Raw genomic sequence first — 57,671 nt, forward strand, 5'->3', positions numbered from 1 at the left:
CCGAACTCAGAAGTGAAACGCCGTAGCGCCGATGGTAGTGTGGGGTCTCCCCATGTGAGAGTAGGGAACTGCCAGACATCAAATAAGTGAAAAGGCCATCCGAAAGGATGGCCTTTTTGCGTTTCTGCGCTGCACAAATCGTAGGCCGGGTAAGGCGAAGCCGCCACCCGGCAGAGCAAACGACTAATGAATTACCTGCGATAAAAATGCTCGCGTACGTTCTGACTTCGGATGCGCAAAGAACTCATCCGGCGGCGCCTGCTCAACAATCTCGCCGCGGTCCATAAAGATCACCCGGTCGGCCACGGTTCTCGCGAATCCCATCTCATGCGTGACGCACAGCATCGTCATGCCGGATTGGGCCAGCCCAATCATGGTATCCAGTACTTCTTTCACCATTTCGGGATCCAGCGCAGATGTCGGTTCGTCAAACAGCATGATTTTGGGTTTCATGCACAGCGAACGGGCGATAGCCACGCGCTGCTGTTGCCCGCCCGAGATCTGACCAGGAAACTTATTGGCATGCTCCGCGATGCGTACGCGTTCAAGGTAGTGCATTGCCAGCGCCTCCGCCTCCTGTTTCGGCATCTTTCGGACCCAAATCGGCGCAAGCGTACAGTTCTGCAGAACGGTCAGGTGTGGAAACAGATTAAAGTGCTGAAATACCATTCCCACTTCCTGCCGCACGCGTTCGATATTGCGGATATCTTCATTCAGTTCAATACCATCAACCACAATGCGCCCTTGTTGATGCTCTTCAAGATGGTTAATACAGCGAATGGTTGTGGATTTACCTGAACCGGAAGGGCCGCAAAGGACGATGCGTTCGCCCTGCTTTACCTTAAGATTGATGTCCTTCAGGACATGAAACTGTCCATACCATTTATTGACGTTTTCCAGCGTAATCATCGCGTTGGCGGTTGTCATAGTCATTTGGCTCATAATTTCCTCAGTGCGGTGTACGCCCGGTGTTAAAGCGCTTTTCCAGATGCTGGCTATAGCGCGACATGCTAAAACAAAAGATCCAGTAGATCAGAGCGGCAAAGACATATCCCTCGGTGGACATACCCAGCCAGACAGGGTCAACGGTTGCCTGCTGCACGCTGCTAAAGAGATCGAACAATCCGATGATGATCACCAGGCTGGTATCTTTAAAGAGAGCAATGATCGTATTGACCAGACCAGGGATAACCAGCTTGAGCGCTTGTGGAAGGATCACCAGCCCCTGCGTTTTCCAGTAACCGAGCGCCAGCGATTCCGCCGCTTCGTACTGGCCTTTAGGCAATGCCTGCAGGCCACCGCGTACAACTTCAGCGACATAGGCGGACTGGAAGAGAATCACCCCGACCAGGGCACGGATCAGCTTGTCGATCGTTGTACCTTCCGCCATAAACAGTGGCAGCATGACCGACGACATAAACAGTACGGTGATAAGCGGTACGCCGCGCCAGAACTCAATAAAGATAACGGAGAGCACGCGTACGACCGGCATATTTGAACGGCGACCCAGGGCGAGTAAAATGCCCAACGGTAGCGCGCCGGCGATCCCTACAGAAGCGATAATCAATGTCAGCGTCAGGCCACCCCACTGGCGTGTTTCAACGCGTTCCAGCCCCAGAAAACCGCCATACAGCAGCACCCAGACAATAATCGGATAAATCACCGCCCAGCCAGCAATATAGCGCCCGCGATGAGGCAGCTTTTTCCAGAACATGACTGCAACAGAGAGCAGGCCGATGACCAGCGCCAGATTAATCCGCCAGCGCTGTTCATGCGGATACAATCCATACATGAACTGACCGAAGCGCTCATGAATAAACACCCAGCAAGCGCCGGCTTTTGTGCAATCTGCTCGGGTTGAACCGACCCAGTTGGCCTGTATAACCGCCCAGTTCAGCAGGGGAGGGAGCAATTCCCACATGAGCCACAGGCAGACAATCGTCAGCAGGCTATTACTCCAGCTGGAGAAGAGATTCTTGCGTGCCCAGAGAATAAAACGTCCACCCGTCGAGCTGGCAGGGCGCGAGGAGTGCGACAGTATCGCTTTTGTCATCATAGATCCTTAGCGCTCGACCAGTGCTATACGACGGTTATAAAGGTTCATCAGCAACGAAATGGCCAGACTGATGATTAGATAGACGGACATGGTGATGGCAATGGTTTCTATGGCCTGTCCGGTCTGGTTAAGCACGGTTCCGGCGAAGAGAGACACCATATCCGGATAACCAATGGCAGCTGCCAGCGATGAGTTTTTGACAATGTTGAGATACTGGCTGGTCAGGGGCGGAATGATCACCCGTAAAGCCTGCGGAATAATGACCTGGCGAAGCGTCACGGTATTCGGCAAACCGAGTGAACGTGCCGCCTCGTGCTGCCCGTAAGGCACGGCCTGGATCCCGGAGCGGATGATTTCCGCAATAAACGCGGAGGTATAAATTGAAAGCGCCAGCGTGAGTGCTGCCAGTTCAGGAATTAACACCATACCACCCTGGAAGTTGAACCCGCGTAGGTGAGGAATATCCCAGTGCAAGGCTGCACCAAAAAGCCAGTGAGCAACTAACGGTAAGCCAACAATCAGCGCAGCGGCAACTGGCCATGTTTTACGAAGCTGTCCGGTTTTAATCTGATGCTTACGGTTATAGCGGAACAGGCCGACGGAAATCGCGAGCGCAACAATAATGGCGACGATAAAGGCGTAAATCCCTTCGGCCACCTGCGGAGAGGGAATGTATAACCCACGATTACTCAGGAAAAACAGCTCAAACGCATCGACGGCCTGGCGGGGACCGGGAAGATTACGCAGCACCGCGAAATACCAGAAGAAGATCTGCAGCAGCGGTGGGATGTTGCGAAACGTCTCAATATAGATGGTGGAAAGCTTTCGCAGTAGCCAGTTTTCAGAAAGACGCGCCAGCCCAATAAAGAAGCCCAGGATGGACGCGAAGACAATACAAAGTGCCGATACCAACAGCGTATTCAGTAAACCGACCACAAACACGCGTCCGTACGTGTCACCCTCCTGATAGTCGATAAGGTGCTGAACAATCCCAAAGCCCGCGCTGCGATCCAGAAACGCAAAACCGGAGGTGATACCGCGATTATTCAGGTTAGTGATGGTGTTATGGATGAGATACACGGCGATAAGAACAACCGCAACAATAGCAATAATCTGGAATAGCCAGGCGCGGACCGCGGGATGAGAAAAGGATAGCGATCCTTTTACGGCTGAGCGGCGATGGGACATAAAGAAACCTCAGTAACCATGACTCTGGAGTGGGCACTGCCCGAGCAGTGCCCGTTACAGCTATGACTTAACGTACTGGTGGCGCGTACTGAATACCGCCGTTATTCCAGAGATTGTTCTGGCCGCGTTTGATCTTCAGCGGGCTTTCCGATCCCACGTTACGCTCGAAGATCTCTGCGTAGTTACCCACCTGTTTGATGATGTTGTAAGCCCACTTGTTATCCAGCTTCAGATCTTTGCCAAAATCACCTTCTTTACCGAGCAGGTGCGCCATATCCGGGGTGGAAGGATTCGCCGCTTTCTCATCAACGTTTTTCGAGTTGATGCCCATCTCTTCTGCATTCAGCATGGCAAACAGCGTCCAGCGAACGATAGAGAACCAGTCTTCATCGCCACGACGCACAACCGGTCCGAGAGGTTCTTTGGAGATCACTTCAGGCAGGACAATCCATTCCGCCGGATTGCTCAGCTTAATGCGTAAGGCATACAGCTGTGACTGGTCAGAGGCCAGGGTGTCGCAGCGACCGGATTCCAGCGCTTTGGCTGATTCATCCGAGCGGTCGAAAGTCACAGGGGTGTATTTCATCTTATTTGCTTTGAAATAATCCGCGACGTTCAGCTCGGTATCGGTACCCGCCTGGATACACACGGTGGCGCCATCCAGTTCTTTGGCGCTTTTCAGGCCCGCTTTATTGTGGGTCAGGAAGCCGATGCCGTCATAATAGGTCACGCCCGTAAATGACATCCCCATACCTGCATCGCGGGAGGAGGTCCAGGTGGTATTACGCGAGAGCATGTCAACCTCGCCGGACTGCAGCGCCGTAAAGCGCTCTTTCGCCGTCAGCGGGGTGTATTTTACTTTGCTGTCATCACCAAAAACCGCTGCTGCGACGCCACGGCAGACATCCACATCAATACCGGTAAATTTGCCGTTCGCATCGGCATAAGAGAAGCCAGGCAGACCGTCGCTGATACCGCATTGAACAAAACCTTTCTTTTTAACGGCATCCAGCGTCGTTCCCGCATGGGCTTGACCGGCTATGGCAAACAACATGCCTGCAGCGGTCAGGCTGGCTATCATCGTCTTTTTCATAATGGATCCTGTGTGGCGAAATTTATTGTTATAGAAGCGTTTTTAAGCGCTTAACCTGTCTGTGGCATTGGCCAACGTTTATAAAGCAAACGTAATGCCAGTTTTGAGTTCAGCGAGATAAGAGAAAACTGAACGCTTAATGCAGAGTGTAGACAGGCTTAAATAAAATGAGCGCCCCGAAACAGTGCGAAATTACAACCTGTGCCACAAATTGGAGCAAAAGTTTTAACCGGGATGAGATAAAAAGAAGAGATAGTTTCTCAGGTGAATATTGGCAGAGTATTCAATAGTATTAATGTATGAAAATCATCAGAGATAAGAAAAAGGTGTTGATAGCGGTTGGTTGAAATGAAATACAAGAATAAATGCGGAACTTTTTTATTTATTAGAAAATGGTGCACTCATTAAAAGCAAAAGCGCGGCCGGAGCCGCGCTTTCTGAACAGATGTTACTTCGTCAGGGCAACAATACCTAACGTTAAACCCGCTACTGCGGCAGCGCCGCCGGCGATGGCACCCGCTGTTTCCCAGTTGTCCTGGGTGGTGCCTTTCATACAGGTATTGGTATGAACCAGTCGGCCCTGATCATCGTAAACCGGTACACAAGGAGAGTCGTGCGCGCAACCAGCAAGCAGCGCAGCGAGAAGTGCAACGGAAATGAATCTTTTCATGATGTTACCTCAGTATTATTTCTTATTCGCTACAAAGCCAGGAGGGCTATTAACGAACTGGAGATTATTTTACCACCAGGGTAAGTTCCCGTTACACGTGGAATAATCTCAAATTATGTAGTTTGTAAAAATCATGGAGAAAAAGCGTTTTCTGGATAAATTCATGGAGAAATTATGGAGTCGCAAGAGGGCGCTTTTACTTAATGCAAACTCATGAATTTTTAATATGCGATTCAATAATGACTAATCCATTGTTTATATTAAAATAAAAAAGGCACCAAACGGTGCCTTCAGGGATACGTTAATCCTTATGGTTGGTAAACCGTCTCCGGACAACCACAAAGAAAACGGGCACAAAGAAAATAGCCAGAAGCGTTGCGGAAAGCATGCCTCCCATCACACCCGTACCGACGGCGTTTTGCGCTCCGCTCCCGGCTCCGGTGCTAATTACCAGCGGCATGACGCCAAGAATGAAGGCCAGGGAGGTCATCAGGATCGGGCGAAGGCGCATTCTTGAGGCTTCCAGCGTGGCCTCAATGATACCTTTACCTTCTTTATCCATCAGATCCTTAGCAAATTCGACGATCAGGATGGCGTTTTTCGCCGATAACCCAATCGTTGTCAGCAGGCCGACCTGGAAATAGACGTCATTGTTTAACCCGCGCAGCGACGCTGCGAAAAGAGCCCCGATGACGCCTAACGGCACAACCAGCATGACAGAGAAGGGTATGGACCAGCTTTCATACAGTGCAGCCAGGCACAGGAACACCACGATCAGTGAAATGGCGTACAGTGCAGGCGCCTGGTTACCGGAAAGGCGTTCCTGATAAGACATTCCCGTCCAGTCATAGCCGATGCCGGAAGGCAGTTTTGCCGCCAGGCTTTCCATCATCACCATGGCCTCACCGGTACTTTTCCCTGGGGCTGACTCACCGAGGATCTCCATGGACGGCATGCCGTTATAGCGTTCCAGACGAGGAGAACCGTAAACCCAGTGAGCGCTGCTAAAGGATGAGAACGGCACCATTTCCCCATTCGCGCTGCGCACGTAGAGATTGTTGATGTCCCCCGGCAACATTCGGAATTTCGCATCCGCCTGGACGTAAACTTTTTTCACACGGCCATGATCGATAAAGTCATTCACATAGGTACCACCCAACGCCGTCGATATCGTCTGGTTGACGTCAGAAATGCTAATACCCAGCGCCTGCGCTTTCTCCTGATCGACATCCAGTTTGAACTGCGGTGTATCCTCCAGGCCGTTAGGACGCACGCGAACCAGCAGGTCAGGGTGCTCTTTCACCATGCCGAGCAGCTGATTACGCGCCTGCGTCAGCTGGGTATGCCCCAGGTTTGCCTGATCGATAAGTTCAAAGTCGAAGCCCGTTGCGGTTCCCAGTTCGATAATGGCAGGCAGGTTAAACGGAAATACAAGGCCGTCTTTAATCTGGCTGAACGCTTTTGTCGCTCGGCCCACGATGGCCTCAACGCTATTTTTCTCCCCAGAACGTTCTTCCCAGGGCTTCAGGCTGACGAAGGCGATACCGGAGTTCTGGCCCTGACCGCTAAAGCTAAAGCCGTTAACGGTAAAGACGGATTCAACGTTCGCTTTCTCTTGGGTCAGATAGTAGTCCTGAACCTGGTCGAGAACCTGCTGAGTACGCGTCTGGGTCGCACCCGCCGGGAGTTGAACCATCGTCATAAATACCCCCTGATCCTCTTCAGGCAGGAAGGAAGTAGGTAAGCGCAGGAACAGCACCGCCATCCCACCGACAATAAGGACGTACACCACCAGATAGCGGCCGGTCTTACGCAAAATATCGCTTACGCTGTTGCTGTAGTGCTCCACGCTCTTATCAAAGAGCGCATTGAACCAGCCAAAGAACCCCCCTTTCTTCTCATGATGATCGCCAGAAACGGGCTTAAGCAGCGTTGCGCAGAGTGCGGGCGTCAGGATCAGCGCAACCAGCACGGAGAGCGCCATGGCGGAAACGATAGTCAGCGAGAACTGGCGATAGATGGCGCCCGTCGAGCCACCAAAAAAGGCCATCGGGACAAAGACCGCCGAGAGAACCATCGCGATCCCCACCAGCGCGCCCTGGATCTGCTTCATCGACTTCTGCGTGGCCTCTTTCGGCGGCAGCTTGTCCTCTACCATCACGCGCTCAACGTTCTCGACCACCACGATGGCGTCATCAACGAGTAGCCCTATCGCCAGTACCATCCCGAACATCGTCAGGGTGTTGATGGAGAAACCGAACGCCGCAAGAACCGCGAAGGTACCCAGCAGAACCACCGGCACCGCGATAGTCGGAATGAGCGTCGCGCGCAGGTTTTGCAGGAACAGATACATGACCAGGAAGACCAGAACGATCGCTTCAAACAGGGTCTTCACCACTTCATGAATAGAAATTTTCACAAAAGGCGTGGTGTCATAGGGATAGACGACCTTCAACCCCTGCGGGAAGAACTGTTGCAGTTGCGCCAGTTTGCTCTTGATGGCTGCCGCGGTATCCAGCGCGTTTGCCCCGGTTGCCAGCTTAATCCCAAGGCCGGTGGCTGCCTGCCCGTTGATTTTGGTCACCATATTGTAGTTTTCGCCGCCGAGCTCAATGCGAGCGACATCCTTCAGGTGAACCATCGAGCCGTCCTGGTTCACCTTGAGCGTCACGCGGCCAAACTCTTCCGGTGATTTCAGGCGAGTTTGCGCGATGATGGAGGCATTCAACTGCTGTCCAGGAACCGATGGCGTACCGCCCAACTGACCTGCCGCTATCTGGTCGTTCTGCGTTTTCAGCTGGTTGATAATATCCAGCGGCGTCAGCTGGTATTTATTCATCGCGTTGCTGTCGAGCCAGATGCGCATCGCATACTGGGCGCCAAACAGCTGAACGTCGCCGACACCCGTCGTTCGGCTGATAGCATCTTTGACGTTCGAGGCGACATAGTCGGAAATATCATCCTGAGTGAGGTTTTTGTTGTCCGAAACAAAACCGGCGACCAGCAGGAAGCTGCTGCTGGATTTCTCAACGCCAATCCCTTGCTGCTGTACCTCTTGCGGCAGCAGCGGCATGGCGAGCTGCAGCTTGTTCTGCACCTGCACCTGGGCGATGTCCGGATCCGTTCCTGACTCGAAGGTCAGTGTGATGGTGACATTACCTGCTGAATCGCTGGTGGAAGACATGTACATCAGGTTGTCGATACCGTTCATGTTCTGTTCGATAACCTGGGTCACGGTATCCTGCACCGTCTGGGCATCAGCGCCGGGGTAGGTCGCTGAAATCGCCACGGCTGGCGGAGCAATCGTCGGATACTGGGCGACGGGCAGTTTGAGAATGGCCAGCCCGCCTGCAATCATCAAAATGATGGCAAGTACCCAGGCGAAAACCGGCCTTTGAATAAAGAAATTAGCCATGTCGTCGTTCCTTAACTGGCGGGAGTCGTGGTGGTATCTGGCGTGGCGACGACGGTAGCCCCTGGTCTGACTTTTTGTAATCCGCTGACAATCACACGGTCACCGTTTTTCAGCCCTTCCGTCACCAGCCAGCGGTCGCCAATGGCCTGAGGCGCAACGACGGTACGTGATTCAACCTGGTTTTTATCATTAACCACCAGCACGGTTGCGTCGCCTCGCGGCGTTCGGGTCACGCCCTGCTGCGGAACCAGAATGGCATCTGGCTGTGTGCCTTCATCAATGCGGGCGCGAACGAACATCCCCGGTAACAGCAGGTGTTGAGGATTCGGGAAAATGGCACGAAGCGTGATTGAGCCGGTGCTTTCATCCACCGTAACGTCGGAGAACTGCAGGGTGCCTTTCAGAGGATAGGGCTGACCATTCTCCATCAGCAGCTCAACGCTGCTGGCCGTGTCGCCTTTTTGCAGGCTCGTCTGCTTCAGGCGCATAAATTCATTGCTCGACTGGGTCACATCGACATAAATCGGATCAAGCTGCTGGACCGTCGCCAGCGCTGCGGCCTGCCCGTTCGTCACGAGTGCCCCTTCCGTCACGCTGGATTTGCCGATGCGGCCATCGACAGGGGACGTTACTTTGGTATACGCAAGGTTGATGCGTGCGCTTTCAACGCCCGCTTTTGCGGCGACAACGCTGGCATCTGCCTGCTGGGCCGTGGCCACGGCCTGGTCATACTCTTGTTTGCTGACATACTGTGTTCCCACCAGTGGGAGATAACGTTTCACCGTCAGGTGTGCAATATTGGCCGCCGCCTGCGCCTTTGCCAGTTCGCCTTTCGCGCTGTCGTAAGCCGCCTGATAGGTCGCAGGATCAATTTGATAAAGTGAGTCCCCAGCTTTTACATCGCTACCTTCCGTGAAGTTGCGGCGCAGAATGATACCGCTAACCTGTGGACGAACCTCCGCAACGCGGAACGCATCTGTTCTGCCCGGGAGTTCAGTTGTGACGGCCAGCGGCGCACTTTTCACGATATGGACGCTGACCTGAGGCGCCTGTGCATGTTGTTGTTGATTTTCCTGGCCATCGCATCCAGTGAGCAGTACAGCGCAGACAATGAAACCGGCTAAGGGTAAACGTCTGAAATGATTCGTCATGACTGTTCCTTTAAATACCCATTAACCGATGTTTGCCGTAGATCGGTAGTGGGGCAGAGGGAAAAAATAAAATGTAGCTGCGTATAATAATGAGGGTATTTAATGTTTTTTAATTTATAAGTGCGAATGACGAGGCCTGAGAGGAAAATCAGAATCAGTCCCGTAGAAAATACGGCTATACTTCTGCCCGCTAAATCAGGCTAATAGAGCTTAACCGGTAAATTTATTCATTTCGTGAATTTAATTCCGGGCATGTATTTAGATTGTTTATAGATTAAGTAAATTGACTTTTTTTGTGCAAAATTAAAACGGCTTTTAGTGAATACTTCCAGCCATCCGAACCTGATGTTATGTATATACCCTGCGAGTAAAGAGTAGCTGTCAATGGCGCGTAAAAAGAAAGAAGAGGCTCAACAAACCCGACAGCAGTTGATTGAGGCGGCTATCGGGCAGTTTGCGACGCGAGGCGTAGCCAGCACGACGCTGACGGATATCGCCGATGCCGCAAAGGTTACGCGTGGTGCTATCTACTGGCACTTTACCAGTAAAGCAGAGATATTTAATGCCATTTGGGAACAGCAATTACCGCTACGTGAAATCATTCGCGACAGGCTTTCTCTCTCCGAAAATGATGATCCGTTGTTAATACTTCGTGAGCAATTCATTACTGCGCTTCAGTATATCGCACGCGAACCCCGTCAATGTGCGCTATTACAAATTTTGTATCATAAATGTGAATTTACTAGCGATATGATTTCAGAGGATGAAATTCGGAAACGTATTGGGTTCAATTATGATTCTTTGCGCGTTACGCTGGAAAAATGTATTTCTCGAAACATCATTTCGTCGCAGGTGAACGTTGAGCTGACCATGATAGTATTCCACGGTTTTTTTAGCGGCATCATTAAAAACTGGTTAATGAATACCGACAGTTTTAATCTTTATCAGCAGGCGCCAGCCCTGGTCGACAGTATTCTGGCGACACTCCCTCTCTTGCGCGTGTCGCCTCATAATGATTACGGCTCAGCGCCTGGCAACATTTCACCCCGTGCACAAAGCGCCTCGATGGTCTGCGCGCTGGCGGGTTTACCTAACAGATAACCCTGTAAGGTATTACAGCCCAGCTCCGTCAAAAAGGCTTGCTGCGCTTCGGTTTCCACACCTTCGGCCACGACTTTCAGGTTGAGCGTTTTCGCGAGGGCCACAATCGCAGAGACAATGGTGGCATCCTCGCTTTCGCCGCTTAACTCTTTCACAAACGCTCTGTCTATCTTCAGTTCACAGGCCGGTAAACGCTTGAGATACAGCAGGCTCGAATATCCGGTCCCAAAATCATCAATCGAGGCTTTCACCCCAGCATCCGTCAGCTCTGTCAGCACCCGCACGCTCTCATCGGGGTTGCTCATCGCCGTAGTTTCCGTGACTTCCAGGATCAACATTTCCGGCGGGACGTGATGACGCTCCAGGCAGTCGAGCACTGTTTTAACCAGCGAGGGCTGTTCGAACTGCAGCGTCGACAGGTTTACTGCCATTGACCAGTTTCGATGCCCCTGCAGATGCCATTCTCTCAGCTGGCGACAGGCTTCATTGAGCACCCAGTTACCAATAGGGATGATAAGCCCGGTTTTTTCCGCCAGCGGCAGGAAAAGATCCGGCGTCAGTAAACCCTGCTTCGGATGCTGCCAGCGCAGCAGCGCTTCAAACCCGAGGAGAGGGCCCGCGGGCGCGTGAAACTTTGGCTGATAAAGCAGGCGCAGTTCATTACGATCGACGGCCATCCACAGATCGTTCATTAACTGAAGATGGGTCTGCGCCAGAGTGTTCATGGAGGGCTGGAAAAAGTGATAGCCGTTTCGGCCCATATGCTTGGTGTGATACATCGCCGCGTCGGCGTTAAACATCAGCTCACGTTCGGTTTTGCCGTCGTGAGGGTACAGGGCGATACCAATGCTAAGCGTTACCACCAGTTCGTAGGGGTCGAGAGTGAACGGGCTATCGATCGCCCGCACCAGCGAATTTGCCAGCGAGGCTGCATCGTCCGGACCTTCTCCCTCAGCCAGCAGAACAAACTCATCGCCGCCAATGCGTGCAAGGGTAAACTGGCCCTTCAGGAGATGCAGCAGACGCTGCGTAACGGCGACCAGCAGCCTGTCACCGACATCATGGCCGTAGGCGTCATTGATGGCTTTAAAACCGTCGAGATCCATGAACATCAGGGCGAAATGGGTACCTTCACGGTCAGCTTTGCTGATGGCCTGATCGAGCCGGTCCTCCAGCAGGATACGGTTGGGCAGACGCGTCAGCGTATCGTGCAGCGCCAGCTGCGCAAGTTCCCGGTTCGCTTCTGCCAGCGACGAGGCCAGAAGGGCGGTTCGTGCCTGCAGGCGGGCATCCAGCATCGACACCAGCAGGGTGATCCCAAGAATAGAGAGCGCGACGACGCTGACCAGCACGGCCAGCCAGCTGCCGTTAATACCCTGATGGTGAACCATGGTGGACATTGGAAACTGCGCGGCCTTCATCCCGGCGTAGTGCATACCGGCGATAGCAATTCCCATCGTGATGGCGGCACCCAGGCGCATCAGCACCACCTGAGCGGCTTCGTGGCGCAGGCGGAAGGTCAGCCACAATGCTGCAAGCGAAGCGACAAGCGCAATCACGACCGAAATGGCCACCCACAGCGTGTCCCAAACGATCCCCGGCCTCACCTCCAGCGCCGCCATACCGGTGTAATGCATGGCAACAATGCCGATTCCCATCACCAGAGCGCCGGGGAGCAGGCGGCGCATGCGCAGTTGTTCACAGCTGACGAGCCATAGCGCAAACAGTGACGACCCCACGGCGATGACCATAGATAAAATCGTCAGGGTCGCGTTGTAGCTCATGCTCATGGAGAGATCCATCGCCAGCATGCCGATAAAGTGCATGGCCCATACGCCAATGCCCATCGCAACACCGCCTCCCGCCAGCCAGACGCGCGCTGCGACGCCCTGACTCCCGGCGACGCGTGCAGCCATATTCAGCGCGGTGTAAGCAGCAAGGATGGCAACAGCAAAGGAGAGGGCTACAAGGATAGGGTTGTATTGGCTAACCAGCATGGTCGGTTCTACTCGAGTATGACGTTACGCAGGAGAGGTTGAGAAGGGCGAGACATTATCACCGTCAGGTAACGGCTCAAAGGGATTTAAATCCCCGTTTTTAGTGGGTAATACGGGGAGGTTGGTGACGGCAGGGTGTTAATCGAGTTCTGAACAGTTCACTAATTTCAGCGGATTGACGGAGTTCATATTGCGGCACTTGTCGGTTTCGGTACTCATCAGTTCAATCCACTGCATCAGGAGGGCATCGAATAGAAAAACGGAGATTGCAAAGACGACCAGCCACCAGTATTTACGAATCATTGTGTCATTCCGCGAGAAGAGAGCCACTGAAGTGGTGGAAATATACACGAAAAGAAGCGGTTTAAAAGCGGGATAAGCAAAGGTTTACAAAGCGTTGACGGTGAAAGAATAAGACAATAAAAAAGGCGCATCCCCATGCCAGGTAGCGCCTTTTTAAACAAGCATTTAACTGATTAGTATCAGTTCATGCCGTATTTTTTCAGTTTCTTACGCAGAGTACCACGGTTGATACCCATCATCAGCGCAGCGCGGGTCTGGTTACCGCGGGTGTATTGCATCACCATGTCCAACAGTGGCTGTTCAACTTCAGCCAGTACCAGCTCATACAGGTCATTAACATCCTGACCATTCAGTTGAGCAAAATAGTTCTTCAGTGCCTGTTTAACCGAGTCACGCAGGGGCTTTTGAGTTACCTGATCCTGAGAGTTAACGGTAGAAACGGTCAGTACGTCAGAATTTACGCGTTGTTCGAACATAGTTCTGTCAGCTCTTTATTTCATTACGCAAGATTTTCGAAGTATGCCTCCAACGCCTCCAGCTGTTCGCTGGCATCCTCAATGGCGTTGAATGTGCGCCGAAACTGGTCATCTGGAGCGTGCTCCTGGAGATACCAGGAGACGTGTTTACGCGCAATTCGGTACCCTTTTGCCTGACCGTAGTGGTCATGCAGTTCCCGAACATGCGAACAAAGCAAGCGCTTTACCTCTGCCAGAGGCAGTGGGGCAAGCAGCTCCCCAGTGTCCAGATAATGCTGGATTTCCCGGAAGATCCAGGGTCTTCCCTGAGCTGCACGTCCTATCATCAGAGCATCAGCTCCCGTATAGTCGAGTACAGCCCTGGCTTTAAGCGGGTCAGTTATGTCGCCATTCGCGATAATCGGAATGGAAACCTTCTGCTTAACTGCCCGAATGCTGTCGTATTCAGCTTCACCATTGAACAAACAGGCGCGAGTGCGTCCGTGGATGGTCAGGGCCTGAATACCACAATCTTCGGCCAGTTGGGCAATCTCTACACAGTTACGGTGTTCCGGCGACCAACCCGTGCGAATCTTCAACGTAACAGGAACGTCCACTGCGCTGACAACCGCCGTCAGGATAGCTTTCACCTGGTCGGGGTATTGCAGAAGGGCTGAACCTGCAAGCTTGCGATTCACCTTTTTGGCCGGGCAACCCATATTGATATCAATAATCTGGGCACCACTTTCCACGTTAATACGCGCGGCATCTGCCATCTCTTCAGGCACGCTTCCGGCAATTTGCACGGTGCGAATACCTGGTTCATCAATGTGCACCATCCGAAGGCGGGATTTATCGCTTTCCCAAACCTGCGGGTTAGACGACATCATCTCGGATACGGTTAAACCGGCTCCCATCTCATAGCACAGCGTCCTGAACGGCCGGTCGGTAATACCTGCCATTGGGGCTGCGATCAGGCGATTTCTAAGCTGGTGGTGTCCGATGCGCATGAGTTAAGAAATGACCATACTGTGACTGCAAGGCGGCGTATATTACGCATTTTTTGCACGAGATGAAAGGCCAAACTTTGAACAATCCACTGTTGTAGATCAAGGAATCGCCGCGCAATCTTTTCGTTTAAAATTATTCATTATTTAAATCATTGAGTTATGCGATGATGGCTATTTTATGTGCGCTTACAATTTCCCGTAACTTCTCATCATTTCTGAATAAATGCGACAGATGAGCGGGATAATCTGCTGTTTTTAACAGCAGATTTCCCCACTTCTTTGCGATCTGCGTCGCATTTTAGAACATGATCTCAGGGCAAAAAATAGACGTTATTCGAGGATAACACGACCATGGAGGGACTGTACCGGCCGGTTATTATCGTGATGCATTGTGTGGGTGAATTTCTCGAGCTGCCCGGCGGAGACCGTCAGAGGATGCTTAAGCACGATCCAGGTGACGCCTTCTGAACACGGTGGCGTTGTCAGCGAGCCGCTAAAGCGCCAGTACGTTTTATCTTCCGGCAGCAGCTTATTCAGGTTGAGCTCCTGCTTGATGGAGACGTTCAGCTCAGCCTGCTGAGGCATAACGTCCCACAGTTTATCAAGCTCACGGTTCTCTGCCCCTTTGTCGAACATGACCGCGACCACCGCCAGTTCCCCCTTCGCATTTTTATGCACAAGGTGCATTTCCATCGCGTAATGCTTGCCGTGTACGGTGTTTTCGCTCGGCGCGTGGAAGTGGAACTGCTGTAATGTCCAGGTTTGCTTATCCAGCGTAATAGTGTCGCGAGTGTCGGCCTGCTCGCTTGCCTGAATAGTATGGCCATTGTTTGTCAGCGTCACAGGGCCGTCAACGTAGTGCGTTTGCAGCGGGGAAAGATGGGCGTTAACGGTGGAATCGATATCAATCGGGGACTGGTTCATCCCGCTTTGGCAGGTCTTGTAGGCCTCATCCAGTTCGCCCCAGTGCTCAGGTGAACTTTCTCCTTTGTAGCTCCAGTGTGATGCGCATGCTGAAGCCGAGATCATGCTCAGCGCTAACAGCGCTGCCTTGCTATAAACGTGTTTCATAATATTCTTCCCGTGAATTTTTATTATCCAAATCAAAATTTATCAATATGATTTGTAGGGTTATTTTACCGGAGGCAGGCCAGGGGCGGGAGGAATATTCGAGGAGAAAAGGCGTGGTCAGAGGACCACGCCAAATACTTATTTTTTACGACCGGTAATGCGGCACCACTCTTCTTTCTCGACGACCGGGTCGAGCGCAAAGAGATCGGCGTAGGCTTCGCAAACGCTCTCCGCCTGGCTTGCCAGAATGCCGGAAAGTCCCAGCAGGCCACCCTCAACCGGCAGCACGCTAATTAATGGCGCCAGTTCACGCAGTGGGCCCGCGAGAATGTTTGCGACCACCACATCGGCTTTCATGGCTTCTGGCTGCGCTTCCGGCAGGTAGAGCTCCAGACGATCGGACACGCCGTTACGCTCGGCATTATCGCGGCTGGCCTGAATGGCCTGCGGATCGATATCGATCCCGATGGCTTTCGCCGCGCCCAGTTTCAGCGCGGCAATCGCGAGGATCCCGGAACCGCAGCCGAAGTCGATCACCGTCTTACCATCCAGATCGAGACCATCCAGCCACTGCAGGCACAGAGACGTGGTTGGATGGGTGCCGGTGCCAAACGCCAGGCCTGGGTCAAGCATCACGTTCACCGCGTTTTCATCGGGAACCTCGCGCCAGCTTGGGCAGATCCACAGACGTTTGCCGAACTGCATGGGGTGGAAGTTGTCCATCCACTCGCGTTCCCAGTCTTTGTCTTCCAGCTGTTCGATTTTATGCGCGAAGCCTGCGCCCAGCAGCGGATGGTTTTCCAGAATCGCCACCACCTCTTTCATGTCGGTTTCGGCATCGAACAGGCCGATCACGTCGGTATCACCCCACAGGCGCGTTTCGCCCGGCAGCGGTTCAAAGACCGGCGTGTCGTGCGTGTCCTGAAAGGTGATGGAGACAGAGCCGGCTTCCATCAGCGCATCGCTTAGCTCTTCGGCGTTCGCGCCGGTTGTGTTCAGTTTTAGTTGGATCCACGGCATGGCAAAACTCTTTATTTATCAGTAGAAATCATAGCGGGTTGTGGGGCGGGCTGACCGAAACGGTTCCCCACCACAAACGCCAGTAAACTTAGCAGTAACGAAGGCACAATCGGATGGAAGCCCAGATACTGAATCTTAAATGTCGCAAGGATGGCATACAGCACACCGCCAACAATCATCGCGCTCAGCGCGCCTGCAGCGTTCGCGCGTTCCCAGTAAAGACCTAGTACCAGCGGCCACAGGAAAACGGCTTCAAGACCGCCAAACGCCAGCAGGTTCAGCCAGATGATCATCTCCGGCGGACGCCATGCAGCTAACATCAGCAAAGCTCCTAACACCAGCGTAATGACGGCAGACATCCGCTTCAGGCGACGTTCATTTTCAACCTGCTCAGGGCGCAGGTTCAGATAGAGATCTTTAATGATCGTAGCGGAACTTTGCAGTAACTGGGCGTTAATGGTCGACATAATGGCGGCCATTGGCGCTGCGAGGAAAATTCCGGCGGCGAAGGGCGGCAGCACTTTAACCATCAGCGTCGGGATCACCAGATCCGGCACGGTAAGGTCGGGGATCACCGCGCGCCCTAACGCACCTGCCAGGTGCATACCAAACATCAGGACCGCGACCACAATCGTCCCGATGATGATGCCCTTGTGAACGGCTTTACTGTCTTTATAGGAGATACAGCGCACGGCGGTATGCGGCAGACCAATCACCCCGAAGCAGACTAACACCCAGAACGAGGTCATAAAGGTCGGCGAGAGGATATCATCCGCGCCCTGCGGTGAAATCAGTTTCGGGTCAATCGCTTCCAGGGTTTCCACCGCATGAGTGAGTCCACCCGCGGCATGAACAATCCCCACCAGCAGAACAATCGTGCCGATGAGCATGACCATTCCCTGCAGCGTATCGTTCAGCACGCTGGCGCGGAACCCGCCAAACGCGGTATAGAGCGCGATGCTTACCCCGAAGATAAGCAGGCCTGTCTCGTAAGGGATCCCGGCCGCCGTTTCCAGCAGGCGTGCCCCGCCGATAAACTGTACCGTCATCGCGCCAATAAAGGCCACCAGCAGGCTTAAGCTCGCCAGCCACACCAGTAAGCGGCTCTGGTAACGGGCAAACAGCATGTCGTTGAGCGTGACGGCATTATAGCGGCGCGCCAGAATGGCAAATTTCTTACCAAGAATACCGAGGGAGAGCCAGACGGCAGGCAGCTGGATCATCGCCAGCAAAACCCAGCCTAACCCGTACTTGTAGGCCGCACCGGGGCCGCCAATAAACGAGCTGGCGCTGATATAGGTCGCGGTCAGCGTCATTGCCAGCACAACGCCGCCCATCGAACGGCTGCCGAGGAAATACTCGTTCAGAAAAGCACCGGTCGTTCTTTTGCGCATGGCGTAAATGGATAAACCAAACACGACCAGCAGGTATGCGACAAGCGGCAGAATGACTTCAAGCTGCATCATCGTCCTCCAGCGGAATATCGCGATAGATGAATTTCACCATCGCCCAGCACAGCAGAATAAACACCAGCGGTACCAGCAGGCAGGCCATTTCGAACCAGTGCGGCAGGCCGGTGATGCCAATAGCGGAGTCAGGTAAGTAAGCAGTTACTAACCATGCAGCAAGATAGAGAAGGGTCAGCCACAGCGCCCAGCGCGCTTCTTTATGGGCCTGAACAAAACGTTTGTCCATTTTTTGTCCCTTGTGGATGCAGAAAGCGGGGATTGTACATGATGGGGCTTGGCGATCCCCAGAAATAAAAAAAGGCCGGATAATCCGGCCTTTTAGCAACACAGCTCTCTTACTTCTCGTTCAGGCCGAGTTTTTTCTCCAGGTAGTGGATATTCGTCCCACCATTCTGGAAGTGCTCGTCGCTCATGATACGCATCTGCAGATCAACGTTGGTTTTAATACCGTCGATGATCAGCTCCTGCAGGGCGTTCTTCATGCGGGCAATCGCCACGTCACGGTTTTCGCCGTAGCAGATGAGCTTACCGATCATTGAGTCATAGTACGGCGGTACGGTGTAGCCGGCGTAGATATGAGATTCCCAACGCACACCAAAGCCACCCGGCGCGTGGAAACGCGTGATTTTACCCGGGCTTGGCAGGAAGGTGTTCGGGTCTTCGGCGTTGATACGGCACTCTACCGCATGGCCTTTCACCACAACTTCTTCCTGCTTGATGGACAGAGGCTGACCGGCTGCGATACGCAGCTGCTCTTTGATCAGGTCAACGCCGGTGATCATTTCGGTAACCGGGTGTTCAACCTGAATACGGGTGTTCATCTCAATGAAGTAGAACTCGCCGTTTTCGAACAGGAACTCAAAAGTACCCGCCCCGCGATAGCCGATATCGACGCACGCTTTGGCGCAACGCTCGCCGATGTAGCGACGCAGTTCCGGGGTAATGCCCGGCGCTGGCGCTTCTTCGACCACTTTCTGGTGACGACGCTGCATGGAGCAGTCACGTTCTGCCAGATAGATCGCGTTACCCTGACCGTCAGCCAGCACCTGAATTTCGATGTGGCGTGGGTTTTCCAGGTATTTTTCCATGTACACCATGTCATTGCTGAAAGCCGCTTTCGCTTCCGCTTTGGTCATGGAGATGGACTGCGCCAGTTCAGCATCGCTGCGCACAACGCGCATACCGCGACCGCCGCCGCCGCCGGACGCCTTGATGATAACCGGGTAGCCAATGCGTTTAGCATGAGCACGGTTAGCATCCATGTCGTCGGTCAGAGGGCCGTCAGAGCCTGGCACGGTTGGAACACCAGCTTTTTTCATTGCGGTGATTGCAGACACTTTGTCGCCCATCAGGCGAATGGTGTCGGCTTTCGGACCGATGAAGATAAAGCCAGAGCGTTCAACCTGCTCAGCAAAGTTGGCGTTCTCAGAGAGGAAGCCGTAACCCGGATGAATTGCCACCGCGCCGGTGATTTCAGCGGCGCTGATGATAGCCGGGATGTTCAGATAGCTTTTTACGGACGGAGCCGGGCCAATACAGACCGTCTCATCCGCCAGCAATACGTGTTTTAAATCGCGATCCGCGCTTGAGTGCACGGCCACGGTCTTGATGCCCAGTTCTTTACAGGCACGAAGAATACGCAGTGCAATCTCGCCACGGTTGGCGATAACAATTTTATCCAGCATGTTCGCCTCGTTACTCGATGACGACCAGCGGCTCGTCAAATTCAACCGGCTGACCACTTTCGACCAGAATCGCTTTCACAGTACCTGACTTGTCAGCTTCGATCTGGTTCATCATTTTCATCGCTTCAACGATGCACAGGGTATCGCCTACGTTGACTTTCTGACCCACTTCGATGAACGCCTTCGCGTCCGGGCTCGGGGTGCGGTAGAAAGTACCAACCATTGGGGAACGTACGATGTGACCACTGATTTCTGCTGCAGCGGCAGGTGCGGCTTCAGCTGCTGCTGGCGCAACGGCTGCGGAAAGCGCAGGCTGCTGCACTGGCGCAGCGTAAGCTTGCTGCATTACCGGGAAGCTAGCGGCTGGGGCTGCACGGCTGATGCGTACAGACTCTTCGCCTTCAGAAATTTCCAGTTCGGAGATGCCTGATTCTTCAACCAGCTCGATCAGTTTTTTTATCTTACGAATATCCATGAGTGGGTTCCGTACTCTTGTTTAGTGTGATTGTGACAAGCGTTTTACCGCTGTCTGTAAAGCGTATGAATAGCCGTCTGCGCCCAGTCCGCAGATAACGCCAGCAGCGATATCCGACAGATACGAATGGTGGCGGAACGGCTCTCGGGCGTGCACGTTACTCAGGTGGATCTCGATAAACGGGATACTCACCGCGAGCAGTGCGTCGCGGATAGCAACACTGGTGTGCGTAAACGCGGCCGGATTGATCAGGATATAGTCCACAGTGTCTTTAGCCTGATGAATACGGTCGATGATTGCGTACTCCGCGTTTGACTGAAAATGATCCAAATCCACATTCAGCGAGGCTGCTTCCGTGCTCAGACGGTTAACAATTTCGCTCAATGTCAGCGTGCCGTACTTCTCTGGCTCACGGGTGCCGAGCATGTTCAGGTTCGGTCCGTTTAAAACTAAGATGTGGAACTTATCAGTCATTATGCCGCTATCTCCTGCGATTTTCGGGTAAAAAACAAAATATACCGTCGAAGCGCAAATGTCACCTTTTCAGAGGCCTAAAACCGCTGTCAGGCGAACCAAGGTCGCACATTATAACGATTTCGTAGCATTTGGCAGCTAAATACTGGTCTTATCAGGGAAGATTATCAACCGCAATCCAAAAAAGATTTGCGGTTGAGAGGTAATCTGCGGGAAAACGCACAGTTTCGCGAACTATCGCAACCACTGGCGGAACTTCTTGTAACGCCATGCTAAAAGCGCCACGGCTGCCAGCGCGTAAAGGACCGGCTGCGGAGAGAGGATCTTCACCGACCACAGATAATGAATGGGGGCGAGGATCGCGACAAGATAGACGAAGTTGTGCAGCAACTGCCAGCGACGGCCCAGCTTTCGCTGCGCATATTGCGTGGATGTCAGCGCTAACGCCAGCAGGATCAGCCAGCTAACAATGCCCAGCATCAGGTAAGGGCGTGTTACCAGCTCGCGGCCAAGCAGTGTCAGATTGTTAATTCCCAGTTCCAGCAGGGCGTAACTGGTGAGGTGCAGGCTCGCCCAGGCAAAACACCATAGCCCCAAAAGCCGACGGGTGCGTATCAATAATGGCTGTTTAGCGTAGCGCGCCAGCGGCGAGACGAGCAAGGTGGCCAGCAAAAATTTCAGAGCCATCCGACCGGTAAAATGCTGGATATCCTTTGCCGGATCGGCGCTAAAGAGGCCCTGGCTGGCCGCCCAGAACAGCCAGATAAAAGGAAGTATCCCGGCTAAATGCAGCAGCACTTTCAGCCAGGTAATCTGCTTTGCCGTTAAACGCACTCAGAAGTTCTCCCGTAAATTGAGGCCACGGTAAAGGGACGCCACTTCATCCGCATACCCGTTAAACAGCAGCGTGGGCTGGCGCTTCACGTCCAGCGCGCCGCCGGAGCCAATAAAGCGTTCCGTCGCCTGCGACCAGCGGGGATGATCCACATGCGGGTTCACGTTGGCGAAGAAGCCGTATTCACCCGGCGCCGCCAGGTTCCATGTCGTCGGCGGACGTTCGCGGGTCAACTTAATGCTGACGATCGATTTAATCCCTTTGAAACCGTATTTCCACGGCACGGTTAAACGGATGGGGGCACCGTTCTGCGGCGGAAGCGCCTTGCCGTAAACGCCGACGGTCAGGAGGGTAAGGGGATGCATGGCTTCGTCAAGACGTAACCCTTCAACGTATGGATACTCCAGCCCGCCGCCGATGAACCGGTCTTTCTGGCCCGGCATCTCGTCCGGGGCGTAGCGCGTCTGGAAGGCGACGTATTTTGCATTGCTGGTGGGTTCAACCATCGCCAGCAGCTTATGCAGCGGGAAGCCTACCCAGGGCACCACCATCGACCAGGCCTCTACGCAGCGCATGCGATAGATACGCTCCTCAAGCGGGAAGCGGGTGGTCAGATCGTGATGGTCCAGCGTCAGAGGTTTTGCCACTTCACCGTCGATTTTCAGCGTCCACGGATCGGTTTTCATGCTGCCGGCATTGGCGGCAGGATCGGCTTTATCCAGACCAAATTCGTAGAAGTTGTTGTAGCCGGTGACTTTATCTTCCGGCGTGAGCGCCAGCGTGTTTTGCCATTCGGCGGGTTTGGTAAAGGTAAGCGGGGCACCGGAAGGCGCCTTAGGGCGATCGTTGCCTTTAAACCAGTCGAGCAGGTCGGCGTGTGCCGCTGGAGAGAGCGTCAGTGCCGTGGCGCTGATGCCAAGCATTTTCAGGATCTGGCGGCGCTGTAACATAAAGACAGATTCAGACGTTACGTCGGCTTCCGTCAGTTTTCGGTTTTTCATGGCATCCTCCGTCATGCGTTTTTCTAAGCATGACGGAGGAGAAGCGTTAGCGCGAATATGTCACGAAAATTTGAAGATTAGGCGATTTTCACCAGCGCGCGGCCGTGGAACTGGTTATCCATGATCTTACTGGCATATTCAGGTGCCTGGCTGAGCGTAATTTCGGTAGCGCTCTGGGTATAGAACGATTCCGGCAAATCGCGCACCAGACGCTCCCATGCCTCTGCACGGCGAGCCGCAGGCGTCATCACGGAATCCACGCCCTGCAGGCGGACGTTACGCAGAATAAATGGCATGACGGTCGTTGGCAGGGCAAATCCGCCCGCCAGGCCGCAGGCTGCCACGCAGCCGCCGTAGTTCATCTGCGCCAGGACTTTTGCCAGCACTTTATCACCGACGGTATCCACCGCACCTGCCCAGACCTGTTTTTCCAGCGGGCGGGTCTCGGCAAACTCATCGCGGCCAAGAATGCGGCTGGCGCCGAGCTGGCGCAGATAATCATGCGTGCTTTCACGGCCGGAAACCGCCGCAACCTGATAACCCAGCTTGTGCAGCAGCGTGACCGCCGTGCTGCCCACGCCACCGCTGGCCCCGGTCACAACAATTTCACCCGACTCGGGGCGAACACCCGCCTCTTCCAGCGCCATCACGCACAGCATGGCGGTAAAGCCTGCGGTACCAACGATCATCGCTTTGCGGCCATCTATGCCTTTCGGCATAGGCACCAGCCAGTCGCCCTTCACACGCGCCTGCGTTGCCAGCCCGCCCCAGTGATTTTCGCCCACGCCCCAGCCGGTGAGCAGCACCTGCTGGCCCGCATGAAAACGGGGATCTTCGCTGCTATGAACCCGGCCAGCAAAATCAATACCCGGCACCATAGGGAAATTTCGGATGATTTTACCCTTGCCGGTGATCGCCAGCGCATCTTTATAATTTAAACTGGACCAGTCGATGTCGACGGTGACGTCGCCTTCCGGCAGGCGAGTCTCTTCTACGGCCTGTACTGAGGCAAGCGTTTTGCCGTCCTGCTGTTCTAAGATTAAAGCCTGCATACGGGGTCCTCACGGCTCAGATGATTGGAAAAGAGTTCCTGAAGACTATACTCGCTCAGGGTAAAGCAATGCCGATTTAACGCAATAAATTGCCAGATACGCCAGGTTTGGTAGTATGCCGCATTTGAAATGCAAGTTAGCGCTTACTCGCTACCCCATCAACCCACGGAGTAATCTCAAGGATGCGATTAACGACGAAGTTCTCGGCTTTTATCACCCTGCTGACGGGGCTTACCATCTTTGTCACGCTTCTTGGTTGCTCTCTGAGCTTTTATAACGCCATTCAGGACAAACTGGTCAACCGGGTGCAGTCCGTTGCGTCGGTCATTGATACGCGTCTGCTGACCACTCCACTTCCTGAGCTATCCCGGGAGCTGGATGAGTTGATGGTGCCGGTTGATATTATTCAGGTCGACATCCAGCAGGGAAAGCATCCGGTTTTAAGCCATGAACGACAGGACAGCTATCGACCTGCGGGCGTGGTGAGCCAGTATCGGGAAGTAACGGTGCACTCCCTCAAAAATCCGGGGATGACCATACACATGGTCTACCTCGATCCGATGGCCAGCTATTTCCGTTCTATGATGACCACCGCGCCGCTTACTGTTGCCGTCGCCTTCATTATTTTGCTGATTTTTCTCGCGGTCCGCTGGCTGCGCCGCCAGCTTTCAGGCCAGGAACTGCTGGAGATCCGCTCCGTGCGTATCCTGAACGGTGAACGCGGCCCGCAGGTTCGCGGCTCGGTCCATGAATGGCCCTCACGCGCCAGCAGCGCGCTGGATACGCTGCTCTCAGAGATCCAGTTTGCCAGCGACCAGCGCAGCCGAATGGATACGCTGATCCGCTCTTATGCCGCGCAGGATAATAAAACCGGCCTTAACAACCGCCTTTTCTTTGACAATCAACTCGCCACGCTGCTCGACGACCCGGAAAAAGTGGGCACGCACGGGGTGGTGATGATGATTCGCCTGCCCGATTTCGATCTGCTGCGCGACACATGGGGGCAGCGGGCGGCGGAAGAAAATCTCTTTACGCTGATCAACCTGCTCTCCACCTTTATTATGCGCTATCCGGGGGCGCTGCTGGCCCGCTACCACCGCAGCGACTTTGCCGTATTGCTTCCGCATCGCACGTTGAAGGAATCAGAAAGCATTGCCAGCCAGCTACTTAAGGCCGTCGACGCGCTGCCGCAGAGCAAAATGCTCGACAGAGACGATATGGTCCATATGGGGATTTGCGCCTGGCGCGGCGGACAGTCGACAGAGCAGGTGATGGAGCATGCGGAAGCGGCCACCCGCAACGCGGTATTGCAAGGGGCGAACGGATGGGCAGTCTATGATGATTCGCTGCCTGAAAAAGGGCGTGGAAACGTGCGCTGGCGTACTTTGATTGAGCAAATGCTGAGTCGCGGCGGGCCGCGTATTTATCAAAAACCGGCGGTCATGAAGAACGGTTTTGTCCACCACCGGGAATTGATGTGCCGTATTTTCGACGGGACGGAAGAGGTTATTTCTGCGGAATATCTGCCGATGGTTCTGCAATTTGGGCTCTCCGAAGAGTATGACCGCCAGCAAATTACACGCTTGATTCCATTTTTATCATTCTGGCCTGAAGAGAATCTGGCGTTACAGGTTACCGTTGAGTCATTAATACGCCCGCGTTTTCAGCGCTGGCTGCGTGATACATTAATGCAATGCGAAAAATCGCAACGCAAACGCATTATTTTTGAACTTGCTGAGGCGGATGTGGGTCAACACATCAGCCGGTTGCGTCCGGTGGTCCGTTTGATCAACGCGCTCGGTGCCCGTGTCGCGGTAACGCAGGCGGGTTTAACGCTGGTCAGTACCAGCTGGATCAAGGATCTGGATGTGGAGCTATTAAAGCTACATCCGGGGCTGGTAAGGAATATTGAGAAGCGCACGGAAAACCAGCTGCTGGTTCAGAGTCTGGTTGAAGCGTGTAAGGGAACGCGAACACAGGTATTTGCCGCAGGCGTGCGCTCCAGAGGCGAATGGCAGATGTTAACAGAGCGCGGAGTGACGGGCGGTCAGGGCGATTTTTTTGCCGCCTCTCAGCCGCTTGACACCAACGTGAAAAAATATTTGCAAAGATACTCTGTTTGACCTGCCGTTTACGTTGTTTTCACGTAGAATATCGCGCCTGTAGCTTTGAGTATGTCGAGCAAAAAGCCAGTGAACGACCTTTAATGAGTTACAAATATCAGTGAGGAACACGACTGTTTACTCAGCCCTGAGGGAGTCAGGGGATGAATTTGTAACAACAGGAAACGTACTGCACAAATTTTCACCGTTGCAGATGATTTTTGCGCCTTGTCGCTGCTGCGTGTGGTTGGTAAAGTAAGCGGATTTTGTTTTCCGCCCCAGCTTTCAGGATTATCCCTTAGTATGTTGAAAAAATTTCGTGGCATGTTTTCCAATGACCTGTCCATTGACCTGGGTACCGCGAATACCCTTATTTATGTAAAAGGACAAGGCATCGTATTGAATGAGCCTTCTGTTGTGGCCATTCGTCAGGATCGTGCAGGCTCGCCGAAAAGCGTGGCCGCAGTGGGTCATGACGCGAAGCAGATGCTGGGTCGTACCCCTGGCAACATCGCCGCTATTCGCCCAATGAAAGACGGCGTTATCGCTGATTTCTTCGTGACTGAAAAAATGCTTCAGCACTTCATCAAGCAGGTTCACAGCAACAGCTTCATGCGCCCAAGCCCGCGTGTTCTGGTGTGTGTGCCGGTTGGCGCAACCCAGGTAGAACGTCGCGCAATCCGTGAATCTGCCCAGGGTGCAGGCGCACGTGAAGTGTTCCTGATTGAAGAGCCAATGGCTGCGGCAATCGGTGCAGGTCTGCCAGTTTCTGAAGCCACCGGTTCTATGGTGGTGGATATCGGTGGTGGTACCACTGAAGTGGCCGTTATCTCGCTGAACGGCGTGGTGTACTCCTCCTCCGTACGTATCGGTGGTGACCGCTTCGATGAAGCCATCATCAATTACGTGCGCCGTAACTACGGCTCTCTGATCGGTGAAGCCACCGCAGAGCGTATCAAACACGAAATCGGTTCTGCATATCCGGGCGATGAAGTGCGTGAGATCGAAGTGCGTGGCCGTAACCTGGCGGAAGGTGTTCCACGCGGCTTTACCCTGAACTCCAACGAAATTCTGGAAGCACTGCAGGAACCACTGACGGGCATCGTGAGCGCGGTAATGGTTGCGCTGGAACAGTGCCCACCAGAGCTGGCGTCTGACATCTCCGAGCGCGGTATGGTTCTGACCGGTGGTGGTGCGCTGCTGCGTAACCTCGACCGCCTGTTGATGGAAGAGACAGGTATTCCTGTCGTAGTTGCAGAAGATCCACTGACTTGCGTCGCCCGCGGTGGTGGCAAGGCGCTGGAAATGATCGACATGCACGGCGGCGACTTGTTCAGCGAAGAGTAGTCATGGTGAAAGGGTAGCGAATCGCTACCCTTTCTCTCTGACACGAGAATACGCATAGCCTATGAAGCCAATTTTTAGCCGTGGCCCATCGCTACAGTTTCGCCTCATTCTGGCGGTTCTGGTTGCGCTTGGCGTCATTATTGCCGATAGCCGCCTCGGTACGTTCAGCCAGATCCGAACGTACATGGATACCGCCGTCAGTCCTTTCTACTTTATATCAAATGGTCCCCGTGAACTGCTCGACTCCGTTTCTCAAACGCTGTCTTCACGAGACCAGCTCGAACTTGAAAACCGGGCATTACGCCAGGAATTGCTGCTGAAAAACAGCGAACTGCTGATGCTGGGGCAATACAAGCAGGAAAACGCGCGTCTGCGTGAACTGCTCGGCTCGCCGCTGCGTCAGGACGAGCAGAAGATGGTTACCCAGGTGATCTCCACCGTGAACGACCCTTACAGCGATCAGGTTGTGATCGACAAAGGGAGCGTGAACGGGGTGTATGAAGGTCAGCCCGTCATCAGTGATAAGGGCGTAGTAGGCCAGGTCGTTGCCGTCGCCAAACTGACCAGCCGCGTGCTGCTGATTTGCGACGCCACCCACGCACTGCCGATCCAGGTCCTGCGTAACGATATCCGCGTGATTGCGGCCGGTAACGGCTGCACGGACGATCTGCAGCTGGAACATCTGCCTGCTAACACGGACATCCGTGTCGGCGACGTGCTGGTGACGTCCGGTCTCGGTGGACGCTTCCCTGAAGGTTACCCGGTTGCGGTGGTCTCTTCGGTTAAGCTGGATACGCAGCGTGCATACACCGTGATTCAGGCCCGTCCAACCGCCGGTTTACAGCGTCTGCGCTACCTGCTGCTGCTCTGGGGGGCCGATCGTAACGGTGCTAACCCGATGACGCCTGAAGAGGTGCATCGCGTGGCGAACGAACGCCTGATGCAGATGATGCCGCAGGTTCTTCCGCCAGCGGACTCTATGGGGCCGCCTGCGCCCGTGCCTGCGCCGGCAACCGGGTTAACGCAGCCGCAGCCTGATGCGCCGCCACCGCCTAAACTCTCTTCGGGAGGGCAGTAGTGGCAAGCTATCGTAGCCAGGGACGCTGGGTCATCTGGCTCTCGTTCCTCATTGCACTGTTGCTGCAGATTATGCCCTGGCCGGATAACATTCTCGTTTTCCGGCCAAACTGGGTCTTGCTCATTTTACTTTACTGGATCCTTGCCCTGCCGCATCGCGTAAATGTCGGCACGGGTTTTGTGATGGGTGCCATACTGGATCTCATTAGTGGCTCTACGCTGGGCGTGCGCGCCCTGTCCATGAGCATTATTGCGTACCTCGTCGCACTGAAATTCCAGCTCTTCCGTAACCTCGCGCTCTGGCAACAGGCCCTGGTCGTGATGCTGTTGTCGCTTGCTGCGGATATCGTTGTTTTCTGGGCAGAGTTTTTAGTGATCAACGTCTCTTTCCGACCGGAAGTGTTCTGGAGTAGTGTAGTAAACGGTGTGCTCTGGCCGTGGCTATTCCTGCTGATGCGTAAGGTTCGCCAGCAGTTTGCTGTGCAATAAAAGGTTTCTATGACGTCTCTGTATCTTGCTTCCGGCTCCCCGCGCCGTCAGGAACTCCTGACGCAGTTAGGGGTCTCTTTTGAACGCATCGTGACCGGCATTGAAGAAAAACGTGCTGAGGGCGAAAGTGCTCAGCAGTACGTGTCTCGTCTGGCACGCGAGAAAGCGCAGGCGGGCGTGGCCTGTGTGCCGCGCGATCTGCCCGTGCTGGGAGCAGATACCATCGTTATCCTTAACGGTGAAGTCCTCGAGAAACCGCATGACGCCGGCCATGCGGCGCGCATGCTGCGCAAGATGTCCGGGCAAACGCACCAGGTGATGACGGCCGTCGCGCTGGCGGACAGCCAGCACGTGCTGGATTGCCTGGTGGTTACGGATGTCACGTTCAGAGTGATTACCGACGACGAGATCGCCGCTTATATTGCCAGCGGTGAACCGATGGATAAAGCAGGTGCATACGGTATTCAAGGGTTGGGTGGCTGTTTTGTCAGGAAGATTAATGGCAGCTATCACGCCGTAGTCGGCTTACCGCTGGTGGAAACGTATGAGTTGCTGAGCAATTTTAACTCACTGCGTGAGGGAAGGGATAATTATGACGGCTGAATTGTTGGTAAACGTAACGCCATCGGAAACCCGTGTGGCCTATATTGACGGTGGCATTCTTCAGGAAATTCATATTGAGCGTGAAGCGCGGCGCGGAATAGTAGGCAATATCTACAAAGGTCGTGTCAGTCGTGTACTGCCGGGTATGCAGGCGGCTTTTGTAGATATTGGACTGGATAAGGCGGCATTTTTACATGCCTCCGACATCATGCCGCACACCGAGTGCGTCGCGGGCGAAGAGCAAAAGCAGTTTGCCGTGCGCGACATTTCCGAGCTGGTGCGTCAGGGCCAGGACTTAATGGTGCAGGTGGTGAAAGACCCCCTTGGCACCAAAGGTGCCCGTCTGACCACCGACATTACCTTACCTTCCCGCTATCTGGTCTTTATGCCCGGCGCGTCACACGTGGGCGTTTCGCAGCGTATTGAGAGCGAAAGCGAGCGCGAGCGGCTGAAGAAAGTGGTCAGCGCCTACTGCGATGAACAGGGCGGGTTTATTATCCGTACCGCTGCAGAAGGGATCAGCGAAGAAGACCTGGCGTCGGATGCGGCTTACCTGAAGCGCGTCTGGACCAAAGTGATGGAGCGTAAAAAACGCAACCAGACTCGCTACCAGCTGTACGGTGAGCTGGCGCTTGCGCAGCGCGTGCTGCGTGATTTTGCCGACGCGCAGCTCGACCGCATCCGCGTGGACTCTCGCCTGACATATGAAGCGCTGCTGGAGTTTACCGCTGAATACATCCCGGAAATGCCGGGCCTGCTGGAGCATTACACCGGGCGTCAGCCGATCTTCGATCTCTATGATGTCGAAAACGAGATCCAGCGAGCCCTGGAGCGTAAGGTCGAACTGAAGTCCGGCGGCTATCTGATCATCGATCAGACCGAAGCGATGACCACCGTCGATATCAACACCGGCGCGTTTGTCGGTCATCGCAATCTGGACGACACCATCTTCAACACCAACATCGAAGCCACGCAGGCGATTGCGCGTCAGCTTCGTCTGCGCAACCTCGGCGGCATTATCATCATCGACTTTATCGATATGAGTAATGAAGACCATCGTCGTCGCGTGCTGCACTCGCTGGAACAGGCGCTGAGTAAAGATCGCGTGAAGACCAGCATCAATGGCTTCTCGCAGCTCGGCCTGGTGGAAATGACCCGGAAACGGACCCGCGAAAGCGTGGAACATGTCCTGTGTAATGAGTGTCCAACCTGCCATGGACGCGGAACGGTAAAGACGGTGGAGACGGTCTGCTACGAGATCATGCGTGAAATTGTCCGTGTCCATCATGCCTACGACTCAGACCGTTTTCTGGTCTATGCTTCCCCTGCGGTGGCTGAAGCCCTGAAAGGCGAAGAGTCGCACGCGCTGGCGGAAGTGGAAATCTTTGTCGGCAAACAGGTAAAAGTACAAATTGAACCGCTCTATAACCAGGAGCAGTTTGACGTCGTAATGATGTAAAACGCAGTACGCTGCGTGACGAAAGCTGACAAGGAGAGATGCGTGAGGCGATTGCCGGGGATTTTAGTGCTTACAGGGGCAACGCTGGTCGTGATTGTCGCGTTGCTCGTGAGCGGGCTACGCCTCGTTTTACCGCATCTGGACAGCTGGCGTCCGCAGCTGCTGGCGAAAATCGAATCCACCACCGGCGTGCCGGTCGACGTAAGCCAGGTTAGCGCCAGCTGGCAGAATTTTGGCCCGACGCTGGATGTCCGTGACATCAACGCCAGCCTGAAAGATGGCGGTCATCTCAAAATCAAACGCGTAACCCTGGCGCTGGACGTCTGGCAAAGCCTGCTGCATCTGCGCTGGCAGTTTCGCGATCTCACCTTTTATCAACTCCAGTTTCTGACCAATACGCCGCTGACGGGCGGTGATAACAATCAGGGCCTGGAAGCCAACCGCTTCAGCGATCTCTTCCTCCGCCAGTTCGATCATTTCGATCTGCGCGACAGCGAAGTGAGCTTTATTACCCTTTCTGGCCAGCGCGCCGAACTGGCGATCCCGCAGCTGACCTGGCTTAACGGCAAGGATCGACACCGCGCCGAGGGGCAGGTCAATCTTTCCAGCCTGAACGGCCAGCACGGCGTCATGCAGGTGCGTATGGACTTGCGTGACGATGACGGCCTGTTAAACAACGGCAAAGTCTGGCTGCAGGCCGACGATGTGGATGTAAAGCCCTGGCTCGGCGACTGGCTGCAGCAAAACATGCAGCTGGAAACCGTCCGTTTCAGCCTTGAGGGCTGGATGACTCTGACGAAAGGGAAATTTGCCAGCGGCGATATCTGGCTGAAGCAAGGGGGCGCGAGCTGGAAGGGTGAAAGACAGCAGCATCAGCTTTCCGTCGATAACCTCACCGCGCACGTGACGCAGGAAAAAGAGGGCTGGCAGTTCGCCATCCCGGATACGCGCATCACGATGGACGGCAAGGCGTGGCCGCGCGGTGCGCTGACGCTGGCCTGGATGCCGGAGCAGGACGTGGGCGGCGCGGCGAGTAAACGCAGCGATGAGCTGCGCATCCGCGCCAGTAACCTGGATCTGGCGTCCATTGAAGGCCTGCGCTCCATGGCGGCAAAGCTCTCTCCGGACCTGGGCGAGATCTGGCTGGCAACGCAGCCGAGCGGAAAAATTGATTCTCTGGCGCTGGATATCCCGCTTCAGGCGACGGAAAAAACCCGTTTCCAGGCAACATGGAAAGATCTTGCCTGGAAGCAGTGGAAGATGCTGCCGGGCGCGGAGCATTTCAGCGGCAAGCTGGAAGGCAGCGTGGAGAACGGCAGGCTCACGGCCGATATGCACAACGCTAAAATGCCTTACGAGACGGTCTTCCGCGCGCCGCTGGAAATTGAGCAGGGCAGCGCGGTGCTTAACTGGCTCCGTAACGATAAGGGCTTCCAGCTTGATGGTCGCCATATCGACGTCAAAGCCAAAGCGGTACACGCGCGGGGTGACTTCCGCTATTTACAGCCGCAGGGTGACGAACCGTGGCTGGGCATTCTGGCCGGGATCAGTACCGATGACGGTTCTCAGGCCTGGCGCTATTTCCCGGAAAATCTGATGGGTAAAGCGCTGGTCGACTATCTGAGCGGCGCAATTCAGGGCGGTCAGGCGGAAAACGCCACGCTGGTCTACGGCGGTAACCCGCATCTTTTCCCGTACAAACATAATGAGGGGCAGTTCCAGGTGCTGGTGCCGCTGCACGACGCCACCTTCGCGTTCCAGCCGGGCTGGCCCGCGCTGAAAAACCTGGATATCGAGCTTAACTTCCTCAACGACGGATTATGGATGAAGGCGGACAGCGTTGCGCTGGGAGGCGTAACGGCCAGCAACCTGACGGCCAACATCCCGGACTACTCAAAAGAGAAGCTGCTGATTGATGCCGACATCAACGGCCCGGGGAAAGCGGTGGGGCCGTACTTTGAGGAGACGCCACTCAAAGAGTCGCTGGCGGCGACCCTTCAGCAGCTCCAGCTCGATGGCGATGTGAATGCTCGCTTACATCTGGATATCCCGCTGGACGGTGAAATGACCACCGCCAAAGGTGACGTCCGTCTGAAGAACAACAGCCTGTACATTAAACCGCTTGATAGCACCCTGAAAGACCTCAGCGGACAGTTCAGCTTTGTGAACGGTAATTTGAAAAGCGAGCCGCTGACCGCCAGCTGGTTTAATCAGCCGGTGAATATCGACTTCTCTACAGCCGAGGGGCAAAAGGCTTATCAGGTGGCCGTTAATCTGGACGGCAACTGGCAGCCGTCGCGTATGGACGTCCTGCCGAAGCCGATTGAGGCGTCAGTAGCGGGCGCGGTCGCCTGGCAGGGCAAAGTGGCAATCGACCTGCCTTATCACGCGGGTGCACACTATAAGGTCGACATTACGGGTGACCTGAAGAATCTTCAAAGCCAGCTGCCTGCGCCGCTGGATAAACAGGCCGGACAGCCGCTGCCGGTGAAGCTTAACGTGGATGGCAATCTGGACAGCTTCGCGCTGACCGGAAGCGCGGGCGGAACAAACCACTTTAACAGCCGCTGGCTGCTTAACCGCAAGCTTACCCTCGACAAAGCCATCTGGACGACGGACAGCAAAACCACGCCGCCGTTGCCTGAGCATGCGGGCGTTGAGCTGAATCTCCCGCCGATGGACGGCGCAGAGTGGCTGGCGCTGTTCCAGAAAGGCGTTGGGCAAAACGTTGATGAGGCCGCCCAGTTCCCGCAGACCATTACCGTACGCACGCCGTCGCTGATGCTGGGCGGACAGCAGTGGAACAATCTGAGCATTGTCTCCCAGCCAACCGCTAACGGCTCAAAAGTAGAGGCGCAGGGCCGGGAAATCAACGGCACGCTGACCATGCGCAATAACGCGCCGTGGCAGGCAGCGATCCGCTATCTCTACTACAACCCGGCTGCTGCGAGTAAAGATAAACCGGCGAATACATCGCCGCTGAGTAATACTACTCGCGTCGATTTTAGCGGCTGGCCCGATCTGCAGCTGCGCTGCGCGGAGTGCTGGCTGTGGGGGCAAAAATATGGCCGTATCGACGGTGATTTTGCCATCCAGGGGAATACGCTCAAGCTCTCCGGCGGATTGATCGACACCGGCTTTGGCCGCATGACGGCGGGTGGAGAGTGGGTGAATAACCCGGGCGAGCAGCGCACGTCTCTGAAGGGCGACATTAAAGGCAACAAGCTGGATGCGGCAGCCAACTTCTTTGGCATCAGCACGCCGCTGCGCGGCTCCTCGTTTAACGTTAATTACGATCTTCACTGGCGTGCCGCGCCGTGGACACCGGACGAAGCGTCACTGAACGGTATTCTGAAAACACACTTTGGCAAAGGTGAAATCGCCGACGTGAGCACGGGGCGCGCCGGGCAGATCCTGCGCCTCCTCAGCTTTGATGCGCTGCTGCGCAAGCTGCGCTTCGATTTCAGCGACACCTTCAGCGAAGGTTTCTATTACGATTCCATCCGCAGTACGGCGTGGATCAAGGACGGCGTTCTGCACACGGACGACACGCTGGTGGATGGGCTGGAAGCGGACATCGCCATGAAAGGCTCAGTCAACCTCGTGCGTCGCGAGCTGGATATGGAAGCCGTGGTGGCGCCGGAAATTTCCGCCAGCGTGGGCGTGGCGGCGGCCTTTGTGGTTAACCCGATTGTCGGTGCGGCGGTGTTTGCCGCCAGTAAAGTGCTGGGGCCGCTGTGGAGCAAGGTCTCCATTCTGCGCTACCGCATTACCGGTCCGGTGGATAAACCGCAGATTAACGAGGTGCTGCGCCAGCCGCGCAAAGATGCACAGCAATGATTTGACGTGGGCTGGTAATTGCCTCACTCTCAATAAATACGATCTTTATACCGCCACGGGCGGCAACGAACGAGTAGCAATACTATGAGTCTGAACCTGGTAAGTGAACATTTGCTCGCAGCGAACGGCCTGAGCCATCAGGACCTGTTCTCCATTCTTGGTCAACTGACCGAACGCCGTCTCGACTACGGCGATCTCTATTTCCAGTCGAGCTATCACGAATCCTGGGTTTTAGAAGACAGCATCATCAAAGATGGCTCATATAACATTGACCAGGGCGTCGGCGTGCGAGCCATCAGCGGCGAAAAAACCGGTTTTGCCTATGCCGACCAGATTAGCCTGGCCGCGCTTGAGCAGAGCGCGCAGGCCGCGCGTACCATTGTGCGCGATGCCGGCGACGGTCGCGTGAAAACCCTGGGTGAAGTGCAGCACTCCGCGCTTTATACCAGCATCGACCCGCTGCAGAGCATGAGCCGCGAAGAGAAGCTGGACATCCTGCGCCGCGTGGACAAAGTGGCGCGCGCTGCCGACAAACGTGTTCAGGAAGTTTCCGCCAGCCTGAGCGGTGTGTATGAACTGATTCTGGTGGCGGCAACGGACGGTACGCTCGCGGCCGATGTGCGTCCGCTGGTGCGTCTCTCCATCAGCGTGCAGGTCGATGACAACGGCAAACGCGAGCGCGGCTCAAGCGGCGGCGGCGGTCGTTTCGGCTATGACTGGTTCCTGGGTGATGTTGACGGCGAAGCGCGCGCTGACGCGTGGGCTAAAGAAGCCGTGCGCATGGCGCTGGTGAATCTTAATGCTGTTGCGGCGCCGGCCGGGACATTCCCGGTGGTGCTGGGCGCAGGCTGGCCGGGCGTGCTGCTGCACGAAGCGGTGGGCCACGGTCTGGAAGGCGATTTTAACCGTCGTGGGACGTCCGTGTTCAGCGGCCAGATCGGACAGCTCGTCTCCTCTGAGCTTTGCACCGTAGTAGATGATGGCACCATGCTTGACCGCCGCGGCTCGATTTCTATCGACGATGAAGGTACGCCAGGCCAGTACAACGTGCTGATCGAAAACGGCGTTCTGAAAGGCTACATGCAGGACAAACTCAACGCGCGCCTGATGGGCGTAGCGCCAACGGGTAACGGCCGCCGTGAATCTTACGCGCACCTGCCGATGCCGCGCATGACCAACACTTATATGCTGCCGGGCAAATCCACGCCGCAGGAGATTATCGAATCCGTGGATTACGGTATCTTTGCGCCAAACTTTGGCGGCGGCCAGGTGGATATCACATCCGGTAAGTTTGTCTTCTCGACTTCAGAAGCGTACCTGATTGAGAAGGGCAAAGTGACCAAAGCGGTGAAGGGCGCGACCCTGATTGGCTCCGGCATTGAAGCGATGCAGCAGATTTCCATGGTCGGTAACGATCTGAAGCTGGATAACGGCGTGGGTGTTTGCGGTAAAGAAGGCCAGAGCCTGCCGGTTGGTGTGGGTCAGCCAACGCTGAAAGTGGATAATCTGACGGTGGGCGGCACGGCCTGACCTGAGCAAACATAAAAAATGGCGCTACAGATGTAGCGCCATTTTTTTAACGTAAGTTACCCAGCGGGATCTCCGGATCCGGCTCGTGAGTAATGCGGTTACGCAAGTCACGTCGAATGATTTCGATCGACCAGAACCAGACCAGATGACCCACGATCTCTGACACGTGTTCATACCAGGGCAGATCAAACAGCGGTGGCGTCAGCCCCATCAGCGGGAAGGAGAGCATGTGAACAAAAAGCTGTGCCAATGCACCCGCCAGCAAACCCTGCCAGAGTTTAATTTTCGGGAAGACTTCAGCAACGACACAATACCCAACCGCGAAGACGATTGAGAAAATAATATGCGTGACGCCGACCCAGTTAAATATATGTCCGGCAAAGGTATAAACTGCTGCGTTAGGATCAACTACGCCCAGCCAGTCGCGTAAAAAAACATAGGGTGGATTTAAAAAATTGCGAGAGCAATCTATTTGGCCTGCGGCTCTTATTAATTGCTCAGGGCCGCATGCGCCGGTAAATAAATCGGTGGGACTGCGTGGCGGGAGTGGTATCTCGGCTCCCCATTTGACAAACGCGGAGACAATTCCTGCAATTAAGCCAATGAACGCGGCGAGTCCGTAGCGCCTGCGTGACGGCGGTGTTTGTTCAAATAGATTCATTTCGTTTCCTTGTTTAACGTCATCCTGCGAAATACATTTTATTATTCAAATCAGCAACAAAATAATAACAGTCTGAATGCCAGACTGTTTATAAGGTAAAGGGCAGGCGGCGGCAGTGTCAATTCGCTATTCCTGATAGAAGCTAAAGAATATTCCTGGATGAAGGCCGGCTTCATCCTGTAATATTAATGGCGCGGATATTTCAGAAATTAATTACTTATTCCTTTCTTCTTCCGCGCATTCCCTGAAACAGCTCTGCTACGTCGACAAAATAGTCGGTCAGATAGTTAATACACACCTGTACTTTGAGGGGCAGCTTGTCCTTCTCGGTATACAGAGCGTAGACCGGGCGTGGATCGGACTGATAGCGCGGGAAGAGGATCTCCAGCACGCCGCTGTTGATCTCATTGATCACCCACATCAGCGGCACGTAGGCGATCCCGGCGCCGGCCACCAGCCAGCGCGAAATGGTCATCGGATCGTTGGTGACGAACCGGCCTTCCGGCAGCAGCCTGGTGGAGATCCCTTCCGGAGCAATCAGTTCAAATTCATTATCGGGGCGGACGCTGTACTCCAGCCAGGAGTGGTTAGCGAGATCGGCAGGTTTCTCCGGCACACCGTACTGCGCCAGATAGCTCTTCGAGGCACAGACCACCATCGGCATGCTCCCGAGGCGACGCGAGAACAGGCTGGAGTCCTGCAACGCGCCAACGCGGATCACCACGTCTAAACCATCGGCGATCAGGTCTGGGGCAGGGATGCCCGTCACCAGATTGACGGTAAGCCCAGGGTACTCTTTCAGCATGTCCGCCGTCATGGCAGCGAGAACATTTTGTGCCATAGTTGAAGAACACCCTATACGCAGCGTGCCGATGGGCGTGTTGTTAAAGGCATAGAGTTGTTCGTGAACATCCTGCACTTCATGCAGCATGCGGCGACAGCCCTGATAGTAAATTTTACCGGCTTCCGTCAACCCGATGCTGCGGGTGCTGCGGTTGAGCAGCTTAACCTGAAGCTCATCTTCCAGTTTGGACACCGTCTGGCTGATGGATGAGACGCTCATCTGAAGCTGGCGCGCAGCGGCGGTAAATGAGCCGAGTTCAACCACTTTGGCGAAGACGGACATGCGTTTTAAACGTTCCATTGTTCACTCTGGCTTAAAAGTGATTTAGATCACATATGATAGATAACAACATAACAGTTACGTTAATATATTATTAATTACATAACGGCTGCGCCATTCTCGCCCTGCGTTTCTAGCTCTCCTGCGATGGCGTGCGCTAAAAAATTCTGAAGCCTGCACTCTCTCTTATCAAGGTCAACATGAGTCTGTTTCCCGTTATCGTGGTGTTCGGTCTGTCGTTCCCACCGATATTTTTCGAGCTTCTTTTATCACTGGCGATCTTCTGGCTGGTGCGCAAGGTGCTGGTCCCGACTGGGATCTACGATTTCGTCTGGCACCCTGCATTGTTCAATACCGCGCTGTATTGCTGCCTGTTTTACCTGATATCGCGCATGTTTGTCTGAGGTTGATGTGAAAACGCTAACAAGAAAAATCTCCCGCACCGCCATTACCATGGCGCTGGTTATCCTCGCGTTCATCGCTATTTTTCGCGCCTGGGTTTATTACACCGAATCACCGTGGACGCGTGACGCGCGCTTTAGCGCCGATGTGGTGGCAATTGCCCCCGACGTGGCCGGCCTTATCACGGCGGTTAACGTTCACGATAACCAGCTGGTGAAGAAAGATCAGGTCCTGTTCACCATCGACCAGCCTCGTTACCAGAAGGCGCTGGAGGAAGCAGAAGCAGACGTGGCCTATTACCAGGCGCTGGCCGCAGAGAAACGCCGAGAGGCAGGCCGTCGTAACCAGCTGGGCGTTCAGGCCATGTCCCGCGAAGAGATTGACCAGTCCAACAACGTGCTGCAAACCGTGCTGCACCAGTTAGCGAAAGCGCAGGCAACGCGCGATCTGGCGAAGCTCGACCTGGAGCGTACCGTGATCCGCGCGCCGGCCGATGGCTGGGTGACCAACCTGAACGTCTATGCCGGGGAGTTTATCACCCGTGGCTCAACCGCCGTGGCGCTGGTTAAACAGAACTCCTTCTACGTGCTCGCCTATATGGAAGAGACCAAGCTGGAGGGCGTTCGTCCGGGTTATCGCGCAGAAGTCACGCCGCTTGGCAGCAACCGCGTCTTTAAAGGTACCGTCGACAGCGTTGCCGCAGGGGTAACCAACTCCAGCAGCTCTAACGATGCCAAAGGGATGGCGACGGTGGATTCTAACCTGGAGTGGGTGCGTCTGGCGCAACGCGTGCCGGTACGTATTCATCTGGATGAGCAGCAGGGCAACCTGTGGCCAGCGGGTACCACGGCGACGGTGGTGATCACCGGAGAAAAAGATCGGGATGCCAGCCAGGATTCCCTCTTCCGTAAAATTGCCCATCGCCTGCGCGAGTTTGGTTAATCGCCATGGGTATCTTTTCCATCGCCAGTCAGCACATTCGCTTCGCCGTGAAGCTGGCGTGCGCCATCGTGCTGGCGCTGTTCGTTGGCTTCCACTTCCAGCTTGAAACCCCTCGCTGGGCGGTGCTGACCGCCGCGATTGTCGCGGCGGGCCCTGCCTTCGCCGCGGGTGGAGAACCCTACTCTGGTGCGATCCGCTATCGCGGGATGCTGCGTATCATCGGGACGTTTATCGGCTGTTTCGCGGCGCTGACCATTATTATTCTGATGATCCGCACGCCGCTGCTGATGCTAATGGTGTGCTGCATCTGGGCAGGCTTCTGCACCTGGGTCTCGTCTCTGGTAAAAGTGGAGAACTCCTACGCCTGGGGGCTGGCGGGCTATACCGCGCTGATCATTGTCATCACCATCCAAAGCGAACCGCTGCTCGCGCCGCAGTTTGCCGTGGAGCGCTGCAGCGAGATTGTGATTGGTATTGTCTGCGCGATCGTGGCTGACCTGCTTTTCTCCCCGCGCTCGATCAAGCAAGAGGTGGATCGCGAGCTGGACGCGCTGATCGTTGCTCAGTACCAGCTGATGCAGCTGTGCATTAAACACGGCGACAGCGAAGAGGTGGATAAAGCCTGGAGCGGGCTGGTTCGTCGTACGCAGGCGCTGGAAGGGATGCGCAGCAACCTCAATATGGAGTCGTCTCGCTGGGCGCGGGCGAATCGTCGCCTTAAAGCCCTGAATACCGTCTCCTTAACGCTGATTACCCAGGCCTGCGAAACCTATCTTATCCAGAACACCCGCCCGGAATCGGTCACCGACACGTTCCGTGAGCTGTTTGCCGAGCCGGTAGAGACCGTACAGGACGTGCATAAGCAGCTTAAGCGCATGCGCCGGGTGATTGCCTGGACCGGGGAGCGCGAGACGCCGGTGACGATCTACACCTGGGTTGGGGCCGCAACGCGCTATCAGCTGCTTAAGCGCGGCGTGATCGGTAACACCAAAATCAGCGCGGCGGAAGAAGAGGTGCTCCAGGGCGAAGTGGTGATCAAGGCGGAGTCTGCCGAGCGCCATCACGCGATGGTCAACTTCTGGCGTACCACGCTTGCCTGTATGCTCGGCACGCTGTTCTGGCTGTGGACGGGCTGGACGTCCGGCAGCGGCGCGATGGTGATGATTGCCGTCGTGACCGCACTGGCGATGCGTCTGCCTAACCCGCGCATGGTCGCCATTGATTTCCTCTACGGCACCATCGCCGCGCTGCCGATAGGCGCGCTCTATTTCCTGGTCATCATCCCGTCGACGCAGCAGAGCATGCTGCTGCTCTGTATTAGCCTGGCGGTGATGGCGTTCTTTATCGGCATTGAAGTGCAAAAGCGCCGCCTGGGATCGCTGGGGGCGCTGGCGAGTACGATTAACATCATCGTGCTGGATAACCCGATGACCTTCCACTTCAGCCAGTTCCTCGACAGCGCGCTGGGTCAGCTGGTGGGCTGCTTCCTGGCGATGATGGTGATTCTGCTGGTCCGGGATAACTCGCAGGCGCGGACGGGGCGCGTATTGCTGAACCAGTTTGTATCGGCTGCCGTGTCGTCGATGACTACCAATACCGCGCGTCGTAAAGAGAACCACCTGCCCGCGCTCTACCAGCAGCTGTTTTTACTGCTGAACAAGTTCCCGGGCGACATAGCGAAGTTCCGCCTGGCGTTAACCATGATCATCGCGCACCAGCGTCTGCGCAACGCGCCGGTGCCGATCAACGACGATCTCTCGGCCTTCCACCGTCAGCTGCGTCGTACCGCCGACCATGTGCTTTCCGCCAGCAGTGACGACAAACGCCGTCGTTACTTTACCCAACTGCTTGAAGAACTGGATATTTATCAGGAAAAACTCAAGCACTGGCAAGCGCCGCCACAGGTGACCGAGCCGGTAGGGCGGCTGGTGTTTATGCTGCATCGCTACCAGAATGCCCTCACGGATAACTGACTGAAGTAAAAAAACCGACGCCAAAAGCGCCGGTTTTTTTGTGGCTATACTTATTCCAGCACGTACTTACATTCAGGAAGGGAGGACACATGACGACTCAGGCGCTTCAGGACAACACCCTTTTTCAGACCGGCTATCTGGTCGACGGCATCTGGAAAACGCTGGACACAACGTTTGATGTGCTGAACCCCGCGACCGGTGAGGTCATCGCTAAAGTTGCGAAAGCGGGGAAAGCGCAAACCGAAGAAGCGATCGCAGCGGCCACCAAAGCCTTCCCGGCATGGCGTGCCAAAACCGCGAAAGAGCGTTCGGCGATTCTGTACCGCTGGTACGAACTGATTATTGAAAATAAAAGCTGGCTCGGGCGGTTAATGACCACCGAGCAGGGCAAGCCCCTGAAAGAGGCGGAAGGGGAAGTGGAGTATGCCGCCAGCTTTATCCAGTGGTTCGCCGAAGAGGCCAAGCGCGCGAACGGTGAAATTATTCCGCCAATCAAGCCCGGCTCGCGCATTCTGGCGACCCGTGAGCCCATCGGCGTCGTCGCGGCCATCACGCCGTGGAACTTCCCGATGGCGATGCTCACCCGCAAGCTAGGCCCGGCGCTGGCAGCCGGGTGTACCGGTGTCATCAAACCGGCCAATAACACGCCGCTCAGCGCCTTTGCGCTGCTGACGCTGGCAAAACAGGCGGGCGTGCCCGACGGTGTGCTCAACGCGGTGGCCGGAAATACCCATGAAATCAGCGATGCGATCATGGCCAGCCACGACGTGCGTAAAATCTCCTTTACCGGTTCGACCTCCGTCGGCAAAACGCTGGTGCGCAACGCCGCAGAAACCATGAAAAAAGTCTCGATGGAGCTGGGGGGAAATGCTCCGTATATCGTCTTTGAGGATGCCGACATCGAGGCTGCGGTAAAAGGCGCAATTGCCAATAAATTCCGCAATGCCGGGCAGGTCTGCGTCAGCGTGAACCGCTTCTACATTCAGGAAACCGTCTACGACAAGTTTGTGAATAAGCTCGCAGATGCGGTTAATGCCCTTAAGGTGGGGAATGGCCTTGAGGACGGCGTCGTCGTCGGGCCGCTGATTGAATCCGCCGCGGTCGACAAGGTCCGTGAGCATGTTGAAGATGCTGTCACACGAGGGGCGACCGTGCTGGCGGGCGGCAAACCCCATCCGCTGGGCGGTAATTTCTGGATGCCAACCGTGCTGGGCGACTGTCACGAAGGCATGAAGCTGGCAGAAGAAGAGACGTTTGGTCCGGTTGCGGCGTGTTTCCGCTTCACCTCGGAAGATGAAGTCATCCAGCGTGCGAATAACACGCCTTACGGGCTGGCAGCTTACTTCTACACCCAGAACCTTTCCCGGGTTTTCCGCGTTTCACAGGCCATCGAGAGCGGGATGATTGGCATTAACGAGTGCGCCGTTTCCACCGAGCTGGGGCCTTTCGGCGGCGTAAAAGAGTCCGGTCTTGGACGTGAGGGATCCGTGCTGGGGCTGGAAGAGTATCTGGAAGTTAAAACCCTGCATATCGGGGGATTATAATAGACTGGGCGGCATCTGCCGCCCGCCTGGACTGGGTGGCTGGCAATGAAAACCTATACTTTTGATTTTGACGAAATCGACAGTCAGGAAGACTTTTATCGGGAATTTATCCGGGCGTTTGATCTTGAACGGGAAAGCGTGACCAATCTGGATACGCTGTGGGACGTGGTCACCGGCAGCATGCTGCCGCTACCGCTGGAGATTGAGTTTATCCATCTGCCCGATAAGCTGCGCAGACGTTTCGGCGCGCTGATATTACTCTTCGATGAAGCGGAGGAAGAGCTTGAAGGACAGCTTCGCTTTAACGCGCGGCATTAAATGAAAAAAGCCCCTGACCACGAGGCCAGGGGCAAGTCGTATGATGAGATACGACGAGGGTTTATTTATACAGTTCAGCCGTGGCGTGCCAGTGGTCACCCTGATTCAGTTCGGTGACGCGATAGCTGCTGGCGCCTGCTTTTTCAGCTTTGGCGGCAAGTTCCTGACGAATGTCCATCGGGGAGCCGGTGACTGACGTTACGGAGACGCTGCCCATTGGCTGCAGATTTTGTGCCTGATCGGCATTCACTTGCTGTACGGCTGCGCTTGCGCCGAAAGAGAGAGCGGATGCCAGACCCAGGGTTGCGATGATCAATTTGGTTTTCATAGTCTTTACTCCTGAACAGGTTTTTGCTCAACGGCGAGAAGGGTTGAACTGCTATTTTTATGCCTGGTGCCGTTGAGTGGAGAGTTATGTCTTCAGTGATTACTTAAACTTATTTGTACAGCTCGGCGGTAGCGTGCCAGTGGTCACCGGAACGTGCTTCGATAATGCGATAGGATGACGCACCTTTTTCTTCCGCTTTTTTGTTCAGCATCTCATGCATGTCCATTGGAGACGTGCCAACAGCGCCGACAGAAACCGTACCGATTGCCTCACGGGATTGCGCCTGGTCAGCATTAATAGCGTCAGCCGCGAAAGCACCGAAGGACAGGACAGACAGGACGCTCAGCGCCGCTACAGTAGTTTTGATTTTCATGATTCTTACCTCGTCGAATTTTTTAGTGGGGTCTTGTTTCGTGACCCTCATCACAAAATCAAGTATACACTAATAACGTAAAAAATTAATACCAGACTAATGGTTTCCCTTGTTATTACGTGTTAAACACGCTTTTTTTTATAACCTAATTGCATAATGTTGGGTGTTTTGTGAGCAATTTGTGCTGGTATTTATAAGAAAATCATAGGGATAATGCTTTTTGATTTTTTGTGCGATTTACGGGGTTGCTATTCACTGGATGAATGTTAATGAGTGGTAAAAAGCACTAATCGTCAAAGCAAGGGCAGTGAAATAAAGGGGGAAATGATGCGAGAGCAGAATGATCCCCGCAGCGGCGCTACGGGGGAGGACGCATTACAGTTCCTGTTCGAACAGAACCAGAATCGCTTCGTGGAGATCCTTCACGGAGAAACCGCTAGCCGGGGTGGTAAAGATGGTATCATCACCGGCAATGGTGCCGAGAATACCCTCTGTTTTTCCTAACGAGTCCAGCATGCGGGCAATCAGCTGCGCGGCACCCGGGCTTGTGTGGATGACCACAACGGCGTCGTTATAGTCGATATCCAGAACCAAATTCTTGAGCGGGCTGGAGGTGGTCGGCACGCCAAGTTCAGCCGGCAGGCAATAGACCATCTCCATCTTGGCGTTGCGGGTACGCACCGCGCCAAACTTGGTTAACATGCGGGAGACTTTCGACTGGTTGATGTTATCGAAGCCTTGTTCCTGCAGCGCCTGAACAATTTCTCCCTGAGAACTGAATTTCTCTTCTTTAAGTAGCGCCTTAAACGCTTTTACCAATTCTTCTTGCTTAGACGAGCTTCGCATAAGTCACCCGGAATATGACGAAAGAAACAACATTATTATGCATGTGGATGAATTTTTATGCAAATTATCTGCTCAACGGCAGGCTGAAATAATGTTATGAAAGGGAGTCATTTTATCAGATTTCGTTATCAGAAAACATGCCTGGGTCACGCCGCGCAAATAAGCTTAAAAGTAAATTAAATGTTATCAAAATGATGTTGTTTTGGTGGCGTGGCAGGGTGTATTGTAACCACCTCTTAATTCGTTGCCATCTGTCGTCAGATAGCTTTCTGGTGAGAGATAAAGTCGTGTGACCTCAAATTCTTTAGCTTCGAAAATTGTAATTAAAGACATGCTGATTTAAGGTCGCGGCAACGGATTTACAGATACTTAAGTTAACCATAATAAGGAGTTTAGGATGAAAGTCGCAGTCCTCGGCGCTGCTGGTGGTATCGGCCAGGCGCTTGCCCTACTACTGAAAACCCAACTGCCTTCAGGCTCAGAACTCTCCCTGTACGATATTGCTCCGGTAACCCCAGGCGTGGCGGTTGACCTGAGCCACATCCCGACCGCTGTAAAAATCAAAGGCTTCTCCGGTGAAGATGCGCGTCCTGCGCTGCAGGGTGCTGACGTGGTCCTGATTTCTGCAGGCGTGGCGCGTAAGCCAGGCATGGATCGTTCAGACCTGTTCAACGTCAACGCGGGCATCGTGAAAAACCTGGTGCAGCAGATCGCTGAAGTGTGCCCGAAAGCATGCATCGGTATCATCACTAACCCGGTGAACACCACCGTTGCTATCGCAGCCGAAGTGCTGAAGAAAGCGGGTGTGTACGACAAAAACAAACTGTTCGGCGTGACCACGCTGGATATCATCCGTTCCAACACCTTCGTTGCTGAGCTGAAAGGCAAACAGCCAACAGAAGTGGAAGTGCCGGTTATCGGCGGCCACTCTGGCGTGACTATTCTGCCTCTGCTGTCCCAGATCCCGGGCGTGAGCTTCACCGAGCAGGAAGTGGCTGACCTGACCAAACGAATCCAGAACGCGGGCACCGAAGTGGTGGAAGCGAAGGCGGGTGGCGGTTCTGCAACCCTGTCTATGGGCCAGGCGGCTGCACGTTTCGGTCTGTCACTGGTTCGCGCCCTGCAGGGCGAGAAAGGCGTTGTTGAATGCGCTTACGTTGAAGGCGACGGCGAACATGCCCGCTTCTTCTCTCAGCCGCTGCTGCTGGGCAAAAACGGTATTGAAGAGCGTAAGCCTATCGGTACGCTGAGCGCGTTTGAGCAAAACGCGATGGAAGGCATGCTAGACACGCTGAAGAAAGATATCACTCTGGGTGAAGAGTTCGTTAACAAGTAAAACGAAGTGTCTCCCGTAGGCCGGGTAAGCGTTAGCGCCACCCGGCAAAAAAACCGAAGCCAGTAAGTGCTTCGGTTTTTTTATAGGGCTAATTTGTTGCCGGGTATTCCTGAATCGTCACGTGCAGCGTCATTTTCTTATCGTTGCGCATGATTTCCACAGGGATGATCGAGCCAGGGCGAATTTCGGCCACCTGGTCCATCGTCTCCAGGGCAGAGACTGCCGGCGTGCCGTTGACCGACACGATGACATCATTAACCTGAATCCCCGCGTTAGCCGCCGGGCCACCCGGTGCCACCTCGTTGACGACGATGCCCTGAATCTGATCGATACCGCCGCCCTGAGTATGCATTGGCGCAATTTCGCGCCCGCCGATACCGATATAGCCGCGGATCACGCGTCCGTCGCGGATCAGCTTATCCATAATCTTGGTCGCCAGCTGGAACGGAATAGCAAAGCCGATCCCTTCCGGCGTCTCGCCGTCGTTGCTTTTATCGAACGAGAGGGTGTTGATGCCCATCAGTTCGCCCAGCGAGTTGACCAGCGCGCCGCCGGAGTTGCCGTGGTTGATTGACGCATCCGTCTGCAGGAAGTTCTGCCGTCCTGACGGGTTGAGGCCAATTCGACCGGTCGCGCTGATAATTCCCTGCGTGATGGTCTGGCCCAGGTTGTACGGGTTACCGATCGCCAGCACCACATCGCCGATGTGCGGCGTACGTTTACGGTTGATCGGAATGACCGGCAATCCGCCCGTGGCGTTAATCTTCAGCACGGCCAGATCGGTCAGGCTGTCTGAACCCACAAGCAACGCCTCAAACACGCGGCCATCCTGCAGGGCGACGATGATCTGGTCGGCATCGTTGATCACGTGTTTGTTCGTAATAATGTAGCCGCGCTCGTCCATAATCACCCCGGAGCCAAGGGTGCGGATCTCAAGCTGGTTATGTGCTGAGCTGTTGAGGCCGCGGTTATAAACGTTAACCACGGCAGGTGCGGCACGGCGAACGGCCTGGTTATAGGTCGCCGGCGTTTCATCCGTGCTGTCGAACTGGGGGGCAGACAGCTTGTTAAACTGACGCAAAGACGGCATCGCCAGTAGCAGCAGGCCTGCGACAATCAAACCGATGACAATGGAACGTAAGAGCTTTAAAAGCATGATGCGCGTGTCGTGAAAAAAGGAACGATTTGCAGCATAACATGAGTTATCCGGACATCACACGCAGCGGTGATGTCCGGGATCGCAAATGCTTAGCGCAACAGAATGTAGATAGACTCATTGCCACGCATGACCTGCAGGGCAATGACCGCCGGTTTGCTCTCCAGCACCTTGCGCAGTTCGGCAATGGACTGCACGCGATTGCGGTTCACGCCAATGATGACATCTTCCTGATGCAATCCAGCCTGCGCGGCAGGGCTGCTCTTCTCGACGGTGTCCAGGCGAATGCCTTTCGTACCGTCTTTCAACTGCCCATCGCTTAGCGTTGCCCCTTGCAGCGCCGGGGCGATAAGCTCCGCGCTGGCAGAGGACGAGGTGCTTTTATCCAGCGTCACTTCGACGTTCAGCGGCTTACCGTCACGGATCAGGCCCAGCTTCACTTTGGCCCCCGGTTCGGTGGTGGCGATACGCGAACGCAGTTCAGCAAAGCTGCTCAGCGGCTTGTCGTTAAGGCTGACGATCACATCGCCCGATTTGATGCCTGCTTTTGCCGAGCCGGAGTTTGGCAGCACTTCACTGACAAACGCACCGCGCTGCACGTTGATATTGAACGCTTTCGCGATATCCGCGCTCATCTCCATGCCTTTAATACCCAGCAGTCCACGTTTGACTTCGCCGAACTGGATTAGCTGCTGCGCCAGCGTTTTAGCCATATTGCTCGGGATCGCAAAGCCAATCCCAATGCTGCCGCCGCCCGGAGCCAGAATTGCCGTGTTAATGCCAATCAGCTCGCCGTTAAGGTTGAGTAAAGCCCCGCCGGAGTTGCCCCGGTTGATTGAGGCATCGGTCTGGATGAAGTTTTCCAGACCTTCCAGATTCAGGCCACTGCGTCCCAGCGCCGAGACTATGCCGGAGGTAGCGGTTTGACCTAAACCAAAGGGATTGCCCACGGCGACGGCAAAATCACCGACGCGCAGCTTGTCGGAATCCGCAATGGCAATCTGGGTCAGGTTGCTCGGGTTCTGCACCTGCAATAGCGCGATGTCGCTCTGATCATCGCCGCCAATGAGTTTGGCATCAAATTCACGACCATCGTTCAGCTGGACGCTGATTTTATCGGCCTGGCTGATAACATGATTGTTGGTCAGGATATAGCCTTTAGCCGCATCAATGATGACGCCAGAGCCCAGGCCTTCAAAAGGCTGAGCCTGCTGGTTGGGGGACTCATCGCCAAAATATTTTTTCAGTTCTTCCGGTACGCGCTGGCTTTGAACCGCCGTGCCTTCTACCTGAACGCTCACGACCGCGGGCAACACTTTTTCCAGCATCGGCGCGAGGCTGGGAGTGGCTGCCTGTCCCGGCACCTGCGAAGGCAGCGCCGCACCGGCAGGGAAGGACGCCGAGAGAGATAACCCGACACTTAACGCTATAGCGCTCAACAGCTGGTTTTTTTTCTTCATTGATGCTGACTCTCGTATCCTGGAATGAAAGAAGAACGGCCCAAAATCATGATGATGTTATTGAATTTTATACCGCTGAACAATGAGGTGTTTGACTAAATAATAGCTGGGGACGGGAAGAAAGGACGGGCGCAAGAGATGCGCCCGTAAAATATATTTATGTTGTGCGATTAATCGCGTTTTGCGCCACCGCGCAGCAGGCCGGACGCGCCGTCAGAGTAGTCGCGTGGCATCTGAACCGGAGCCTGATCGTTACCCGCTTCTGAGTCGGCCAGACGGTTGCGGAACGGGTTAGTCTCAGCGGTCATTTCCGGCAGCAGGCTGCTGGAGCTTTTCGCCATATGCTGATACAGCTGACGGTAGTCGGTCGCCATGTTGTCCAGCAGCTCAGCGCTACGGGCAAAGTGGCTGACCAGCTCTTCGCGATACTCTTCCAGCTCTGCTTTATTCTTTTCCAGTTCGTACTGCAGTGACTGCTGCTGACGCAATTTGCGGTTGCCGAAACGCATGGCCACAGCACCGATCACGATGCCGACGACTAAACCGATTAGCGCATATTCCCAGGTCATGAACTTCTCCCGTTGTCTTGTTGTTCCGTAGGGTGTTGGCTCGGCTCCTGCCTGTGCCTGATAATGCCACTATAACCGCTATTTCCGCAGAAGTGGAATCCTGACGTATCATCGCGTAGTGTAGAACGGCCTTTTTTTCATCAGTCACGCCTGCTGATGAGCATTAATTGAAGGAATAACAATAAGATTATGCAAATCCTGTCCCCTGCATCGCGATATCAACTGGCCCTGAATGAGGGTACTCATCAGCCTGATGACGTTCAACGTGAGGCGGTAAACCGTCTGGAGATGATTTATCAGGCGCTCACGGCAAAACCTGCTGAAGTAGAACAGAGTGGTGGGCTCAAAGCGGCGTTTGGCCGACTGCTCGGCAAAAAAGCGCCGCAGACTCAGGCTCCGGTGCGCGGTTTATATATGTGGGGCGGCGTCGGTCGCGGAAAAACCTGGCTGATGGATCTGTTTTATCTCAGCCTGCCGGGGGAGCGTAAACAGCGCCTCCACTTCCATCGCTTTATGCTGCGGGTGCATGAAGAGCTGACAGCGCTGCAGGGCAAAAGCGATCCGCTGGAGATTGTGGCTGACAGGTTCAAGGCGGAAACGGACGTGCTCTGCTTCGATGAGTTTTTTGTTTCTGACATTACCGACGCCATGCTGTTAGGCGGACTGATGAAAGCGCTGTTTGCCCGCGGGATCACGCTCGTTGCCACGTCGAATATCCCGCCGGATGAACTCTATCGCAACGGCCTGCAGCGGGCGCGTTTCCTGCCGGCCATTGATGCTATCAAACAGCATTGCGACATCATGAATGTCGATGCCGGTGTCGATTATCGTCTGCGCACGTTAACGCAGGCGCACCTGTGGCTTTCGCCGTTAAACGCCGATACCGCTCGCGAGATGGATAAACTCTGGCTGGCGCTGGCGGGCGCAAAACGCGAAAACGCACCGACGCTGGAGATTAACCATCGCCCGTTACCTACTCTTGGCGTAGAAAACCAGACGCTGGCGGTCTCTTTTGCGACGCTCTGCGTGGATGCCCGCAGCCAGCATGACTATATTGCGCTTTCGCGCCTGTTCCACACCGTGATGATGCTGGATGTGCCGGTGATGACGCGGCTGATGGAGAGCGAAGCGCGGCGCTTCATTGCGCTGGTGGACGAGTTTTACGAGCGCCACGTCAAGCTTGTCGTCAGCGCCGAGGTGCCTTTATATGAGATCTACCAGGGCGAGCGGCTGAAGTTTGAGTTCCAGCGCTGCCTCTCGCGCCTGCAAGAGATGCAGAGCGAAGAGTATCTCAAGCGTGAGCATATGCCCTAATCAATGCTCCTCTCTCCCACGGGGAGAGGGGCTGGGAGTGAGGGCACCAGACCGCACAAACGCGCCCCCCGAAAAACCCATTCCAAATCACATTTAAGGGTCGATCTTTGACCTCAACTTCTCTATAATCTTGCGACCCCACGTTACGAGAAGGTTTTTTTCCCGAAACTTTCTATGTGTCGGCATGTGCTATTCGAAGGGGTAGGTTTGCCGGACTTTGTCGTGTGAACCTCAACTGACTAAACGTTTGGGTGTTCACCAACGTGTAACTTATTATTTGGGTAAGCTTTTAATGAAAACTTTTACAGCTAAACCAGAAACCGTACAGCGCGACTGGTATGTTGTTGACGCGACCGGTAAAACTCTGGGCCGTCTGGCTACTGAACTGGCTCGTCGCCTGCGCGGTAAGCATAAAGCGGAATACACTCCGCACGTTGATACCGGTGATTACATCATCGTTCTGAACGCTGACAAAGTTGCTGTTACCGGCAACAAGCGTACTGACAAAGTGTACTACCACCACACCGGCCACATCGGTGGTATCAAAGAAGCGACCTTTGAAGAGATGATTGCCCGCCGTCCTGAGCGTGTGATTGAAATCGCGGTTAAAGGCATGCTGCCAAAAGGCCCACTGGGTCGTGCTATGTTCCGTAAACTGAAAGTTTACGCAGGCAACGAGCACAACCACGCGGCACAGCAACCGCAAGTTCTTGACATCTAATCGGGATTATAGGCAATGGCTGAAAATCAATACTACGGCACTGGTCGCCGCAAAAGTTCCGCAGCTCGCGTTTTCATCAAACCGGGTAGTGGTAAAATCGTAATCAACCAGCGTTCTCTGGAACAGTACTTCGGTCGCGAAACTGCCCGCATGGTAGTTCGCCAGCCGCTGGAACTGGTTGATATGGTAGAAAAACTGGATCTGTACATCACCGTTAAAGGTGGTGGTATCTCCGGTCAGGCAGGTGCGATCCGTCACGGTATCACCCGCGCTCTGATGGAGTACGACGAATCCCTGCGTTCTGAACTGCGTAAAGCTGGCTTCGTTACTCGTGACGCTCGTCAGGTTGAACGTAAGAAAGTGGGTCTGCGTAAAGCACGTCGTCGTCCACAGTTCTCCAAACGTTAATCCATTCTGCTTACGCAGAACGATTGGCGAAAAACCCGCTTCGGCGGGTTTTTTTATGGATAATGCGCAGGTTATCCACAGTAACATTTCATATATCTTCTCTTTTTCCACATTTCCGGCATCCCCTCACCACAAAGCCATCAAAATCTGGTAAACTATCATCCAATTTTCTGCCCAAATATCGGTGAATACTCGATTTTTGTTCGATTCTTGAACAATGTGTCTTCTCTGGGATGGGCGATACTTCATCTGGCTGGCCCCGTTGGGCTGGTAGCAGTAAAAATTCTGAATATACCTGGAGGTTTTCATGGCTGTCGCTGCCAACAAACGTTCGGTAATGACGCTGTTTTCTGGTCCTACTGACATTTATAGCCATCAGGTTCGTATCGTGCTGGCCGAGAAGGGTGTCAGTTTTGAGATCGAGCATGTGGAAAAGGATAACCCGCCTCAGGATCTGATCGATCTCAACCCGAGCCAAAGCGTACCGACGCTGGTGGATCGCGAGCTGACCCTGTGGGAATCCCGTATCATTATGGAATACCTGGATGAGCGTTTCCCGCATCCGCCACTGATGCCTGTTTATCCTGTTGCGCGTGGTGAAAGCCGCCTGTACATGCAGCGTATCGAGAAAGACTGGTACACACTGATGAACGTCATTACCAGCGGCTCCGCTTCAGAAGCCGACGCTGCGCGTAAACAGCTGCGTGAAGAGCTGCTGGCAATTGCCCCTGTGTTTGGTCAGAAACCGTTCTTCCTGAGCGACGAGTTCAGCCTGGTGGATTGCTATCTGGCCCCGCTGCTGTGGCGTCTGCCAATTCTGGGCGTTGAGTTCAGCGGCCCTGGCGCAAAAGAGCTGAAAGGCTATATGACTCGCGTCTTTGAGCGCGACTCTTTCCTGGCATCTTTAACTGAACCGGAACGTGAAATGCGTCTCGGCCGAGGCTAATGACTGTGGAAATGTCACAACTTACCCCACGCCGTCCGTATCTGCTGCGCGCCTTCTATGAATGGCTGCTGGATAACCAGCTCACGCCGCACCTGGTTGTGGATGTGACGTTGCCGGGCGTGCAGGTTCCAATGGAATACGCACGCGACGGACAGATTGTACTGAATATTGCGCCACGTGCAGTGGGTAACCTGGAGCTGGCAAACGACGAAGTGCGCTTTAATGCGCGTTTCGGCGGCGTGCCGCGTCAGGTTTCCGTTCCGCTGGCTGCGGTTCTGGCTATCTACGCCCGTGAAAACGGTGCAGGCACTATGTTCGAGCCGGAAGCGGCGTATGATGAAGAGGTTGCCAGCCTGAATGACGATGAGGCATCCGATGAACGCGAAAGCGACCCGGTAATGTCTGTGATTGATGGCGACAAGCCCGATCGTCAGGACGACGACGAGGGTCCCGATGATGAACCGCCACCGCGCGGTGGTCGTCCCGCACTGCGCGTTGTGAAATAAACAAACAGGCCCGACGGGCCTGTTTTGCTTTCTGCCCCTTTTCGCCCCCTCTAATTTCCTGTGTTATGATGCAGCGTTTTCCTTCAATGGCACCGGACTGCAATGAAACCGACCGATCGTAACGCTGAAAACTCAGATGAAACCCTTGGCCGCAGCCTGCGTCGCCGTCCGCTGACGCGCAAAAAGCTGTCGGATATGGTGGAAGAAGAGCTGGAGCAGATGATCCGCCGGAAGGAATTTGCCCAGGGAGAGCAACTGCCCTCCGAGCGCGAGCTGATGGCGTTCTTCAACGTGGGCCGCCCCTCGGTGCGCGAAGCGCTGGCGGCGCTGAAGCGTAAAGGTCTGGTACAGATTAACAACGGTGAACGCGCCCGCGTCACCCTGCCGTCTGCCGATACCATCATCAGCGAGCTGTCGGGGATGGCGAAAGATTTTCTGACCCAGCCCGGTGGTATTGCCCATTTTGAGCAGCTCCGTCTGTTCTTTGAATCCAGCCTCGTGCGTTATGCCGCAGAGTACGCCACGGACGTTCAGATTGCGCGGCTGACGAAAGCGCTGGAGATCAACAGCCAGTCCCTGGATGACAACGCGCTGTTCATTCGTTCCGACGTCGATTTTCATCGCGTGCTGGCGGAGATCCCCGGCAACCCAATCTTCAACGCGATCCACGTTGCGCTGCTCGACTGGCTAATCGCGGCGCGTCCTACAGTGCCGGACGCTGAGCTTTATCAGCATAACGAAGCCAGCTATCGCCAGCATATCGCGATCGTTGACGCGATCCGCCGCCGCGATCCCGATGAAGCCGATCGGGCGTTGCAAACTCACCTCAACAGCGTTTCCGCTACCTGGCACGCCTTCGGCCAGCATTCAAAAGTTAAAAAGTAACGATCCTTTAGTGAAGCAGATCGCACTATAAGCGTTCTGTATTCAACTGCTGCTTAATTGATCTGGTATAACAGGTATAAAGGTATATCGCTATAACAAACACACGAATGATTGAGGTATCTATGGCAAGGCAACTCCGCGGCGTAATGGCCGCACTTCTGACTCCGTTTACGCAACAGCAGGCGCTGGATAAGGAGAGCCTGCGCCGTCTGGTGCAGTTCAATATTGCGCAGGGCATCGACGGGCTTTATGTCGGCGGTTCAACGGGGGAAGCCTTTGTCCAAAGCCTTTCTGAACGCGAGCAGGTGATGGAGATCGTGGCGGAGGAGGCGAAAGGAAAAATCACGCTCATTGCTCACGTTGGCTGCGTGAGCACCGCGGAAAGCCAGCAGCTGGCCACGGCTGCTGCCCGCCTGGGCTTTGACGCGGTGTCCGCCGTCACGCCGTTTTATTACCCCTTTAGCTTTGAAGAACATTGCGATCATTACCGTGCAATTATTGATTCGGCGGATGGTCTGCCGATGGTGGTCTACAACATCCCGGCGTTAAGCGGCGTGAAGCTAAGCCTGGATCAGATCAACACTCTGGTGACGCTGCCCGGCGTCGGCGCGTTAAAACAAACCTCCGGCGATCTGTTCCAGATGGAGCAGATCCGCCGTGAGCATCCGGATCTGCTGCTCTACAACGGCTATGACGAAATCTTTGCCTCCGGCCTGCTGGCCGGCGCGGACGGGGGGATCGGCAGCACCTACAACATTATGGGCTGGCGCTACCGGGCTATCGCCAACGCGGTTCGTGAGGGGGATAACGCCACCGCACAGCGCCTGCAAAGCGAATGCAACAAGGTTATCGACCTGCTGATTAAAGCCGGGGTCTTTCGTGGTCTGAAAACGGTTCTGCACTACATGGACGTGGTGTCCGTGCCGCTGTGCCGTAAACCGTTTGCCCCTGTAGACGAGAAATTCGTGCCGGCGCTGAAGGCGCTGGCAGAGCAGTTAATGGCGGAAAAACGCTAACGCACTGCCGGATAAGCGACGCGCCATCCGGCAAAACGACAGAGAAATCGTCGGGAGAGTGAAATGAGTAAGTCTACCCAAAGCATCCCGTGGTACCGTCATCTAAGCCGCCCTCAGTGGCGCGCCTTCTCTGCCGCCTGGCTGGGATATCTGCTTGATGGCTTCGATTTTGTTCTGATTGCCTTAGTCCTGACAGAAATTAAAAGTGAATTTGGCCTCACGACCGTTGAAGCGGCGAGCCTCATTTCGGCGGCCTTTATTTCGCGCTGGTTCGGCGGCCTGCTGCTGGGCGCCATGGGCGACCGCTATGGCCGCAAGCTGGCAATGATAACCAGCATCGTGCTCTTCTCCTGCGGTACGCTGGCCTGCGGTTTTGCGCCGGGTTACGTCACCCTGTTTATCGCCCGCATGGTGATTGGTATGGGGATGGCGGGGGAATACGGCTCCAGCGCAACCTACGTCATCGAAAGCTGGCCGAAACACCTGCGCAATAAGGCGAGTGGTTTTCTGATTTCTGGCTTCTCCATCGGTGCCGTGGTTGCGGCCCAGGTCTACAGCCTTGTCGTGCCCGTCTGGGGCTGGCGAGCGCTGTTCTTTATCGGCATCCTGCCCATCGTCTTTGCCCTTTGGCTGCGGAAAAATATTCCGGAGGCTGAAGACTGGAAAGCGAAGCACGAAGGTCAGGCGCCGGTACGTACAATGGTTGATATTCTTTATCGCGGCAAATACCGCCTGATCAATATGGCGATGACGCTGTTTGCCGGCACGGCGCTGTGGTTCTGCTTTGCCGGCGAACTCAACAACGCCGGGCTGGTGGTTATTCTCGGCCTGCTGTGCGCCATTGTGTTTATCAGCTTTATGGTGCAAAGCAGCGGTAAACGCTGGCCTACGGGCGTCACGCTGATGGTTGTCGTGCTCTTCGCGTTCCTCTACTCCTGGCCGATTCAGGCGCTATTACCCACGTATCTGAAAACCGACCTGGCCTATGATCCGTCAACGGTGGCGAAGGTGCTATTCTTTAGCGGCTTCGGCGCGGCTGTAGGCTGCTGCGTGGGTGGTTTTCTCGGCGACTGGTTGGGCACCCGGAAGGCCTACGTCTGTAGCCTGCTGGCCTCACAGCTGCTGATCGTTCCCGTCTTTGCGATCGGTGGCGCAAATGTCTGGGTGCTGGGCCTGCTGCTCTTTTTCCAGCAGATGCTGGGGCAGGGGATCTCGGGGATCTTACCGAAACTTATCGGCGGTTATTTCGACACCGACCAGCGTGCGGCGGGTCTGGGCTTTACCTATAACGTCGGGGCGCTGGGCGGGGCGATCGCCCCGGTGATTGGCGCGCTGCTGTCGCAGAATATGGCGCTAGGCACAGCCCTGGGATCGCTCTCCTTCGGCCTGACCTTTGTGGTGATCCTGCTGATTGGACTGGATATGCCGTCCCGCGTTCAGCGCTGGCTGCGGCCGGAGGCGATTCGAACCCACGACGCCATCGACGGTAAACCTTTCAGCGGAGCCGTCCCGTTTGGCGGCGATAAAAGCGCTTTAGCCAAAAGCAAAAGTTAATCCGCTGGAAAAAGCGGCAGGGCGTTAGCTCCGCCGTGAGGATATCTTTATGTACGCGATGACGTTTGCCACGCGGTTTCCAACCCAGAATTAGCGCTTAAACGTCACCGCTTCCGGCTGCGTCAGGTGCAAGGTTGTCTGGCTGGGCACCGTCTCGGCAATCACCTTGCCGTGGCGAACAGAGTATCGTGCCGGCGTCTGGCGACGAACGGCATCAAACCCATTCTCTGCCGGGAGGATCACCAGGTTTGCTGAATTCCCAACGCGCACACCATAGTCCTGCAAATTAAGCGTTTTCGCGCTGTGGGTAGTGATCAGGTTAAGCCCATCGTTTATTTGCCCGTAGCCCATCAGTTGGCAGACGTGCAGCCCCATATGCAGAACCTGAAGCATATTCGCGGTTCCCAGCGGATACCACGGATCGAAAACGTCGTCATGGCCGAAGCAGACGTTGATCTCCGCTTCCAGCATTTCTTTGACGCGTGTAATGCCGCGGCGTTTGGGATAGGTATCGAAACGGCCCTGCAAATGCGTGTTAACCAGCGGGTTTGCCACGAAGTTAATGCCTGACATTTTTAAAAGGCGGAACAGCCGGGACGTATACGCGCCATTATAGGAGTGCATTGCCGTGGTATGGCTGGCGGTCACGCGCGAACCCATTCCGTCACGATGTGCCAGGGCGGCAACGGTTTCAACGAAGCGCGATTGTTCATCATCAATTTCGTCACAGTGGACATCGATCAGGCGGTCGTACTTTCTGGCCAGGGAAAACGTTTTATGCAGCGACTCCACGCCATATTCACGCGTAAATTCAAAGTGCGGAATTGCGCCGATGACATCCGCCCCTAAACGCACGGCTTCCTCAAGCAGTGCTTCACCGTTCGGATAAGAAAGAATGCCTTCCTGCGGGAATGCCACAATTTGCATATCGACCCACGGGGCGACTTCCTGCTTCACCTCCAGCATGGCTTTCAGTGCCGTAAGCGTGGGGTCCGAGACGTCAACATGTGTACGTACGTACTGAATGCCGTTGGCGATCTGCCACTTCAGGGTTTGCATCGCGCGAGCTTTAACGTCTTCGTGGGTGAGCATCGCCTTACGTTCGGCCCAGCGCTCGATTCCCTCGAAAAGGGTGCCTGACTGGTTCCAGTTCGGTTCACCCGCCGTTTGCGTTGTATCCAGATGGATATGCGGTTCGATGAAAGGAGGGATAACCAGCCCGCATTCGGCGTCCAGCACCTGACCGACTGGCGCAGAGGCGGTTTCCTGAGGATCGATACGGCTGAAGCGTCCATTCTCAATCGTGATTTGCCATAAACCCT

Annotated in this window: 53 protein-coding genes (1 of these 53 running past the window's edge); 23 read left to right on the plus strand and 30 right to left on the minus strand. The window is 54.8% G+C overall.

The genetic code is table 11. From position 1 onward, the window contains the following. Nucleotides 1–183 precede the first annotated feature (183 nt). From IM314_RS11240 to IM314_RS11270, 7 genes are all read right to left on the minus strand, one after another. Nucleotides 184–942 carry an amino acid ABC transporter ATP-binding protein gene (locus IM314_RS11240; protein WP_041907797.1) on the minus strand — a complete coding sequence of 253 codons (759 nt, stop codon included), beginning with the start codon at nucleotides 940–942 and terminating at the stop codon, nucleotides 184–186. A 7-nt stretch (nucleotides 943–949) separates the two neighbouring features. Continuing rightward, nucleotides 950–2,053, minus strand: a complete 1,104-nt coding sequence (locus IM314_RS11245; RefSeq protein WP_193359027.1) for an amino acid ABC transporter permease — start codon at nucleotides 2,051–2,053, stop codon at nucleotides 950–952. Nucleotides 2,054–2,062: 9 nt separating this feature from the next. Further along, a complete protein-coding gene (locus tag IM314_RS11250) occupies nucleotides 2,063–3,244 on the minus strand; it encodes an amino acid ABC transporter permease (RefSeq protein WP_048959000.1) in 1,182 nt (393 codons plus the stop codon). Nucleotides 3,245–3,311: 67 nt separating this feature from the next. Further along, nucleotides 3,312–4,337 carry an amino acid ABC transporter substrate-binding protein gene (locus tag IM314_RS11255; protein WP_028014619.1) on the minus strand — a complete coding sequence of 342 codons (1,026 nt, stop codon included), beginning with the start codon at nucleotides 4,335–4,337 and terminating at the stop codon, nucleotides 3,312–3,314. Nucleotides 4,338–4,785: 448 nt separating this feature from the next. Continuing rightward, complete coding sequence (locus tag IM314_RS11260; RefSeq protein ID WP_008502867.1) at nucleotides 4,786–5,007, minus strand: lipoprotein; 222 nt, start codon at nucleotides 5,005–5,007, stop codon at nucleotides 4,786–4,788. A gap of 301 nt (nucleotides 5,008–5,308) precedes the next feature. Next, complete coding sequence (locus IM314_RS11265) at nucleotides 5,309–8,422, minus strand: efflux RND transporter permease subunit (RefSeq protein ID WP_193359026.1); 3,114 nt, start codon at nucleotides 8,420–8,422, stop codon at nucleotides 5,309–5,311. An 11-nt stretch (nucleotides 8,423–8,433) separates the two neighbouring features. Next, the gene (locus IM314_RS11270) at nucleotides 8,434–9,573 is read right to left on the minus strand and encodes an efflux RND transporter periplasmic adaptor subunit (protein ID WP_028014617.1); all 1,140 of its coding nucleotides are present in this window, start codon (nucleotides 9,571–9,573) and stop codon (nucleotides 8,434–8,436) included. Between the two features lie 384 nt (nucleotides 9,574–9,957). Here IM314_RS11270 and envR point away from each other — a divergent pair, with 384 nt between their 5' ends. Then, complete coding sequence (envR, locus tag IM314_RS11275; RefSeq protein WP_193359025.1) at nucleotides 9,958–10,674, plus strand: acrEF/envCD operon transcriptional regulator; 717 nt, start codon at nucleotides 9,958–9,960, stop codon at nucleotides 10,672–10,674. On the opposite strand, the gene IM314_RS11280 is transcribed toward envR, so the two are convergent. From IM314_RS11280 to IM314_RS11345, 14 genes are all read right to left on the minus strand, one after another. Continuing rightward, nucleotides 10,590–12,671 (minus strand): bifunctional diguanylate cyclase/phosphodiesterase, encoded by a 2,082-nt coding sequence (locus tag IM314_RS11280; protein ID WP_041907809.1) that lies wholly within the window; start codon nucleotides 12,669–12,671, stop codon nucleotides 10,590–10,592. The two genes, envR and IM314_RS11280, sit on opposite strands and share 85 nt — an antisense overlap. 138 nt (nucleotides 12,672–12,809) lie before the next feature. Beyond that, nucleotides 12,810–12,974 (minus strand): DUF2556 family protein, encoded by a 165-nt coding sequence (locus IM314_RS11285; RefSeq protein ID WP_014885446.1) that lies wholly within the window; start codon nucleotides 12,972–12,974, stop codon nucleotides 12,810–12,812. 179 nt (nucleotides 12,975–13,153) lie between these two features. Beyond that, a complete protein-coding gene (fis, locus tag IM314_RS11290) occupies nucleotides 13,154–13,450 on the minus strand; it encodes a DNA-binding transcriptional regulator Fis (RefSeq protein ID WP_000462905.1) in 297 nt (98 codons plus the stop codon). A 23-nt stretch (nucleotides 13,451–13,473) separates the two neighbouring features. Continuing rightward, on the minus strand, nucleotides 13,474–14,439 hold the full coding sequence (gene dusB, locus IM314_RS11295; protein ID WP_008502861.1) for a tRNA dihydrouridine synthase DusB: 966 nt from the start codon (nucleotides 14,437–14,439) through the stop codon (nucleotides 13,474–13,476). Nucleotides 14,440–14,769: 330 nt separating this feature from the next. Then, on the minus strand, nucleotides 14,770–15,510 hold the full coding sequence (locus IM314_RS11300; RefSeq protein WP_047364752.1) for a carbonic anhydrase: 741 nt from the start codon (nucleotides 15,508–15,510) through the stop codon (nucleotides 14,770–14,772). A gap of 138 nt (nucleotides 15,511–15,648) precedes the next feature. Further along, nucleotides 15,649–16,530, minus strand: coding sequence for a 50S ribosomal protein L11 methyltransferase (prmA, locus tag IM314_RS11305; RefSeq protein WP_041907816.1), 882 nt, complete (start codon nucleotides 16,528–16,530; stop codon nucleotides 15,649–15,651). 11 nt (nucleotides 16,531–16,541) lie between these two features. Beyond that, nucleotides 16,542–17,993 (minus strand): sodium/pantothenate symporter, encoded by a 1,452-nt coding sequence (panF, locus tag IM314_RS11310; RefSeq protein WP_028014612.1) that lies wholly within the window; start codon nucleotides 17,991–17,993, stop codon nucleotides 16,542–16,544. Beyond that, entirely contained in the window at nucleotides 17,983–18,225 is a 243-nt protein-coding gene (locus tag IM314_RS11315) for a YhdT family protein (RefSeq protein WP_006178860.1), read from the minus strand. Before IM314_RS11315 ends, panF begins: the two co-directional genes overlap by 11 nt. Nucleotides 18,226–18,334: 109 nt before the next feature. Continuing rightward, nucleotides 18,335–19,684, minus strand: a complete 1,350-nt coding sequence (accC, locus tag IM314_RS11320; RefSeq protein ID WP_003860388.1) for an acetyl-CoA carboxylase biotin carboxylase subunit — start codon at nucleotides 19,682–19,684, stop codon at nucleotides 18,335–18,337. A gap of 10 nt (nucleotides 19,685–19,694) precedes the next feature. Beyond that, nucleotides 19,695–20,159 (minus strand): acetyl-CoA carboxylase biotin carboxyl carrier protein, encoded by a 465-nt coding sequence (accB, locus tag IM314_RS11325; protein ID WP_008502856.1) that lies wholly within the window; start codon nucleotides 20,157–20,159, stop codon nucleotides 19,695–19,697. A gap of 21 nt (nucleotides 20,160–20,180) precedes the next feature. Then, nucleotides 20,181–20,633 carry a type II 3-dehydroquinate dehydratase gene (gene aroQ / locus IM314_RS11330; RefSeq protein ID WP_028014610.1) on the minus strand — a complete coding sequence of 151 codons (453 nt, stop codon included), beginning with the start codon at nucleotides 20,631–20,633 and terminating at the stop codon, nucleotides 20,181–20,183. A gap of 234 nt (nucleotides 20,634–20,867) precedes the next feature. Further along, complete coding sequence (gene msrQ / locus IM314_RS11335) at nucleotides 20,868–21,467, minus strand: protein-methionine-sulfoxide reductase heme-binding subunit MsrQ (protein WP_059354997.1); 600 nt, start codon at nucleotides 21,465–21,467, stop codon at nucleotides 20,868–20,870. After that, nucleotides 21,468–22,469, minus strand: a complete 1,002-nt coding sequence (gene msrP / locus IM314_RS11340) for a protein-methionine-sulfoxide reductase catalytic subunit MsrP (protein WP_028014608.1) — start codon at nucleotides 22,467–22,469, stop codon at nucleotides 21,468–21,470. 77 nt (nucleotides 22,470–22,546) lie between these two features. Next, nucleotides 22,547–23,521 (minus strand): MDR family oxidoreductase, encoded by a 975-nt coding sequence (locus IM314_RS11345; protein ID WP_041907830.1) that lies wholly within the window; start codon nucleotides 23,519–23,521, stop codon nucleotides 22,547–22,549. A gap of 182 nt (nucleotides 23,522–23,703) precedes the next feature. Here IM314_RS11345 and csrD point away from each other — a divergent pair, with 182 nt between their 5' ends. From csrD to tldD, 8 genes are all read left to right on the plus strand, one after another. Then, nucleotides 23,704–25,644 carry an RNase E specificity factor CsrD gene (csrD, locus tag IM314_RS11350; protein WP_193359024.1) on the plus strand — a complete coding sequence of 647 codons (1,941 nt, stop codon included), beginning with the start codon at nucleotides 23,704–23,706 and terminating at the stop codon, nucleotides 25,642–25,644. Between the two features lie 282 nt (nucleotides 25,645–25,926). Continuing rightward, nucleotides 25,927–26,970 carry a rod shape-determining protein MreB gene (gene mreB / locus IM314_RS11355; protein ID WP_000913396.1) on the plus strand — a complete coding sequence of 348 codons (1,044 nt, stop codon included), beginning with the start codon at nucleotides 25,927–25,929 and terminating at the stop codon, nucleotides 26,968–26,970. Nucleotides 26,971–27,031: 61 nt separating this feature from the next. Then, nucleotides 27,032–28,048 carry a rod shape-determining protein MreC gene (mreC, locus tag IM314_RS11360; RefSeq protein WP_028014605.1) on the plus strand — a complete coding sequence of 339 codons (1,017 nt, stop codon included), beginning with the start codon at nucleotides 27,032–27,034 and terminating at the stop codon, nucleotides 28,046–28,048. Beyond that, the gene (gene mreD / locus IM314_RS11365) at nucleotides 28,048–28,536 is read left to right on the plus strand and encodes a rod shape-determining protein MreD (RefSeq protein ID WP_008502849.1); all 489 of its coding nucleotides are present in this window, start codon (nucleotides 28,048–28,050) and stop codon (nucleotides 28,534–28,536) included. The genes mreC and mreD overlap by 1 nt, the downstream gene beginning before the upstream one ends. 9 nt (nucleotides 28,537–28,545) lie before the next feature. Beyond that, nucleotides 28,546–29,139, plus strand: coding sequence for a nucleoside triphosphate pyrophosphatase (locus IM314_RS11370; protein ID WP_041907832.1), 594 nt, complete (start codon nucleotides 28,546–28,548; stop codon nucleotides 29,137–29,139). Next, nucleotides 29,129–30,598, plus strand: a complete 1,470-nt coding sequence (gene rng / locus IM314_RS11375; RefSeq protein WP_008502847.1) for a ribonuclease G — start codon at nucleotides 29,129–29,131, stop codon at nucleotides 30,596–30,598. The genes IM314_RS11370 and rng overlap by 11 nt, the downstream gene beginning before the upstream one ends. A gap of 42 nt (nucleotides 30,599–30,640) precedes the next feature. Next, nucleotides 30,641–34,438, plus strand: a complete 3,798-nt coding sequence (gene yhdP, locus IM314_RS11380) for an AsmA2 domain-containing protein YhdP (RefSeq protein ID WP_193359023.1) — start codon at nucleotides 30,641–30,643, stop codon at nucleotides 34,436–34,438. An 84-nt stretch (nucleotides 34,439–34,522) separates the two neighbouring features. After that, complete coding sequence (tldD, locus tag IM314_RS11385; protein WP_028014602.1) at nucleotides 34,523–35,968, plus strand: metalloprotease TldD; 1,446 nt, start codon at nucleotides 34,523–34,525, stop codon at nucleotides 35,966–35,968. Nucleotides 35,969–36,014: 46 nt separating this feature from the next. Here the strand turns inward: tldD and IM314_RS11390 are convergent, their stop codons facing one another. Together IM314_RS11390 and aaeR are read right to left on the minus strand one after the other, a co-directional pair. After that, the gene (locus IM314_RS11390) at nucleotides 36,015–36,629 is read right to left on the minus strand and encodes a YagU family protein (RefSeq protein ID WP_193359022.1); all 615 of its coding nucleotides are present in this window, start codon (nucleotides 36,627–36,629) and stop codon (nucleotides 36,015–36,017) included. A 217-nt stretch (nucleotides 36,630–36,846) separates the two neighbouring features. Next, nucleotides 36,847–37,773, minus strand: a complete 927-nt coding sequence (aaeR, locus tag IM314_RS11395) for an HTH-type transcriptional activator AaeR (protein WP_028014600.1) — start codon at nucleotides 37,771–37,773, stop codon at nucleotides 36,847–36,849. A 179-nt stretch (nucleotides 37,774–37,952) separates the two neighbouring features. On the opposite strand from aaeR, the gene aaeX reads away from it, so the two are divergent. The 5 genes from aaeX (at nucleotide 37,953) to IM314_RS11420 (ending at nucleotide 42,931) form a co-directional block, all read left to right on the plus strand. Further along, on the plus strand, nucleotides 37,953–38,156 hold the full coding sequence (aaeX, locus tag IM314_RS11400) for a p-hydroxybenzoic acid efflux pump operon protein AaeX (protein WP_003860416.1): 204 nt from the start codon (nucleotides 37,953–37,955) through the stop codon (nucleotides 38,154–38,156). A 7-nt stretch (nucleotides 38,157–38,163) separates the two neighbouring features. Next, a complete protein-coding gene (gene aaeA / locus IM314_RS11405; RefSeq protein WP_028014599.1) occupies nucleotides 38,164–39,096 on the plus strand; it encodes a p-hydroxybenzoic acid efflux pump subunit AaeA in 933 nt (310 codons plus the stop codon). Nucleotides 39,097–39,101: 5 nt separating this feature from the next. Then, entirely contained in the window at nucleotides 39,102–41,069 is a 1,968-nt protein-coding gene (gene aaeB / locus IM314_RS11410) for a p-hydroxybenzoic acid efflux pump subunit AaeB (protein WP_193359021.1), read from the plus strand. Nucleotides 41,070–41,158: 89 nt separating this feature from the next. Continuing rightward, nucleotides 41,159–42,613, plus strand: coding sequence for an NAD-dependent succinate-semialdehyde dehydrogenase (locus tag IM314_RS11415; protein ID WP_028014597.1), 1,455 nt, complete (start codon nucleotides 41,159–41,161; stop codon nucleotides 42,611–42,613). Nucleotides 42,614–42,658: 45 nt separating this feature from the next. Continuing rightward, nucleotides 42,659–42,931, plus strand: a complete 273-nt coding sequence (locus IM314_RS11420) for a barstar family protein (RefSeq protein WP_028014596.1) — start codon at nucleotides 42,659–42,661, stop codon at nucleotides 42,929–42,931. Nucleotides 42,932–42,992: 61 nt separating this feature from the next. Here IM314_RS11420 and yhcN (IM314_RS11425) read toward each other — a convergent pair whose 3' ends face one another. From yhcN (IM314_RS11425) to argR, 3 genes are all read right to left on the minus strand, one after another. Beyond that, nucleotides 42,993–43,259, minus strand: coding sequence for a peroxide/acid stress response protein YhcN (gene yhcN, locus IM314_RS11425; RefSeq protein WP_028014595.1), 267 nt, complete (start codon nucleotides 43,257–43,259; stop codon nucleotides 42,993–42,995). Between the two features lie 109 nt (nucleotides 43,260–43,368). Continuing rightward, complete coding sequence (gene yhcN / locus IM314_RS11430; protein WP_014885423.1) at nucleotides 43,369–43,632, minus strand: peroxide/acid stress response protein YhcN; 264 nt, start codon at nucleotides 43,630–43,632, stop codon at nucleotides 43,369–43,371. 375 nt (nucleotides 43,633–44,007) lie between these two features. Further along, nucleotides 44,008–44,478, minus strand: a complete 471-nt coding sequence (argR, locus tag IM314_RS11435) for a transcriptional regulator ArgR (RefSeq protein ID WP_008502836.1) — start codon at nucleotides 44,476–44,478, stop codon at nucleotides 44,008–44,010. Nucleotides 44,479–44,875: 397 nt separating this feature from the next. Between argR and mdh the strand changes: the two genes are divergently transcribed. After that, entirely contained in the window at nucleotides 44,876–45,814 is a 939-nt protein-coding gene (mdh, locus tag IM314_RS11440) for a malate dehydrogenase (RefSeq protein ID WP_028014594.1), read from the plus strand. 88 nt (nucleotides 45,815–45,902) lie between these two features. On the opposite strand, the gene degS is transcribed toward mdh, so the two are convergent. The 3 genes from degS to zapG all read right to left on the minus strand — a co-directional run bounded on the left by degS (nucleotide 45,903) and on the right by zapG (nucleotide 48,999). Continuing rightward, nucleotides 45,903–46,970, minus strand: a complete 1,068-nt coding sequence (gene degS, locus IM314_RS11445) for an outer membrane-stress sensor serine endopeptidase DegS (RefSeq protein ID WP_028014593.1) — start codon at nucleotides 46,968–46,970, stop codon at nucleotides 45,903–45,905. Nucleotides 46,971–47,062: 92 nt separating this feature from the next. Continuing rightward, nucleotides 47,063–48,430: a serine endoprotease DegQ gene (degQ, locus tag IM314_RS11450; RefSeq protein WP_041907839.1), complete on the minus strand. Its 1,368-nt coding sequence runs from the start codon at nucleotides 48,428–48,430 to the stop codon at nucleotides 47,063–47,065. A 170-nt stretch (nucleotides 48,431–48,600) separates the two neighbouring features. Further along, entirely contained in the window at nucleotides 48,601–48,999 is a 399-nt protein-coding gene (gene zapG, locus IM314_RS11455; RefSeq protein ID WP_010436126.1) for a Z-ring associated protein ZapG, read from the minus strand. A gap of 189 nt (nucleotides 49,000–49,188) precedes the next feature. Here zapG and zapE point away from each other — a divergent pair, with 189 nt between their 5' ends. The 8 genes from zapE (at nucleotide 49,189) to IM314_RS11495 (ending at nucleotide 56,349) form a co-directional block, all read left to right on the plus strand. Next, nucleotides 49,189–50,313 carry a cell division protein ZapE gene (gene zapE, locus IM314_RS11460; RefSeq protein WP_045630743.1) on the plus strand — a complete coding sequence of 375 codons (1,125 nt, stop codon included), beginning with the start codon at nucleotides 49,189–49,191 and terminating at the stop codon, nucleotides 50,311–50,313. Nucleotides 50,314–50,605: 292 nt separating this feature from the next. Then, entirely contained in the window at nucleotides 50,606–51,034 is a 429-nt protein-coding gene (gene rplM / locus IM314_RS11465) for a 50S ribosomal protein L13 (RefSeq protein WP_006178824.1), read from the plus strand. A gap of 15 nt (nucleotides 51,035–51,049) precedes the next feature. Then, complete coding sequence (rpsI, locus tag IM314_RS11470) at nucleotides 51,050–51,442, plus strand: 30S ribosomal protein S9 (protein WP_003860436.1); 393 nt, start codon at nucleotides 51,050–51,052, stop codon at nucleotides 51,440–51,442. A 307-nt stretch (nucleotides 51,443–51,749) separates the two neighbouring features. Next, complete coding sequence (gene sspA, locus IM314_RS11475) at nucleotides 51,750–52,388, plus strand: stringent starvation protein SspA (RefSeq protein WP_193359020.1); 639 nt, start codon at nucleotides 51,750–51,752, stop codon at nucleotides 52,386–52,388. A 5-nt stretch (nucleotides 52,389–52,393) separates the two neighbouring features. After that, entirely contained in the window at nucleotides 52,394–52,894 is a 501-nt protein-coding gene (gene sspB, locus IM314_RS11480; protein ID WP_028014588.1) for a ClpXP protease specificity-enhancing factor, read from the plus strand. A gap of 102 nt (nucleotides 52,895–52,996) precedes the next feature. Further along, a complete protein-coding gene (gene nanR / locus IM314_RS11485) occupies nucleotides 52,997–53,779 on the plus strand; it encodes a transcriptional regulator NanR (RefSeq protein WP_193359019.1) in 783 nt (260 codons plus the stop codon). 122 nt (nucleotides 53,780–53,901) lie between these two features. Beyond that, on the plus strand, nucleotides 53,902–54,795 hold the full coding sequence (gene nanA / locus IM314_RS11490; protein ID WP_193359018.1) for an N-acetylneuraminate lyase: 894 nt from the start codon (nucleotides 53,902–53,904) through the stop codon (nucleotides 54,793–54,795). A gap of 63 nt (nucleotides 54,796–54,858) precedes the next feature. Beyond that, a complete protein-coding gene (locus IM314_RS11495; RefSeq protein ID WP_048999219.1) occupies nucleotides 54,859–56,349 on the plus strand; it encodes an MFS transporter in 1,491 nt (496 codons plus the stop codon). Between the two features lie 90 nt (nucleotides 56,350–56,439). Here IM314_RS11495 and IM314_RS11500 read toward each other — a convergent pair whose 3' ends face one another. After that, nucleotides 56,440–57,671, minus strand: the 3' portion of a protein-coding gene (locus tag IM314_RS11500; protein WP_045630740.1) for a cytosine deaminase. It continues 49 nt past the right edge of the window; only the last 1,232 of its 1,281 coding nucleotides appear in the window; the start codon falls outside the window, past its right edge — the gene reads right to left on this strand; it ends in the stop codon at nucleotides 56,440–56,442.

Source organism: Enterobacter cloacae complex sp. P42RS (assembly GCF_014930595.1).
GTDB classification, from domain to species: Bacteria; Pseudomonadota; Gammaproteobacteria; order Enterobacterales; family Enterobacteriaceae; genus Enterobacter; species Enterobacter bugandensis.

Coding starts and splice junctions, on each gene's coding strand:
- IM314_RS11370 (WP_041907832.1), top strand. CDS start 28,546: ATGACGTCTCTGTATCTTGCTTCCGGCTCCCCGCGCCGTCAGGAACTC.
- IM314_RS11300 (WP_047364752.1), bottom strand. CDS start 15,510: ATGAAACACGTTTATAGCAAGGCAGCGCTGTTAGCGCTGAGCATGATC.
- tldD (WP_028014602.1), top strand. CDS start 34,523: ATGAGTCTGAACCTGGTAAGTGAACATTTGCTCGCAGCGAACGGCCTG.
- msrP (WP_028014608.1), bottom strand. CDS start 22,469: ATGAAAAACCGAAAACTGACGGAAGCCGACGTAACGTCTGAATCTGTC.
- mreC (WP_028014605.1), top strand. CDS start 27,032: ATGAAGCCAATTTTTAGCCGTGGCCCATCGCTACAGTTTCGCCTCATT.
- aroQ (WP_028014610.1), bottom strand. CDS start 20,633: ATGACTGATAAGTTCCACATCTTAGTTTTAAACGGACCGAACCTGAAC.
- IM314_RS11415 (WP_028014597.1), top strand. CDS start 41,159: ATGACGACTCAGGCGCTTCAGGACAACACCCTTTTTCAGACCGGCTAT.
- IM314_RS11420 (WP_028014596.1), top strand. CDS start 42,659: ATGAAAACCTATACTTTTGATTTTGACGAAATCGACAGTCAGGAAGAC.
- IM314_RS11285 (WP_014885446.1), bottom strand. CDS start 12,974: ATGATTCGTAAATACTGGTGGCTGGTCGTCTTTGCAATCTCCGTTTTT.
- aaeR (WP_028014600.1), bottom strand. CDS start 37,773: ATGGAACGTTTAAAACGCATGTCCGTCTTCGCCAAAGTGGTTGAACTC.
- rng (WP_008502847.1), top strand. CDS start 29,129: ATGACGGCTGAATTGTTGGTAAACGTAACGCCATCGGAAACCCGTGTG.
- panF (WP_028014612.1), bottom strand. CDS start 17,993: ATGCAGCTTGAAGTCATTCTGCCGCTTGTCGCATACCTGCTGGTCGTG.
- IM314_RS11260 (WP_008502867.1), bottom strand. CDS start 5,007: ATGAAAAGATTCATTTCCGTTGCACTTCTCGCTGCGCTGCTTGCTGGT.
- dusB (WP_008502861.1), bottom strand. CDS start 14,439: ATGCGCATCGGACACCACCAGCTTAGAAATCGCCTGATCGCAGCCCCA.
- IM314_RS11315 (WP_006178860.1), bottom strand. CDS start 18,225: ATGGACAAACGTTTTGTTCAGGCCCATAAAGAAGCGCGCTGGGCGCTG.
- accB (WP_008502856.1), bottom strand. CDS start 20,159: ATGGATATTCGTAAGATAAAAAAACTGATCGAGCTGGTTGAAGAATCA.
- yhcN (WP_028014595.1), bottom strand. CDS start 43,259: ATGAAAACCAAATTGATCATCGCAACCCTGGGTCTGGCATCCGCTCTC.
- fis (WP_000462905.1), bottom strand. CDS start 13,450: ATGTTCGAACAACGCGTAAATTCTGACGTACTGACCGTTTCTACCGTT.
- IM314_RS11495 (WP_048999219.1), top strand. CDS start 54,859: ATGAGTAAGTCTACCCAAAGCATCCCGTGGTACCGTCATCTAAGCCGC.
- IM314_RS11345 (WP_041907830.1), bottom strand. CDS start 23,521: ATGCAGGCTTTAATCTTAGAACAGCAGGACGGCAAAACGCTTGCCTCA.
- IM314_RS11245 (WP_193359027.1), bottom strand. CDS start 2,053: ATGACAAAAGCGATACTGTCGCACTCCTCGCGCCCTGCCAGCTCGACG.
- mreB (WP_000913396.1), top strand. CDS start 25,927: ATGTTGAAAAAATTTCGTGGCATGTTTTCCAATGACCTGTCCATTGAC.
- zapG (WP_010436126.1), bottom strand. CDS start 48,999: ATGACCTGGGAATATGCGCTAATCGGTTTAGTCGTCGGCATCGTGATC.
- IM314_RS11270 (WP_028014617.1), bottom strand. CDS start 9,573: ATGACGAATCATTTCAGACGTTTACCCTTAGCCGGTTTCATTGTCTGC.
- nanR (WP_193359019.1), top strand. CDS start 52,997: ATGAAACCGACCGATCGTAACGCTGAAAACTCAGATGAAACCCTTGGC.
- IM314_RS11265 (WP_193359026.1), bottom strand. CDS start 8,422: ATGGCTAATTTCTTTATTCAAAGGCCGGTTTTCGCCTGGGTACTTGCC.
- IM314_RS11280 (WP_041907809.1), bottom strand. CDS start 12,671: ATGCTGGTTAGCCAATACAACCCTATCCTTGTAGCCCTCTCCTTTGCT.
- degS (WP_028014593.1), bottom strand. CDS start 46,970: ATGCTTTTAAAGCTCTTACGTTCCATTGTCATCGGTTTGATTGTCGCA.
- IM314_RS11250 (WP_048959000.1), bottom strand. CDS start 3,244: ATGTCCCATCGCCGCTCAGCCGTAAAAGGATCGCTATCCTTTTCTCAT.
- sspA (WP_193359020.1), top strand. CDS start 51,750: ATGGCTGTCGCTGCCAACAAACGTTCGGTAATGACGCTGTTTTCTGGT.
- prmA (WP_041907816.1), bottom strand. CDS start 16,530: ATGCCGTGGATCCAACTAAAACTGAACACAACCGGCGCGAACGCCGAA.
- argR (WP_008502836.1), bottom strand. CDS start 44,478: ATGCGAAGCTCGTCTAAGCAAGAAGAATTGGTAAAAGCGTTTAAGGCG.
- envR (WP_193359025.1), top strand. CDS start 9,958: ATGGCGCGTAAAAAGAAAGAAGAGGCTCAACAAACCCGACAGCAGTTG.
- rplM (WP_006178824.1), top strand. CDS start 50,606: ATGAAAACTTTTACAGCTAAACCAGAAACCGTACAGCGCGACTGGTAT.
- IM314_RS11240 (WP_041907797.1), bottom strand. CDS start 942: ATGAGCCAAATGACTATGACAACCGCCAACGCGATGATTACGCTGGAA.
- csrD (WP_193359024.1), top strand. CDS start 23,704: ATGCGATTAACGACGAAGTTCTCGGCTTTTATCACCCTGCTGACGGGG.
- aaeX (WP_003860416.1), top strand. CDS start 37,953: ATGAGTCTGTTTCCCGTTATCGTGGTGTTCGGTCTGTCGTTCCCACCG.
- zapE (WP_045630743.1), top strand. CDS start 49,189: ATGCAAATCCTGTCCCCTGCATCGCGATATCAACTGGCCCTGAATGAG.
- IM314_RS11255 (WP_028014619.1), bottom strand. CDS start 4,337: ATGAAAAAGACGATGATAGCCAGCCTGACCGCTGCAGGCATGTTGTTT.
- mdh (WP_028014594.1), top strand. CDS start 44,876: ATGAAAGTCGCAGTCCTCGGCGCTGCTGGTGGTATCGGCCAGGCGCTT.
- rpsI (WP_003860436.1), top strand. CDS start 51,050: ATGGCTGAAAATCAATACTACGGCACTGGTCGCCGCAAAAGTTCCGCA.
- nanA (WP_193359018.1), top strand. CDS start 53,902: ATGGCAAGGCAACTCCGCGGCGTAATGGCCGCACTTCTGACTCCGTTT.
- accC (WP_003860388.1), bottom strand. CDS start 19,684: ATGCTGGATAAAATTGTTATCGCCAACCGTGGCGAGATTGCACTGCGT.
- aaeB (WP_193359021.1), top strand. CDS start 39,102: ATGGGTATCTTTTCCATCGCCAGTCAGCACATTCGCTTCGCCGTGAAG.
- degQ (WP_041907839.1), bottom strand. CDS start 48,430: ATGAAGAAAAAAAACCAGCTGTTGAGCGCTATAGCGTTAAGTGTCGGG.
- IM314_RS11390 (WP_193359022.1), bottom strand. CDS start 36,629: ATGAATCTATTTGAACAAACACCGCCGTCACGCAGGCGCTACGGACTC.
- yhcN (WP_014885423.1), bottom strand. CDS start 43,632: ATGAAAATCAAAACTACTGTAGCGGCGCTGAGCGTCCTGTCTGTCCTG.